This window comes from Caulobacter segnis, assembly GCF_023935105.1.
Taxonomy (GTDB): Bacteria; Pseudomonadota; Alphaproteobacteria; order Caulobacterales; family Caulobacteraceae; genus Caulobacter; species Caulobacter segnis_B.
Map to the genome: position 1 here is coordinate 4,641,871 of NZ_CP096040.1, position 56,799 is coordinate 4,698,669.

The following is a 56,799-nucleotide window of genomic DNA, read 5'->3' on the forward strand; positions in this document are numbered from 1 at the left end:
GACGGCGCGGCGGGGGTGCTGATCGTCAACGAGCGGGGGCTCAAAGCCCTTGGCGCCAAGCCGCTGGCCCGGATCCACAGCATGACGGTGATCGGCCACGACCCGGTCATCATGCTGGAAGCCCCGATCCCCGCCACCCAGAAGGCCCTGGATCGGGCCGGTCTGAAGATCGGCGACATCGACCTCTACGAGGTCAACGAGGCCTTCGCCTCGGTGCCGACCGCCTGGCTGAAGGTGCTGGGCGCCGATCCGGACCGACTGAACGTCCACGGCGGCGCCATCGCCCTGGGCCACCCGCTGGGCGGTTCGGGCGCCAAGCTGATGACCACCCTGGTCCACGCGATGCACGACCGCGGCGCCCGCTACGGCCTGCAGACCATGTGCGAGGGCGGCGGCCTGGCCAACGTGACGATCGTGGAGCGGCTGTAGGCCCATAAATCCTCCCCCTAGCGGGGGAGGTGTCGGCTCGTAGAGACGACGGAGGGGGAAGAGGCAAGGTTCGCAGCACTTCCCCCACCGGTCCTTCGGACCACCTCCCCCGCTGGGGGGAGGGTCTTTATCGTCTTACGGCAAATTAACTCAGCGACCACAGGTTTGTCGGCTAGAAGGCCGATGGGCTCTCACAGTCGCTGGGGATTATAGTGCTGTACCGGATCAATGGGCGTCGCCCGTCTATGAGCGCGCTGGTCTTGGTCCTGGGCGTGAGCGCGATCGCTCTGGCCGGATGCGGCAAGAAGCCGGCCAAGACCGAGAAGGCCTCGGCCGCCGCCTCGGCCACCGTCGGCGTCTTCACGGTGATCAGCCAGCCGATCGCTCGCCAGATCAACGCTACCGGCACGATCTCGCCCTGGGAAGAGGTTCCGGTCGGCGCCGAGACCGGCGGCCTGACGGCCGTGGCGGTCAACGCCGAGGAAGGCCAGGTGGTCCGGGCCGGCCAGGTTCTGGTCCAGCTGAACAGCACCCTGATCGCCGCCCAACTGCGCCAGCAGGACGCCAGCGTCGCCAGCGCCAAGGCCACCCTGGCCGAGGCCAGCGCGGCCCTGAACCGCGCCCGCGAGCTGCAGGCCAAGGGCTATCTCTCGCAGGCCGGCCTGGACACCGCCGTCGCCCGCCAGGGCACCTCTGCCGCCAATCTGGCCGCCGCCCAGGCGGCCCGCGGCGAGACCGCCGCGCGCCTGGGCCAGACCTCGGTCCGCGCCCCGGTCGGCGGCCTGATCAGCCGCCGCAGCGTCACCAAGGGCCAGATCGTCAGCGCCGGCTCCGAGCTGTTCCGCATCGTCCGGGACAGCCGCCTGGAGCTGGACGCCGACATCCCCGAGACCGACCTGGCGGCCGTGAAGGCCGGCATGCCGGCCAAGGTCTATTCCGAGAAGCTGGGCGAGATGACCGGCCACGTCCGCATCGTGACGTCCGAGGTCAACGCCACCAACCGCCTGGGCGTGGCCCGTATCGCCCTGACGTCGATGGGCGGTTTCCGCCCGGGCATGTTCGCCCGCGCGACGATCGACGCCGGCGACCAGCCGGCCCTGGTCGTGCCCAGCGCCTCGGTGCTGTACCGCGAGAACCGCCCCGGCGTGTTCGTGGTCGACGCCGGCAAGAAGGTCCACTTCCGCCGCATCACCATCCTGGCCAACACCGGCGACCGCGTCGCCGCCACCGGCCTGACGGCCGGCGAGCGCGTGGTGGTCGAGGGGGCCGGCTTCCTGGGCGAGGGCGACCTGGTCCGCATCGGCCTCGCGCCGAAGACCGCGCGCTGAGGACCGCCCGATGCGCAACATCTCGTCCTGGGCGATCAAGAACCCGATCCCCGTCATCCTGCTGTTCCTGCTGCTGACCATCGCCGGCATCGCCGGCTTCCGCAGCATGCGGATCAACAACAATCCCGACGTCGACCTGCCGATCGTCGTGGTCACCGCCGTGCGCCCCGGCGCCGCGCCCAGCGAGCTGGAGACCCAGGTCACTCGCCTGATCGAGGACTCGATCGCGGGCCTCGGCCAGGTTCGCCACACCCGCTCGACCGTCGTCGACGGGGCCTCGACCACGGTCATCGAGTTCGAGCTGGGCGTCGACCACGAGCGCGTCACCAACGACGTGCGCAACGCCATGTCCAACCTGCGCGGCTCGCTGCCGCAGGACATGCAGGAGCCGATCGTCACCCGCGTCGACATCTCGGGCGATCCGCTGATCACCTATGTCGTCCGGGCCCCGACCATGACGCCCGAGCAGCGCAGCTGGTTCGTCGACAACGACGTCAGCCGCGCCCTGCTGGCCATCAAGGGCGTCGGCGAGGTCAATCGCCAGGGGGGCGTCAGCCGTGAGATCGAGGTCGCCCTCGACCCCGACCGCCTGGCCGCCCAGGGCGTCACCGCCGCCGCCGTCAGCCAGGCCCTGGTCTCGTCCAACGCCGACCTGCCCGGCGGCCGGGTGACCATCTCGGGCGCCGAGCGCGCCATCCGCACCCTGGGCGCGGCCGGCTCGGTCGAGCAGCTGCGCGAAACCCGCGTGCCGGTCTCGTCGGGCGGCGGCGCCGTGCGCCTGGCCGACCTGGGCCAGATCACCGACCATTGGGCCGAGCCCCGCTCGCGCGCCCGCTACGATGGCCAGGAAGTCGTGACCTTCAACATGGTCCGCTCGCGCGGCGCCTCGGAGGTGCAGACCGCCGAGAAGGTCCGCAAGGCCGTCGAGCAGCTGGACAAGGAGCATCCCGAGCTTGAGATCCGCGAGATCACCTCGAACGTGAAGTACATCGAGGAGAGCTACGTCGCCTCGATGGAAGCGCTGATCATCGGCGCGGTCCTGGCCGTGCTGGTGGTGCTGCTGTTCCTGCGCGACTGGCGCGCCACCCTGCTGGCGGCCGTCGCCATTCCGATGTCGCTGCTGCCGACCTTCGCCGTCCTGGCGCCGATGAACCAGTCGCTGAACGGCGTCACCCTGCTGGCCCTGTCGCTGACCGTGGGCATTCTCGTGGACGACGCTATCGTCGAGATCGAGAACATGGTCCGCCACATGCGCGGCGGCAAAAGCCCCTACGCGGCGGCCATGGAGGCGGCCGACGAGATCGGCCTGGCGGTCGTGGCCACCACCTTCACCATCGTGGCGGTGTTCGCGCCCGTGGGCTTCATGCCCGGCATCATCGGCCAGTTCTTCAAGGCCTTCGCCCTGGCGGCCTGTATCTCGGTGCTGTTCTCGCTGGTGGTCGCCCGCCTGCTGACGCCGCTGATGGGCGCCTACATGCTGAAGGCCGACGCCAAGCACGAGGACAAGGACCCGCCTTGGATGGGTCCATATCTGAAGAGCCTGAACTGGGGCCTGAACAATCGCTGGAAGGTGCTGGCGATGGGCATTCCGATGTTCGTCATCTCGATCTTCCTGGCCACCCGCCTGCCGTTCGAGTTCCAGCCCCAGGCCGACCGCGGCCGCGCCGAGTTCTCGATCGAGCTGCCGCCGGGCGCCACCCTGGACGAGACCGACGCCGTCGTGCAGCGCGTCACCCGCGAGCTGATGGCCCGCAAGGAAGTGGTCGGGGTCTACGCCTCGGTCGGCGGCAACGCCGTCAACAAGGGCGAGCTGACCGCCGACCTGACCGACAAGGGCCAGCGGATCAGCCAGCAGCAGTTCAGCCGCCAGATGGTCGACCAGTTCGCCGCCATCCCCGGCGCGCGGATCGGCGCGGGCAGCAACAACGGCGGCGGTCCGTCCAGCGGCGGCAGCTACACGCTCAGCCTGCTCAGCGACAACGGCCCGGCCCTGGAAGCGGCGGCCCGCCGCGTCGAGGCCGAGATGCGCGGCGTTCCCGGCCTGGCCCACGTGGTCAACACCGCCTCGATCGCCCGTCCCGAGATCGTCGTGACGCCCAAGCCCGACCAGGCCGCCCGCGCCGGCGTCTCGGCCGGGGCGATCAGCCAGGCCGTGCGCGTGGCGACGATCGGCGACGTCGACCAGAACCTGCCCAAGTACAATCTGGGCGACCGCCAGGTGCCGATCCGCCTGCGCCTGGACCAGAACGCCCGCGAGGACATCGCCGTCCTGCAGACCCTGCAGGTGCCCTCGGCCACCGGCTCGGTGCCGCTGAACGCGGTGGCCGATGTGCGCTTCGGCGCCGGTCCCTCGCAGATCGACCGCCGCGACCGCTCGCGCGTGGCCACCATCACCGCCGAGCTGGACGGCATCGTCGTCGGCGAGGCGGCCAAGCGCGTCCACGCCCTGCCCTCGGTCAAGAACCTGCCGAACGGCGTCAAGGAAGTGGCGGCCGGCGACACCGAGTTCATCGCCGAGATGGTCAGCGGCTTCCTGGGGGCGCTGATCACCGGCATCCTCCTGATGTACGTCGTGCTGGTGCTGCTGTTCCGCAGCTTCGCCCACCCGATCACCATCATGGTGGCCCTGCCCCTGGCCATCGGCGGCGCCTTCGGCCTGCTGGTCCTGGCCAAGTCCAGCTTCTCGATCTCGACCCTGATCGGGATCCTGATGCTGATGGGCATCGCGGCCAAGAACTCGATCCTGCTGGTCGAGTACGCGATCATGGCCATGAAGGAACACGGCATGGACAAGCGCACGGCGATCATCGACGCCGCGCACAAGCGGGCCCGGCCGATCCTGATGACCACCGTGGCCATGGGCGCGGGCATGCTGCCCACCGCCATCGGCCTGGGCGCCGAGGTCGAGTTCCGCGCTCCGATGGCCATCGCGGTCATCGGCGGCCTGATCACCTCGACCCTGCTGTCGCTGCTCTACATCCCGGTGGTCTTCATCCTGATGGATGGCCTCAAGACCCGCTCGGAACGACTGATGGGCCGCATCTTCGGCGGCCACCACCACGTGGCGGCCAAGAAGTCGATCGTGGAGTAAGATCCTCCCCCGCAACGCGGGGGAGGATCTGCCTCTAAGCCCTCAGCGCCTGGGCCACCACCGGGGCCAGGCGTTCGGCGATGATCCTCGCCCCCTCGGCGTTGGGGTGGATGCCGTCGCGCTGCATGAAGCGCGAGACGCCGATCACGCCGGTGAAGAAGTCCGGCGCGTAGAACACGCCCTGCTCGCGCGCCACGTCCGGATAGATCTGGGTGAAGCGGCGGGCGTAGTCGACGCCCAGCAGGGCCGGAGCCTTCAGCCCCGCCAGCACCACGCGGATGCCGCGCGCCTTCAGGCGCTCGACGATGGCCCGCAGATTGGCCTTGGTCCGCGTGGGATCCAGCCCCTGCAGCAGGTCGTTGCCGCCCAGGGCCACGACACAGACCGAGGTCTCGGCCGGCACCTGGTCGACGCGGGCGAGGCCGCCGAAGGTGGTGTCGCCCAGCACTCCGAAGCCATGCACGCGGGCGGGGGCGCTCATCCGGTCCAGCGCCGCTTGCAGCCGGGCGGGCATGGCCAGGTCCGAGGCCAGGCCGATGCCAGCCGTGATCGAGTCGCCCAGCACCGTGACCAAAGGCGGCGGTGGGGGCGGCGGCGGCTTGGGCGCGGCCTTCCGGCGCGTGGCCGCGAATGCGACGCCCGGCGAGGCGACGGCCACGAGGCCCGCCAGCAGGCGACGACGATCAAGGGCTTCGACGAAAACGCGGGACTGAAACTTCACCATGGTCAAACCGTGTCACTACCAGAACACATAGTAGGCCCCGCGCGTTAAACGCGGGCTGAATGGGAGAAGCGCCGCATGAGACGCCGGTTTCGCGAAATCTTGATCGTCGGCGTCGCCCTGACGACGGTCGTGACGGCCCTGGCGGCCTGCGGCCAGAGCAACGGCCAGCAGAACAGCGCCGTCGGCTACGGCCCCAACCCCGCCCTGCCCGAGCCGAAGCGGACTCTGATCCCGACCGTGAAGGTCTCGGAGGTCGTCGGCTGGCCGGCCGGCGTCACGCCCCAGGCCCCGGCCGGGTTCCGCGTCCAGCCGTTCGCCACGGGCCTGGACCATCCACGCTGGCTGCTCGTCCTGCCCAACGGCGACGTGCTGGTCGCCGAGAGCAACGCCCCGCCCAAGAAGGAGCCGCCGCACGGGATCAAGGGCTTCTTCGAGAAGATGCTGATGAAGAAGGCCGGGGCCGGCGTGCCCAGCGCCAACCGCATCACCCTGCTGCGCGACGCCGACCACGACGGGATCGCCGAACTGAAGACGCCCTTCCTGACCAACCTCTATTCGCCGTTCGGCATGGCCCTGGTGGGCGACACCCTGTACGTCGCCAACGCCGACGCCATCGTCGCCTTCCCCTATGTCGCCGGCGAGACCCGGATCACCGCCGCGCCGCGCAAGGTGACCGACCTGCCGGGCGGGCCGATCAACCACCACTGGACCAAGACCATCATCGCCAGCCGCGACGGGACCAAGCTCTACGCGACCGTCGGCTCCAACAGCAATGTCGGCGAGAACGGGCTTGAGAACGAGACCGATCGCGCCGCGATCCTCGAGGTCGACCTGGCCACGGGCGGCAAGCGCGTCTTCGCGTCGGGCCTGCGCAATCCCAACGGCATGGGCTGGAACCCGGCCGACGGCCAGCTGTGGACCACGGTCAACGAGCGCGACGAACTGGGTAACGACCTGGTGCCCGACTACATGACCTCGGTGCGCGAGGGCGGCTTCTACGGCTGGCCCTACAGCTATTTCGGCCGCCACGTCGACAAGCGGATCAAGGACAAGGATCGCCGCCCCGACCTGGTCGAGCGCGCCATCGTCCCCGACTACGCCCTGGGCGCCCACACCGCCTCGCTGGGCCTGACCTTCTACGAAGGCGAGAGCTTCCCGGCGAAGTATCGCGGCGGCGTCTTCATCGGCCAGCACGGCTCGTGGAACCGCAAACCGCAGGCCGGCTACAAGGTGGTCTTCGTGCCGTTCTCGGGCGGCAAGCCGTCCGGGCCGGTCGAGGACTTCTTGACCGGCTTCCTCGACAAGGACGGCAAGGCCCAGGGCAGGCCGGTCGGCGTGACGGTGGATGCGTCCGGCGCGCTGCTGGCGGCGGATGATGTGGGGAATGTCGTGTGGCGGGTGAGCGCGGCCAGATAACCCCTCTCTCTAAGAGGGAGGAAGTCGCGCCTGCGCCAACTCCACCTCCGCGCCCTTCACGATTAGGTCCAGGCCGCGCTCGAACAGCGCCTCGTGACCGCCTTCGCGATAATGGGCGATCGCCTCGCCCAGGGCGGGATAGGCGCGGGCGGCCTCGTCCAGCCGCGCCTGCTCGGCCGAGCCGCTGATCGGCGAAGTCTGCTCCTCCAGCACGCAGCCGACGACGAAGCGGCTGACGGCCACAAACAGCTGCAGGGCCGCGCCAGGCGAAAACCCCGCCGCCGCCAGATGCAGGATCTGGGCCTCGACATGGTCCAGGTCGTCGGGCGCGGCCTCGGTGCCGGCATGGACCCGCGCCCCGTCGCGATAGGACAGCAGGGCGGCGCGAAAGCTTCGGGCGTTGCGGCGCAGGAAGTCCTGCCACGTCTCGCCCGGCCGAGGGGTCCGCGCGTCCGAGGCCCGCGCCAGGATCTCGCCGTTCAGGGCGTCCAGCAGGGCCTGCTTGTTCTTGAAGTGCCAGTAGAGGGCCGGCTGGCGCACACCCAGGCGGTCGGCGATGACGCGGGTCGACAGGGCGTCGACCCCGACCTCGTTGAGCAGCTCCAGCGCCGTCTCCAGGATGCGCCGGCGATCGACCTTCATCGTGTTCCCATCTGAATCGGCTTGACCTGACGGCCGATCCGGACTTTATCGCCGATAAGGAACTTTATCGATGATAAATTTTATGACCCGCCTGTTCGCCGACCGTTCGAAGGCCGCCTTCGGCCTGATCCTCGCCACCGTCGCCCTGGACGTCGCGGGCCTGGGCCTGGTGATGCCGATCATCCCGCGCCTGCTGCGCGAGGTCGGCCACACCGGCGACCTGGGCTGGCGGTTCGGGGCGTTCCTGGGCCTCTACGCCCTGATGCAGTTCCTGTGCGCCCCGGTGCTGGGGGCGATCAGCGACAAGGTCGGCCGCCGGCCGGTGCTGCTGGTGTCGCTGGCCGGCGCGGCGATCGACTATGTGTTCATGGCGCTGGCCCCGACCCTGGCCTGGCTGTTCGTCGGCCGCGCCATCGCCGGGATCACCGGGGCCAACATGGCCGTCGCCCAGGCCTATATCGCCGACATCACCCCCGAAGCGCAGCGGGCTCGCCGCTTCGGCCTGTTCAGCGCCATGTTCGGCATCGGCTTCATCCTGGGCCCGATGCTGGGCGGCCTGCTGGGCGGGTTCTGGGTGCGGGCGCCGTTCCTGGCCGCCGCGGCCCTGAACGGTGTCAACCTGCTGATGGCCCTGTTCCTGCTGCCCGAGTCGCACACGGCGCGGAAAGCCGGCCCGATCGATCGCGCGGCCTTCAACCCATTCGCCGCCCTGCGCTGGGCCGGCGCCTTCCCGGCCCTGCTGCCGCTGCTGGTCGCCTTCTCGATGCTGACCATCGTCGGCGAGGTCGGCGGCACGATCTGGGTGCTGTACGGCGAGGACAAGTTCGCCTGGGATCCCTGGACCATCGGCTTCTCGCTGGCCGGCTTCGGCGTCTTCACCGCCCTGACCCAGGCCTTCGTGGCCGGCCCCCTGGCCGAGCGCTTCGGCGAGCGCAAGGCCCTGACCTTCGGCATCCTGTGCGACGCCTTCGCCTATGTCGCCATCGCTTTGGCGACCAAGGGCTGGATGGCCTTCCTGCTGCTGCCGATGTTCTGCCTGGGCGGCGTTGGCCAGCCGGTGATCCAGTCGCTGCTGTCGCGCCAGGTCGGCGAGGACCAGCAGGGCCGCCTGCAGGGCGTACTGGCCAGCCTGGCCAGCCTGTCCTCGATCATCGGCCCGGTGGTGATCGCCCAGGTCTATTTCGCCAGCCGGGGCTGGTTCCCCGGCCTAGTCTGGACGGCCGGCGCGGCCCTGGGCCTGCTGTGCCTGCCGGTGCTGCTAAGCAGGCCGGCCAATGGACCCCAAGGGAAACTTGCACAACAAGACTGACCGGTTCTAGGCTGCCCTTCGACGAGGAGGACGCCGCCCATGAAAGTCGACCGCTTGCCCAAGGTGCGGACCTCGCTGTCGCCGACCAACCACCCGTACATGACCGGCGCCTGGACGCCGCTGCACGAGGAGGTCAACGCCTGGGACCTGACGGTGCTGGAAGGCGCCATCCCCACCGACCTGGACGGCGTCTACCTGCGCAACACCGAGAACCCGGTCCACGACCCGCTCGGCCGCTACCACCCGTTCGACGGCGACGGCATGGTCTGCCAGATCGAGTTCAAGGACGGGGCGGCGACCTACCGCAACCGCTTCATCCGTACACGGTGCTTCGAGGCGGAGCAGGAGGTGGGAGCCAGCCTGTGGGGCGGCCTGATGGACGGCCCTGGGACCTCCAAGCGCCCCGGCTTCGGGGCCCATGGGTCCTTGAAGGACACCGCCAGCACCGACATCGTCGTCCATAACGGCGAGGCCATCGCCACCTTCTACCAGTGCGGCGAGGCCTATCGCCTGGATCCCTTGACCCTGGAGACCCTGGGCGTCGCGGCCTGGGCCCCGCTGGAAGGCGTCTCGGCCCACCCGAAGGTCGACGAGGCCACGGGCGAACTGATGTTCTTCAACTATTCCAAGGCCTGGCCGCACATGCACTACGGCGTGGTCGACGCCAGCGGCAAGCGCACGGTGTACCAGCCCGTGCCCCTGCCCGGCCTTCGCCTGCCGCACGACATGGCGTTCTCCGAGCACTGGGCGATCCTCAACGATCTGCCGGTGTTCTGGGACCAGGACCTGATGGCCCGCGACATCCACGCCGTGCGCCTGCACAAGGGCCTGCCCAGCCGCTTCGCCCTGGTCCCGCGACAGGGCGGCGAGCCGCGTTGGTTCGAGGCCGCGCCGACCTATGTCCTGCATTGGCTCAACGCCTACGAGGACGGCGACGAGGTGGTGCTGGACGGCTACTTCCAGGAGAACCCGATCCCGCGCCCGCTGGACAGCGCCCCCGACGGCCATGGCCACCTGATGGCCTATCTGGACGAGCACAGCTTCCGGCCCAAGCTGCACCGCTGGCGCTTCAACCTGAAGACCGGCGAGACGACCGAGAAGCACCTGGACGACCGGATCCTCGAATTCGGCATGTTCAATCAGAAATACGCCGGCAAGCCCTATCGCTATGCCTATTCGACCACGTCCAAGCCGGGCTGGTTCCTGTTCAACGGCTTCGTCAAGCACGACCTGGAGACGGGTCAGAGCTGGTCGATCGACCTGCCCGACGGCGTCTACGCCAGCGAGGCGCCGTTCGCCCCACGCATCGGCGCCAAGGACGAGGACGACGGCTACCTGATCAGCTTCCTGATCGACGAGACCAAGGGGACGTCCGAGTGCGCGATCGTCGACGCCCAGTCGTTCGCGATCGTCTGCCGCATCGCCCTGCCCCACAAGCTCAGCAGCGGGACGCACAGCGTCTGGGCGGGCCGCGAGATGCTGCGGGAATAGTCGGCTTCCCCAACGGCCGCTTGCCGCCCCGCATAACGCCGGTATGCTCACCTGAACAACGATAAGTCAGGGATGGGTGGAGACATGTCGAAGGTCCCCATGGGCAGGCTCCCGAAGGCGTGCGTCATCGGCGCGGGCTGCAGCGGCTTCACCACGATCAAGCGGCTGAAGGACTACGGCGTCCCTTACGACTGCTTCGAGATGTCCGACGAGATCGGCGGCAACTGGTACTACAAGAACCCCAACGGGATGTCGGCCTGCTACGAGAGCCTGCACATCGACACCAGCAAGTGGCGGCTGGCGTTCGAGGACTTTCCGGTCCCCAAGGACTGGCCCGACTTCCCGCACCACGCGCAGCTGTTCCAGTACTTCAAGGACTATGTCGACCATTTCGGCCTGCGGCCGACCATCACCTTCAACACCCGGGTCGAGAGCGCCAGACGCACCGACGACGGCCTGTGGTCGGTGACCCTGTCGACCGGTGAGACGCGGCTCTATGACGTACTGTTCGTCTGCAACGGCCACCACTGGGACCCGCGCGTGCCCGAATATCCGGGCGAGTTCGACGGCCCAGCCTTTCACGCCCACGCCTATAGCGACCCGTTCGATCCCGTGGACATGCGCGGCAAGAACGTCGTGGTGGTCGGCATGGGCAATTCGGCCATGGACATCGCCAGCGAGCTGGCCCAGCGGCCGATCGCCAAGACCCTGTGGGTGTCGGCCCGGCGCGGCGTCTGGGTGCTGCCCAAATATATGAACGGCAAGCCCTCGGACAAATCCGCCATGCCGGCCTGGATGCCCAAGGGGCTGGGCCTGAAGCTGGCGCGCTCGGTGATCAAGAAGACCATCGGCAAGATGGAGGACTACGGCCTGCCCAAGCCCGACCACGAGCCGCTGGAGGCCCACCCGTCGGTCTCGGGCGAGTTTCTGACCCGCGCCGGCTGCGGCGACATCAAGTTCAAGCCGGCGATCAAGGTGCTGGAGGGCAAGCGCGTGCGCTTCGCCGACGACAGCGTCGAGGACGTCGACGCCATCGTCTTCGCCACCGGCTACAAGATCAGCTTCCCGTTCTTCGACGACCCGGCCCTGAAGCCCGACGCCGACCACCGCTTCCCGCTGTTCAAGCGCATGATCAAGCCGGGCGTGCCGAACCTGTTCTTCATGGGCCTGGCCCAGCCCCTGCCCACCCTGGTGAACTTCGCCGAGCAGCAGGCGAAACTGGCGGCCGCCTATCTGGTCGGCAAGTACGCGCCGCCCTCGGACGCCGAGATGGCGAAGATCATCGCCAAGGACGAGGAACGCCACCTCGGCCAATTCTACCAGGCGGCCCGGCACACCATCCAGGTCGACTTCAACGTCTACTGCGCCGACCTGAAGAAGGAGATCGCCAAGGGCGAGACGCGGGCGCGCGCCGCTGGAGGAAAGCTGCCGGTGGCGGCGCTGGCGGAGATTAAGACGGAACCGCTGCTGGCCCCCACCTGATCGCTTCGCGATCGTCCGCCCCCGGAAGGGGCGGAAGGTGACGCGGCGTCCTTCTTCCCCCTCCGGGGGAGGAGCGCCGTAGGCGCGGAGGGGGCAAGTGCGCTACCTCTCCCGCAAAGGAGCCCCCATGCCCAAGATCATCTTCGACAAGGACACCCGCGCCAAGCTGATCGGCGGGCTCTCGGATTACATGCGGACCGAGCTGGATCTGGAGGTGAAGGGTTTCGACGCCGAGTTCCTGCTGGACTTCATCAGCGAGCGGCTGGGCCCCTACTACTACAACCAGGGCCTCCACGACGCCTCGGCCCTGTACCGCGAGAAGCTGGAGGCGATCACCGAGGCGGTGTGGGAGATCGAGGTCCCGGTGAAGGGGCTCTAAGCCGAGGCCAGCGCCCGTTCCACCGCCTCGGGTTCGCGATCGATGACGGTCAACAGGATGCGGGCGCTGGCTTCCGGCTTGCGGCGCTTTTGCTCCCAGTCCGTGACCGTTGCCTTCGGAAAGCCGAAGCGCGCAGCGAATTCCGCCTGGGTCAGCCCCAGTTTCGTCCGGATGGCCTTGACGTCCACCTCGCCGGGAACGTGGACGCGGTAAGTCGCCGGATCGGCCCGGTCTTCGGCGATGGCCAAGGCGTCGTTCAGGCCATCCATGATGCGGCTGAAGTTCTTACTCATGATCTTTTCCTCGCATAGGCGTCTCGGAGCAGGCTCGTCACGCTCGACATGGCTTTGACTTCCGCGGCGGAGAAGTTCGCTCGGGATCCTTTCGCCAGGACGGCGATCAGGAAGATCGGCATGTCCAGGCCGCCAAAGAACGTCACGACCCGGTAGCCGCCCGACTTTCCCTTCCCTTTTCCCGCGACGCGAACCTTACGGCAGCCGCCCGAACCCTGGATGAGATCGCCCTGCTCGGGGTCGCCGGAAATCGAGAGCACAGCCGCCGTCATCTCCGCTTCCGTCATGCCCTCGGCCTTGGCCTGAGCCAGGAAAGCAGCGGTCATGGCGACGGTGTGCATGGCTGGATGGTGCGGCATTGCCGTATGCATGACAAGTAGAAAATACGGCAATGCCGCACAAGCAGCTTCCCCTCGCGTAAACATTGACCTCCCCCGCCACGGGCGCATGCTTCCTGAACAACGATAAGTCGCTGGTCAGCCGGCGACGGGAGGAAGCTCGATGGCCGACGGTTCCGCCGTTCCCGCCCGTACGCGCGCGCCCGATCCCGCCCTGCCCAGGGTCTGCGTCATCGGCGCGGGCTCGTCGGGGATCGCGACCTGCAAGCAGCTCTTCGAGGCCGGCATACCGTTCGACTGCTTCGAGGCCTCGGACCGGGTCGGCGGCAACTGGGTGTTCCAGAACCGCAACGGCATGAGCAGCGCCTATCGCTCGCTGCACATCAACACCAGCCGGGACAAGATGGCCTATTCGGACTTCCCGATGCCGGCCGACTATCCGGACTATCCGCACCACAGCCACATCGCGAAATACTTCGACGACTATGTCGACCACTTCGGCTTCCGCCAGCACATCACCTTCCAGTGCGCGGTGACCTGGGCCAAGCGGCGTGAAGACGACCCCATGGCGGGCCTCTGGGAGATCACGCTGGAGACCGGCGAGAAGCGGCTCTACGACGCCCTGTGCGTCGCCAACGGCCACCACTGGGATCCCCGCTGGCCCGAGCCCCGGCCACCCGGCCAGTTCGACGGGCTGGAGATGCACAGCCATTACTACATCGACCCCACGACGCCGCACGACCTGCGCGGAAAGAAGGTGGTGATCGTCGGCTTCGGCAATTCGGCGCTCGACCTGGCCTGCGAGCTGGGCCGGCGCGAGAACACCGACGGGGTCTGGCTGTCGGTGCGCCGGGGCTATTGGGTGGTGCCGCGCTACTTCGGCAACGAGGTCCTCGACCACTTCAACAACCACCCCAGCCAGGACCCGCCGCTGCTGTCGCGGATCCTGCCGCCCCGGATGGTCGCGCGGATGCTGGAAAAGAAGATCGCCGCCGTGCACGGCCGGCCCGAGGACCACGGCCTGCCCAAGCCCGACCACGACTTCGGCGCATCGCACCCGGCCATCAGCCACGAACTCTACAACCGCATCGGCTCGGGCGACGTGACCATCAAGCCCGACATCGAGCGCTTCGCCGGAAGCCAGGTGATCTTCAAGGACGGCTCGGTGGTCGAGGCCGACGCGGTGATCTGGTGCACCGGCTACAAGATCACCTTCCCGTTCTTCGACACCCTGACCATCGACGCGCCGGACAACGACATCGCCCTGTGGAAGCGGATGATCGATCCGCGCTTCGACAACCTGTTCATGGTCGCCCTGGTCCAGCCGCTGTGCGCGATGATGCCGATCGCCGAGGAGCAGTCCAAGCTGATCGCCGCCTATCTGATCGGCCGCTACGCCCTGCCCGATCCGGCGACCATGGCCGACGAGCGCGACGCCATGCACCAGGCGGTGAAGTCGCACTACGTCGCCTCGGCCCGGCACACCATCCAGATCAACTGCGGGGAATACGCCTACGACCTGCGCAAGGAGCTGAAGCGGGGCGTGAAGCGGGCGAAGGCCAAGGGAAACCCGCTGCCTATCAAACCACGCGCCGCGAAAGTCTTGCGTGTTGCCGCGGAGTAAGGCTGTGATCATGACGGGGCGTCACGAACGTCCCGCTCTTGAGTCGCGGCCCATGTCGAATATCGCCTATTTCCCCAAGCCCCACGTCGACCAGCGGCCGGGAAAGCGGGAGCGGACCAAGACCGCCAACCGCCAGGCGATCCTGGACGCCGCGCGCGAGGTGTTCGGCGAGCTGGGCTATGACGCCGCCACGGTGCGCGACATCATCCGCCGCACGGGTTTGGCCTCGGGCACCTTCTACAACTACTACAAGTCCAAGGAGGAGGTGTTCGACGCCCTGGCCGACGACGGCGCCCGCCGCTTCCGGCCGCTGCTGCGCGAACAGTCCGAAAAGGCCACCGACTTCGAGAGCTTCCTGCGCGGGGCGATCCTGGCCTATTTCGATTTCCTGGCCGTCGAGCAGGAGAGCTGGCGCCTGAACCGCCCGGCCGGCGAGCAGATCCCGCACGCCCGCGCCACGCCCGAGATCGTGGCCGTGTTCGACGAGGTCCGCGAGGCCTTCGCCCGCGTGCTGGAGCACGAACATACGCCCAAGGTCGACCTGGACTACCTGACCAGCGCCTGCATCGCCGTGGCCCGCGAGATCGGCGACAAGATGCTGGAGCGCCGCCCCGTCGACACCGAGGGCGCGACGGACTTCGCGGTCAAGCTGATCCTGGGCGGCCTGCCGGCCTTGCCGAGGCTGTAGGCTTTGATGTCCACAGCCCCTCAACCCGATTTTCCCGGCGAAAGCCGGGACCCAGATCGAACCCACGAGCGCCTGGAAAGCTGGCGGGGAGCATCTCGGATCTCCCAAACCGCCCAGGCTGAATCTGGGCCCCGGCTTTCGCCGGGGAGACGGGTCATAACCAGAGAACATCGGGAGCACGCATGGCAGACGCCCAGAAGACTATCCTGAAGCTGATCCTGTCCCTGCCCAGCCCGGTGTTGCGGGCCATGTCGGGCGGAGGCGTGGTGTACAAGGGCGGCCGCACCCTGGACCCGCGCTTCCAGTTCTTCGCCCACGCGGCCAAGAAGCTGCCGCCGATGTCCAGCCTGTCGCCGGCCGAGGCCGTGGCCGGCAGCGCCCGGGGCCTGGCCGCCGTGCAGGGGCCGCTGGAGCCGGGCGTGCGCACCGAGAGTCTGTCGATCGAGGGCCCTAACGGCGCGATCCCCTGCCGCGCCTATCGCCCCGAGAACCAGGACAGCGCCGCGCCGCTGATCGTCTACGCCCACATGGGCGGCGGGGTGATCGGGGACCTGGAGACCTGCCACGCCTTCTGCTCGGTGCTGGCGCGGATCGTCCGCACGGCGGTGATCTCGGTCGACTATCGCCTGGCCCCAGACCACAAGTTCCCGGCCGGGCTGGAGGACGTGCTGGCCGCCTATCGCTGGGCGCGCGACAACACCGCCCGCTTCGGCGCGGCCTCGGCGCCGCCGGCCATCGGCGGCGACAGCATGGGCGGCAACTTCGCCGCCATCGTCGCCCAGGAGATGAAGCGGACCGGCGAGCCGCAACCGGCGGCCCAGATCCTGATCTATCCGGCCGTCGACGTCGCCAGCGAGACGCCGTCGATGACCACCTATGCCGACGCCTATCCGCTGACCCGCGCGACCATGGACTGGTTCATGGGCCACTATATGGGCGCCGACGCCGACCCGGCCGATCCGCGCGTGTCGCCCGACAAGACCGAAGACCTCACGGGCCTGGCCCCCGCCGTCATCGCCACCGCCGGCTTCGACCCCCTGGTCGACCAGGGCGAGGCCTACGCCAAGCGGCTGAAGGCGGCCGGCGTCCCGGTGCTCTACCGCTGCTACGACAGCCTCGCGCACGGCTTCACCGCCTTCACGGGGGCGATCCCGGCGGCGGATTCGGCTTGCCGGGAGATCGCCGGGCTGGTGAAGGAAACTTTCGACCAGTGGGTCGACTGATGCGCGCCCCTTTTCTCCCTTCCCCCTTCGATGGGGGAAGGGCAGGGATGGGGGTGACGCCGCCTGACGATTTCGCGCGGCCGAGCCGCATGCTGAAAGGCTGTCACCCCCAACCCCAACCCTTCCCCCATCAAAGGGGGAAGGGGGCATGACAGCGACCACCATGCGCGCTCTCGTCGTCGAGGCCCTGGCGCCCGACTTCGCCGGCTGCGCGGTCCGCGAGGTCGCCACGCCCGCCCCCGGTCCAGGCGAGGTCCTGGTCCGCGTCCGCGCGGCCAGCGTCAACTTCCCCGACCTTCTGATGACGCGCGGCGAATACCAGTTCAAACCGCCCCTGCCCTTCACGCCGGGCCTGGATCTCGCCGGCGAGGTCGCGGCCCTGGGCGAAGGCGTCACGGGCCTCCAAGTAGGCGAGGCCGTGGTCGGCGGGGCGCGGCTGGGCGGGTTCGCCGAGTACGCCGTGCTGCCGGCCGAGGGCCTGCGCCCCAAGCCCGCGCGGCTGTCGTTCGCCCAGGGCGCCGCCTATGGCGCGGCGTACCTCACGGCCTATGTCGCCCTGGTGCGCCGCGCCCGGCTGGAACCGGGCGAGTGGGTGCTGGTCCACGGCGCGGCCGGCGGGGTGGGCCTCGCGGCCGTCGACCTGGCCAAGGCGCTGGGCGCGCGGGTCATCGCCGCCTCGGCCTCGGACGACAAGCTGGCGGCCATCCAGGCGCTCTACGACGTCGACGCGGTCGTGAACGTCACAGATGGCTTCCGCGAGCCGGTGAAGGCGATCACCGGCGGCCGGGGCGCGGACGTGATCTACGATCCCGTCGGCGGCGACGTGTTCGACGAAAGCGTCCGCTGCATCGCCTTCGACGGGCGGCTGCTGGTGATCGGCTTCACCTCCGGGCGGATCCCGACGGTGTCGGTCAACATGCCGCTGATCAAGGGCTTCTCGGTCATGGGCGTGCGGGCTGGCGAATACGGCCGCCAGTTCCCCGAGAAGGGCCGCCAGAACGCGCAGGCGGTGTGGCGGATGGCGGACGAAGGGATGATCTCGCCGCACGTGCATGCCGAGGTTCCGCTGGACCGGTGGCGCGAGGCGTTCGGGCTGCTCAGCGAGCGGAAGGTGGTGGGCAAGGCGGTGATTACGCCGTAGGGCCCCCTCCGGGCCTGCGGCCCTCCTCCCCCGGAGGGGGAAGACCGGGTGACCGCGATCCTTCTTCCCCCTATGGGGGAGGAGCGCGAAGCGCGGAGGGGGCCAGTATCTAACCCTCTGAACCGACTCAGGTTGACATCCCGCGCCCGTTCTTTTATCCACCGCCCCTCACTCGCGGAGCCCATGGCCTCGCGTTCAACGTTTTTGCATTTCGGAGCCACGTCGTGAAGCGCACCTTCCAGCCGTCGAAGCTCGTGCGTGCCCGCCGTCACGGCTACCGCGCGCGTATGGCCACCAAGAACGGCCAAAAGGTCGTCGCGCGTCGCCGCGCCAAGGGCCGCAAGCGCCTGACCGCCTAATTTCTCTTCCTCCCTCGGGAGGTAAGACGATGATCAAAGCCGCCTTTTCCACAGACCTGGCTCCAGGTTCTCGCCGGAAAGGCGGCTTTTTTCATGGCTGAAGCCCCGCAAGCCCTGACGTTCGAGCGCCTGAAGAAGCGCCCCGACTTCCTGCTGGCCGCCAAGGCGCCGGCCCTGTCGCGCGGCGCGGTCTTCATCCAGATGCGCCAGCGGGCCGACCAGGATCCGACCGTGCGGGTCGGCTTCACCGCCACCAAGAAGATCGGCGGCGCCGTCGAGCGCAACCGCGCCAAGCGCCGCCTGCGCGAGGCCGCGCGCCTGGTCCTGCCCCTTCATGCGCGCCCCTCGCACGACTATGTGTTCATCGCCCGCGGGGGCACAGGGACCCGCGAATGGGGGCGTTTGCTTGACGACGTCAAAACCGCGCTGATAAGCCTCGCCGCCGAGTACGATCGGGCGGGACCCAGAGTCCCGCGACCGTCGTCCGGCGCCCATTCTACCGACCAAGTGGCCGAAGCCGCCTCTTCCCAACAACCCGATCTCAAAGTTTCCGGTTAAGCGCTCCATGCAGAACGACAACAAAAACACGCTGATGTTCATCGTCAGCGCGTTCGCGATCCTGATCGGGTACCAGTTCTTCGTCCTGGGTCCGCAGCAGAAGAAGGCCGAGGCCGAGGCGCGCGCCAAGAAGGTCGCCGAAGCCAAGGTCGCCGCCACGCCCGGCGTGACGCTGGACGCCAACGGCAACCCCGCCCCGCTGCGCCTGTCGCGCGACGCCGCCAAGGCCCAGAGCCCGCGCATCGTGGTCGACACCCCGGCGCTCTCGGGCTCGATCGCCCTGAAGGGCGCGCGGATCGACGACCTCTTCCTGCGCAAGTACGCCGAGACGATCGACAAGAATTCGCCGCCGGTCGAGCTGTTCCGCCCCGAGGGCGCCGAGCACGCCTGGTTCGCCGATTTCGGCTGGGCCGGCGCCAACCTGCCGGGCCTGCCCGACAGCCGCACCGTCTGGACCGCCGCGCCGGGCCAGGTGCTGCGTCCCAACTCGCCGGTCACGCTCACCTATGACAACGGCATCGGCCTGACCTTCACCCGCATCATCGCCGTCGACGATCAGGCGATGTTCACGGTCACCGACAGCGTCAAGAACAACGGGACCAACGGCCTGCAGCTGGCCCCCTACGCCACCGTCCAGCGCCAGGGTATCACCGACCACCTGGGCAAGACCCAGATTGTCCACGAAGGCGCCATCGGCGTGCTGGGCTCGGGCAAGGACCAGAAGCTGGAACTGGCCAAGTACCAGAAGTGGAAGAAGGACAAGCCGCTCACGACCTTCGACTCGGTCGGCGGCTGGGCCGGCATCACCGACAAGTACTGGCTGGCCGCCCTGATCCCCGGCCAGGACCAGACGATCAAGGCCCAGTACCGCGTCACCCAGGCTGGCGGCGCCGACATCTACGACGTCAATTTCGTCGGCCCGACCCAGGCCCTGAACCCGGGCGCGACCCTGACGCAGAAGACCCGCCTGTTCGCCGGCGCCAAGACCGTGCCGCTGCTGCGCAAGTACGAGTACAACGGCCAGGCGCCCGCGTGGTGGAAGTTCTGGGACAGCCGCAAGGCCGAGATCCCGCGCTTCGACTGGGCCGTGGACTGGGGCATGTTCTCCATGTTCACCCGTCCGATCTTCAACATCCTGGAGATCTTCTATCGCCTGGTCGGCAACTTCGGCCTGGCCATCATGCTGCTGACCGTCGTGCTCAAGCTCATCCTCTATCCGATGGCGGACAAGAGCTATGAGAGCATGGCCAAGATCAAGAAGATCCAGCCCGAGGTCGAGAAGCTCAAGGCCAAGCACAAGGACGACCCGGCGAAACAGCAGCAGGAAATGATGCAGCTGTACGCCAAGGAGAAGATCAACCCGATGATGGGCTGCCTGCCCATGCTTGTGCAGATCCCGGTCTTCTACTCGCTGTACAAGGTGCTGACCGTCACCATCGAAATGCGCCACGCGCCGTTCTTCGGCTGGATCCACGACCTGTCGTCGCGCGATCCGACGACGATCTTCAACCTGTTCGGCGCGATCCCGTGGGATCCGGCGACGGCCCCGCTGATCGGCGGCATCCTGGGCACCACCCTGCACATCGGCGTCTGGCCGCTGCTGTACGGCTTCACCATGTGGCTGACCACGGCGATGAACCCGCCGGCCGGCGACCCGATCCAGCAGCGCATCTTCCAGCTGTTCCCGATCATCTTCACCTTCACCCTGTCGCAGTTCGCGGTGGGCCTGGTGATCTACTGGTGCTGGAGCAACATCCTGACCATCATCCAGCAGTACATCATCATGCGCCGCTACAAGGTCGAGAACCCGATCGACAAGATCATCGCTCGCCTGCAGGGCAAGCCCGCCAGCGCGACCTGATGAGCCAGGACCCGATCCTTCCCCCCACGGGCGCCCCGGACTTCTCGGACAACAGCCAGTTCTCCGAGGAGCAGATCGAGACGGCGCGGGTGTTCTTCGCCCAGCCGGTCTCGTTCATCATGGGCGCGGTGCGCATGGACGCCATGCCGCCGGCCGACCTGCCGGAAGTGGCCTTCGCCGGCCGCTCCAACGTCGGCAAGTCCAGCCTGATCAACGGCCTGGTCGGACAGAAGTACCTGGCCCGCGCCTCGAACGAGCCGGGCCGCACGCGGGAGATCAACTTCTTCCTGCTGGCCGAGCAGGTGCGGTTGGTCGACCTGCCCGGCTACGGCTTCGCCCGCGTCTCGCGCTCGATCGCCGACAAGTTCCAGGACCTGGGCCGGGCCTATCTGCGCGGCCGCCCGAACCTGAAGCGCGTCTACGTCCTGATCGACGCCCGCCATGGCCTGAAGAAGGTCGACCTGGAGGCGCTGGACGCCCTGGACGTGGCGGCGGTCAGCTACCAGATCGTCCTGACCAAGGCCGACAAGATCAAGCCGGCCGAGGTCGACAAGGTCGTCGCCGACACGCTCAAGGCCATCGCCAAGCGCCCCGCCGCCTTCCCCCGCGTGCTGGCCACCTCGTCCGAGAAGGGCCTGGGCATGCCGGAACTGCGGGCGGAAATCGTGCGGCTGTGCATCGACGAGTAGACAAAGATCCGCTTCCCCGGCGAAAGCCGGGGCCCAGATCGACCCCACCAGCTCTCGCCGAGTTGGCTGGGACGCATCTCGGATCATCCCAAACCGCTCAGACTGAATCTGGGCCCCGGCCTTCGCCGGGGAAACGGTTTTGGGGATATGTTTGAGCTGTTAACCCTGCGCTAGGTTCCGCCCGTCAGAACCGCCCGCTTCCCGTTCCGTAGAAAAGTCCGCCGCCATGAACCGCCACGAACTGAAGACCTGGCCCAAGTATTTCGCCGCCGTGCGCTCGGGCCAGAAGCGCTTCGAGATCCGCCGCAACGACCGTGAGTTCGCGGTCGGCGACATCCTGGTGCTGCGCGAGTTCGATCCGGCCACCGACACCTATACCGGCCAGGCCGAGGAGCGGCAGATCACCTTCCTGCTGTCGGAAGAGGATTATGGCGGCGTCATCCACGGCTTCGTGGCCATCGGCTTCGGCGACGTCGCCCCGCATCCGGACGCGGCCGCCGAGGTCACGGCCGAGCAACTGGCCGACTGGCACGAGACCGCCGCCTCCAACGCCGCTCTGCGCGGCCAGGAGGCCCGCAAGGTCTCGGAGAGCTACGCGGCCAGCAACATGGGCGTCGCCCGCGACCGTCACGCCGCCGTGGCCGACGCGGCCGAAGCCGAGGCCGGCTTCCACGCCGCCGCGGCGCGGATCGTGCGCAAGGGCTGAGTTTCCGAAGATCCTCCCCCGTGATGCGGGGGAGGTGGCCCAAAGGGCCGGAGGGGGCTATTGCGGCTCAGGTCCAGCTCGCCCCCTCAGTCGCTCCGCGACAGCTCCCCCGTGTCACGAGGGAGCATCTATAAGCCGGCCTTACGCCGCTTCGCTGATCTGGGCCGGGAACACGTCGTCCATGCGCAGATAGGTGATCAGGCGGTTTTCCATCGAGATGATGGCCTGGATGTAGCGCAGCTCTTCGACGCCGACGTCCGGGGCCGGCTGCAGGCTGTCGCGCGGCACGGTGAAGGTTTCCGACACGGCGTCGACCAGGATGCCGGCCAGGCGGTCCTGGCACTCGACGACCACGATCACGTGGCGGGTCTCGGGGATGGTAACGCCCAGGCCCAGGCGGTTGCGCAGGTCGATGACCGGCATGATCGCGCCGCGCAGATTGATGACGCCGCGCATGTAGGCCGGGGCGTGCGGGATCGGGGTGGCCGGGGTCCAGCCGCGGATCTCGCGCACCGTCTTGACGTCGATGCAGAACTCCTGCTCGCCGATGCAGAACGAGATCAGCTCCAGCGCGGGCGCGGTGTTGTCGGTCATGGTGGTCCCCGGGTCGAACTTGGCGCCCGGAGCCGCGTTCGGCGCGCTCCTAGGGCTGGATGCCAGAAGAGCGCGAGCCCTCTTTAACAAGCGTTAAGCCAAAGCCCCGAAAGGCGCGCCCGATTGTCGCGCCCCCTCATTTTGAGTCGGCTCAGGGCTCCGAGAGCCCCTCGTCGCCCTCGTCCGACAGGTTGAACTCGTACCAGACGCCGTTCAGCACGCCGAAGGCGACGGCCAGGCCCAGGCCGAGGATCCAGGTGAAGTACCACATGCTCTGACCTCCTCAGTACAGGTCGGGGTTGGTGGCGAGGGCGCCGGTGGTGCTGCGCCCCCACAGGACTTTGTAGACCCAGGCCGTGTACAGCAGGATCAGCGGCAGGAAGACCGCCGTGACGATCAGCATGACGAACAGGGTCAGGTGGGTCGACGAGGCGTTCCACACCGTCAGGCTGGAGCGCGGGTCGAAACTGCTCGGCAAGATGAACGGGAACATCGACAGCCCCACGGTGCCGACGATGCCGACGGCCGAGGCCGACGAGCCGCCGAACGCCGCCCAGGCCTTGTTGAACCGCAGGCCGTAGAGGGCCAGGGCCGCGCCGGCGAAGCCCAGGATCGGCGCGATCATCATCCAGCCGTGGCGGCCGTAGTTGTCCAGCCAGGCGCCGGGGGCCCGCACGGCGGCGGCGCCGCGCAGCGGGTTCGACGGCCCGGCCGCGTCGGCCAGCCCCTCGATCCGGAAGCCCAGCCCGCCGAACGCGACCCAGAAGCCGCCGGCCGCGAACAGCACGATGCTGGCCAGGGCGGCGATCTCGCCGAACAGGCGGGCCCGCTCGGTGACCGGCCCCTCCTCGGCCTTGAGGGTCAGCCAGGCCGCGCCGTGCAGCACCAGCATAGCCACCGACAGCAGGCCGCATAGCAGGGCGAACGGCGAGAACAGGCCGATGAATGAGCCCTCGTAGAAGGCCCGCAGGTCGCTATCCAGGCGGAAGGGCGCTCCTTGCAGCACGTTACCCAGGGCCACGCCGAAGCACAGCACCGGCACGAAGCCGCCGACGAACAGCGCCCAGTCCCAGAACCCGCGCCACCGCGGATGCGGCCGCTTGGAGCGATACTTGAAGCCCACCGGCCGCAGGATCATCGCCGCCAGCACCACGAACAAGGCCAGGTAGAAGCCCGAGAAGCTGATGGCGTAGGCGAACGGCCAGGCCGCGAACAGCCCCGCCCCGCCGACGATGAACCACACCTGGTTGCCTTCCCAGGTCGGGCCGACGGTGTTGATCACCATGCGCCGCTCGGCGTCGGTCTTGGCGACGAAGGGCAGCAGGGCCCCGACGCCCATGTCGTAGCCGTCGGTCAGGGCGAAGCCGATCAGGATGATCCCGATCAGGGCCCACCACAGGACCCGCAGGGTGGCGTAGTCGATAGGGAGTTCCATCTCTGTCTCTCCTCACGCGGTCTGGGGCTCGGGCTCGACCGGTTCCCCGTCCGGGACGGGGTCATGCTGAGCGAACGGGCCCTTCTTGATGGCGCGCAGGATCAGGCCGACCTCGACCACGGCCAGCGCGCCGTACAGCAGGGTGAAGACCGCGATGCTGGTCAGCAGCTGCGGCACGGTCAGGCTGGAGGCGCCCAGGAAGGTCGGCAGCACGCCGTCCACCGCCCACGGCTGACGGCCGACCTCAGCCAGCACCCAGCCCAGCTCGGTCGAAATCCATGGCAACGGGATGGCCGCCACGGCGATGACCAGGAACCACTTGGTGTCGTGCTTGCGCAGGGTGACCAGCACGAAGGCGGTGGCGAACATCAGGATCATCAGCACCCCGATGCCGGCCATGATCCGGAAGCTCCAGAACATCACCGGCACGTTGGGCACCGCGTCCCAGGCGGCCTTCTTGATCAGGTCCGGACTGGCCTGGCGCGGGTCGGGCACATAGCGCTTGAGCAGCAGGGCGTAGCCCAGGTCGCGGCGATGTTCCTCGAAGGTCTGGCGGGCCGCCATGTCCGTCGGATTGGCCTTCAGGGTCTCGACCGCGCCATAGGCGACGACGCCGCTCTCGATGCGGTCCTCGGCCTTGGCCACCAGCTGGAAGATGCCCTCCACAGGCTTGTCGAAGCTGCGGGTGGCGATCAGGCCCAGCACATAGGGGATCTTGACCTCGTAGTGGGTCTCGCGCGCCTTCAGGTCCGGGATGCCGAAGGCGGTCAGGCCGGCTGGGGCGGGCTCGGTGTTCCACATCGCCTCGAGGGCGGCCAGCTTCATTTTCTGGTTGTCGGTCAGGGCGTAGCCGCTCTCGTCGCCCAGCACGACGACCGACAGCGACGAGGCCAGACCAAAGGCGGCGGCCACGGTCATCGACCGCTTGGCCACGCCGATGTGCTTGCCTTTCAGCAGGTACCAGGCCGAGACCCCCAGCACGAACACCGAGGCGATCACGTAGCCCGCGCTGACCGTGTGCACGAACTTGGCCTGGGCCACCGGGTTGAACAGCACGTCGCGGAAGCTGGAGACCTCCATGCGCATGGTGTCGGGGTTGAAGGCGGCCCCCATCGGGTTCTGCATCCAGCCGTTGGCGACCAGGATCCACAGGGCCGACAGGTTGGTGCCCAGGGCGACCATGAAGGTCACGAACAGGTGGCCGACGGGCTTGAGCTTGTCCCAGCCGAAGAACATCAGGCCGACGAAGGTGGCTTCCAGGAAGAAGGCCATCAGCCCTTCGATCGCCAGCGGCGCGCCGAAGATGTCGCCGACATAGTGCGAATAGTACGACCAGTTCATGCCGAACTGGAATTCCATGGTGATGCCGGTCGCCACGCCCAGGGCGAAGTTGATGCCGAACAGCACGCCCCAGAACCGGGTGACCGTTCGCCAGATCGGCCGCTTGGTCATCACATAGATGCTCTCCATGATGACCAGCATGAAGCTGAGCCCCAGGGTGAGCGGCACGAACAGAAAGTGGTATAGGGCGGTGAGCGCGAATTGGAGACGCGACAGGTCGATGACGGCGGGGTCCATGGACAGCTCCGAGACGAACGGCCGATACGATCGGACCGATCGAGGACCTTGTCCTAGACCCGCCCAACCGCCTCATCCTTGATGCGGATCAAGGATCGAGGATGAAGCCAACCTACACTCAACCCATGGCCGCTCGTACAGTACCGTTAGATCGTTTCTCGGCGGCCAAGGCTTGGCTGGGCGGGATCGCCCGGGACAATGGCCCGTTCCTGCGTCCGGCGCAAACACTGACGCTTGCCGACGGCCTGGCCGCGATCGGCTTCGCCGCCGGCCTGGCGTTCGGCGTCGACGCCATCGCCAACCGTCGCGGCGCCGCGGCCTTGAGCCTCTGGCTGGCCTTGGTGCTGGCCGCCATGGTCGCGCGCGGCCTGCTGGCGCGCGCTGCTGGAACGGCCGGGGCCCGCGCCGCCGCTTCGGCCAAGGCGGGTGTGCGCGCCAACGTCGCTCGCGCCATCTTTTCGGGTCCGCGCCGCCCCGCCGGCGAGGCGACGACCGCCCTGGTCGAGGGCGTCGAGGCGCTGGACGGACATTTCGCCCGCTTCCTGCCCGCCCGCCTGGCCGCCGCCGCCCTGCCCTTGGCCCTGATCGCCGTCGCCGCGATCGCCAGCCCGATCAGCGCCGCGATCCTGCTGGCCGCCCTCGTCCCCTTCATCGGGGCCATGATCCTGGCCGGCTCGGCCGCCGCCGCCGAGTCGCGGGCCCAGTTCGTGGCCCTGGAGCGGCTGTCGGCCCTGTTCCTGGACCGCGTCCGCGCCCTGCCCGTGGTGCTGGCCTTCCAGGCCGAGGGGACGACGACCAGCGCCCTGAGACGCTCGGCCTCCGAGCTGGCCGAGCGGACCATCAAGGTGCTGCGGGTAGCCTTCCTGTCATCGGCGGCGCTGGAGTTCTTCGCCGCCCTGTCGGTGGCCCTGGTGGCGGTCTATTGCGGCTTCAACCTGCTGCGCCTGCTGCCCTTCCCCGTGCCCGAGACCCTGGACCTGAAGCGCGCCTTCTTCGTCCTGGCCCTGGCGCCGGAGGTCTACGCCCCGATGCGCCGCCTGGCCGCCGCCTATCACGACCGTCAGGCCGCCGAGGCCGCCGCCGTCCGCCTGTCGACTTTCGAACCGCCTCTGCCCAAGCTCGCTGTCGCGCCGCTGCCCCCCATTTCCTTGGGCAAGGCCCCGGAGATCCGCTTCGAGGGCGTCAGCGTCCGCTATCCCGACGCCGACGCGCCAGCGCTGGACGGTTTCTCCCTCACGGCTCCGGCCGGAACCATCACCGCCCTGGTCGGGGCCAGCGGCGCGGGCAAGAGCTCGCTGCTGAATCTCTTGCTGGACCTGGCCCCGCTGACCGGTGGGCGGATCCTGGTCGACGGGGTCGAACGCCCCGACCTTTCGGCCGACATCGCCTGGGCCGGCCAGGCGCCGCTGATCCTGCCCGCCTCGATCGCCGACAACATCGCGCTCGCACGCCGCGACGCCAGCCGCGCCGAGATCGCGACGGTCGCCAGAGCCGTCGGCCTGGTCCTCGACCGTTCCGGCGGCCTGGACTTCGTGCTGGACGAACGCGGCTCGGGCCTGTCGGGCGGCGAGCGTCGCCGCCTGTCCCTGGCCCGCGCTCTCTTGAAGCCCGCTCCGATCCTGCTGCTGGACGAGCCGACCGCCAATCTCGACGCCAAGGCCGAAGCCGAGCTGCTGGCCGCCATCCGCGCGGCCACCAAGGGCCGCACCACCCTGATCGCCACCCATTCCGAAGCCCTGGCCGCGCTCGCCGACCAGGTGATCCGCCTGTGACCAAGCCCGTGAACAGTCCCCTCGAAGACCTGATCCGCGCCCAGAAGCGCGAACGCGCCGGGGCCCTGTGCCTGGCGATCCTGAGCGCGATCGTGCTGGGCGCCGCCTCGACCCTGCTGCTGGGCCTGTCGGGCTGGTTCATCGTCGCCAGCGCCGTGGCCGGCGCGGCCGGGCTGGCGGCGGCCCAGGCGTTCAACGTGCTGCTGCCCGGGGCCATGATCCGGCTGCTGGCCATCTTGCGCACCGCCGCCCGTTACGGCGAGCGGCTGTCGGGCCACGCCGCCGCCCTGCGGGCCCTGGCCGCCATCCGGCCGGCGGTGTTCGCCAGCCTGGCCGCCGCGCCGCCGCGCGAGGCCCTGGCCCTGTCGCGCGGCGAGGCCTCGGCCCGGCTGGTGCAGGACGTCGACGCGGTCGAGACCCGCTTCGTCCGCCTGTCGGCCCCGTGGAGCGCCGTCGCCGGGCTGCTGGCCGGCTGGATCCTGGCCGCCCTGGCCGGCTGGCCGCCGGCGATCGTCATCATCCTGGCGGCGGGCGCCGCGGTGTTCTCGGCCCAGGCCCTGGCCCGCCGGTTCTCGGCCCCGCTCGCGCCGCCGTGCAGGCCAGGGTCGGCAGGCTGAAGGACACCGCCGCCGCCCTGGTCGCCGCCTCGGCCGAGCTGCGCGCCTACGGCCTGGAGGCCTGGGCCGGCCAGACCCTGGACGCCAAGGCCGCCGACCTGGACGCCGCCCGACTGGACGCGGCCCGCGCCCAGGGGCTGATCGTCGCCGCCCAGGCCGTGATCCTGGGCGCGGCGGTCGCCGCCGCCGTCGCCTGCGCCGCCCCCGCTGGCGCGCCCCTGGCCGCCCTGGCGGGCCTGGCCGCGGCCATGAGCGTCGAGGCCATGGCGGGCCTGGCCCTGGCCTTCGACCAGTCCGGCGCGGCCGCCGAAGCCCGCCGGCGGCTGGACGCCATCCTGCGCCACCAACCCCGGGCAACCGCCCCGGCGCCCTCCAGCCTGTCGCTGCTGGGCCAGACCCTGGGTTCCAGCGAGCGCCTGGCCGTGGTCGGCCCCTCGGGCTGCGGCAAGACCACCGCCATCGAGACCCTGCTGGGACTCAGTCGCCTGGACGGTGACGGCGACGCCTCGGCCCGCGCCGCCATCGCCTGGTTGCCGCAGGACGCCGGCCTGATCGCCGGCACGGTGCGCGACAACCTGCGCCTGGCCGCGCCCAAGGCGACCGACGCCATGCTGTGGGATGTCCTGGAGGACGCCGCCCTGGCCGACCGGATCCGCGCCGCGCCCGAGGGCCTCGGCGCCTGGCTCGGCGACGACGGCGAGCGGCTGTCGGGCGGCGAGCGCCGCCGCCTGGCCCTGGCCCGCGCCTATCTGCGCGACGCCGCCTGGCTGGTGCTGGACGAGCCGACCGAAGGGCTGGACGCGGCCACCGAGGCCAAGGTGGTGGAGCGCCTGAAGGCGCGCCTGGACCGCACCGGCCAGGGCCTGATCCTGGTCAGCCACCGGCCGGCCCCGACGGCGATCTGCCAGCGGCGGGTGGAGATGGGCGGCGCGCCTCAAACTCCCGTCTCGCCGGCGAAAGCCGGGGCCCAGATCGAACCCACGAACGTCTGAGCGCCAGGCGCCGAGGTCACTCGCGAACGCCCCAAACGCTCATGCTGAATCTGGGCCCCGACTTTCGTCGGGGAAGCGGAGTAGGAGACTACGCATAACCCCCGCCTTGACCCCCAGCGAACCTCGACGGCTATAACCACGCCATGAAACCCGCCCGAGGCCTGTCCTCGACCCTGTTCAGTGATCCTCGCCCCAGCGCCTATCTGGCGGCCTTCGCGGCCGTGACGGCGACCGGGGTGGCGCGGCTGTACCTGCCCGAGGCCTTCACCGCGCCGTCGTCATTCCTGCTGTTCGTGCCGGCGGTGCTGATCGCCGCCGCCTTGGGAGGCCTGGGCCCCGGCGTCTTCGCCACCACCTTCGCCTGGGGCAGCGTCTGGTGGGTGACGCGCGACATCCCGTTCAACCTGGTCAGCGGCATCTGCGCGGCGACCTTCCTGTCGGTCGGCTTCGGCATGGCCGTGGGCGGTGGCTGGTTCCACGCCGCGCGGCGGCGGGCGGCGGCGATCAACGACCACCTGCGCTCGATCCTCGACACCGTGCCCGACGGCGTGGTGGTCATCGACCGCGACGGCCTGATGACCTCGTTCAACCCCGCCGCCGAGCGGATGTTCGGCTGGACCGCCGCCGAGGTGCTGGGCAAGAACGTCAGCCTGCTGATGCCCGCGCCGGACGCGGCCGATCACGACGGCTACATCCACCGCTACCACGCCAGCGGCGACAAGCGGATCATCGGCGTCGGCCGCGTCGTGGTCGGGGCGCGCAAGGACGGCTCGACCTTCCCGATGGAGCTGGCGGTCGGCGAAACCCGGGGGCCCACGCCCTCGTACACCGGCTTCATCCGCGACCTGACCGAGACCCAGAAGACCGAGACCCGCCTGCAGGAACTGCAGAACGAGCTGGTCCACGTCTCGCGCCTGACGGCCATGGGCGAGATGGCCTCCACCCTGGCCCACGAGCTGAACCAGCCGCTGTCGGCGATCGCCAACTTGCTGACCGGCTCGCGCCGGCTGATCGATCGGGGCCGCGAGGCCGACCAGACCAAGGTGCGCGACGCCATCGACCGCGCCGCCACCCAGGCCCTGCGGGCCGGTGAGGTCATCCACCGCATGCGCGACTTCGTCCGCCGGGGATCCAGCGAGCGCGGGCCCGAGAGCCTGTCCAAGCTGATCGAGGAGGCTTCCGCCCTCGCCCTGATCGGCGAGAAGGACCGCCAGGTCGACGTGCGCCTGGCCCTGGATTCCACGGCCGACGCGGTGTTCGCCGACCGCGTCCAGGTGCAGCAGGTGCTGCTGAACCTGATCCGCAACGGCATCGACGCCATGTACGACGGCGAGGCCCGCCGCCGCGCCCTGGTCATCACCACCGAGGTGACCGACGAGGGCTGGTCGCGGGTCAGCGTCGCCGACACCGGCCCCGGCATCGCGCCCGAGGTGCTGGAGCGCCTGTTCCAGCCGTTCATGACCACCAAGCCGCAGGGCATGGGGGTGGGCCTGTCGATCTCGCGCTCGATCATCGAGGCGCACGGCGGCCGCATCTGGGCCGAGGCCAATCCGGGCGGCGGGGCCCTGTTCCGCTTCACCCTGCCGCCCGCCGAACAGCACGCCCCCGCCCACCACGAGGAGACCATCGATGAGTGACGCCCCTTCCTCGGCGCCCCAGGTCGCCCATGTCGTCGACGACGACGAGAGCGCCCGCGAGTCGCTGGCCTTCCTGCTGGAGTCGGCCGACTTCGAGGTCGTGGCCTATCCCAGCGCCCCGGCCTTCCTCGAGGCCCTGCCCGCCGCCAAGCCGGGGGTGATCATCACCGACGTGCGCATGCCGGAGATGAGCGGCCAGGAACTGGTCGCGCGGCTGGCGGCGCTGAAGGTGCGCATGCCGATCGTCATGATCACCGGCCACGGCGACATTCCCATGGCGGTCGAGGCCATGCGTTCAGGCGTGGTCGACTTCATCGAGAAGCCGTTCAGCGACGCGCGCATGCTGGACGCCCTGGAGCGGGCCCTGAAGGCGGCCGAGACGTCGCCCGTGACCGACGACCAGGCCGCCATCCTGCACCGCCTGGAAACCCTGTCCGAGCGCGAGCGCCAGGTGCTGGACGGCGTCGTCGCCGGCCACGCCAACAAGGTCATCGCCCGCGAACTGGGCATCAGTCCGCGCACCGTCGAGATCTACCGCGCCAAGCTGATGACCAAGATGCAGGCCGATAACCTGGCGGCCCTGGTCCGGATGACCCTGTCGGCGCGGGGGAATGGCTAGGCAAACTCAATCCTCCCCCAACGGGGGAGGTGGCGCGAAGCGCCGGTGGGGGAAGGACTTGCCGAACCTCAGCTGCGTTTCCCCCTCCGTCGGCTGCGCCGACACCTCCCCCGCTAGGGGGAGGATCTGTGGAGCACTTCGCTCAGCCGCTCGCTCAGCGCATCCCCCAGCAGCGGCTTTTCCACCAGCGACACGCCGCGCACGCCCCGGCGGAGGAAACGGGGGATGTCACCGGTCAGGACGATGGTCGGCGTCCCGCCTAGGTCGGGCCAGACCGCCGCGTCGTCGTCGATGATCACCGCCGCCACCGGCCGGCCGTCCGGACGCTCGGCGACGGCGTAGCCCTCGATTTCCAGCGAGAAGCCCAGGGCCTCGCGCAGAGGCTCGTCGCCGACGAGGAGCAGGATCAGGGGACGATCGCACATGACCCGCAGCATGCGCCGCCGCGGTCTGGACACCTTGATCCCCCTCAAGAATGGCCTCGTCCGTAGGGCCGCCTAAGGAGGTTTCCTTAGGAGGGTTTCCCGAATTTCGACTCCTCGGGAAAAGGCGCAAGACCCTTGCAACAAAGGGGTCTTTCCATGCTGTCTCCGATCCGCATCGACACCGTTTCCGCGCTCGACGCCGTGCTGGCCATTCCTGGCGCCTGCCCGCGCTTCTGCCGCGACGAGGAGATCTTCGGCGAGGGCGAAAGCGCCGACTACGTCTACCAGGTGGTGTCGGGCGCGGTGCGCACCCACCGCCTGCTGCGCGACGGCCGCCGGCAGATCGACGAGTTCCACTTCGCCGGCGACTATTTCGGCCTGGAGCTGGGCGAACTGCATCGCGTCAGCGCCGAGGCCATGTGCGACGCCAGCATCCGCCTGATCCGCCGGGGCGCGCTCAGCGACCTGGCCGCCCGTCGCGGTGACGCCGCCCGCGCCATACTGCGCCTGACCGCCGAAGGTCTGCAGCGCAGCCAGGACCACGTGCTGATGCTGGGCCGCCGCTCGGCCATCGAGCGCGTCGCCGGCCTCTTGCTGGACATCGCCGAGCGCACCAACGCCCGCGCCGAACTGGACGTGCCGATGAGCCGCCAGGACATGGCCGACTATCTTGGTCTGACCATCGAGACCGTCTCGCGCACCCTGACCAGCCTGCAGGACGAGGGCCTGATCGCCCTGCCGTCGGTGCGGCACGTGGTGCTGAAGGACCGCCGCGCGCTGGAGCGGATGACGGCCTAGACCCCGCCCTCGTCCGAGCGCTCCAGTCCCGCGATCGTCGCCTCTTCCCGCGCGCCGCCCTGGGTGACCGCGCGCAGCACCGCCTGGCGCAGGGCGTAGGCCAGCATGGCCGCCAGGATCATCGCGTTCAGCACGAACGGTCCCCAGCCGACCTGCTCGTAGAGCAGCACGAACAGCGGGGCGACCACCACGTTCAGGCCGTTGATCGCGGCGATGGCCCCGGCCGCCCCGGCCTGGTCCTTGGCGTCCACCGACAGCGAGGCCCCCGCCGTGAAGCCCGGCCGGGCGAAACCGTAGCCCAGACTGGCGATCGCGTAACCGATCGCGACGCCCGCGTAGTCCGGCGCGAAGGCGACGACGATATTGCCCACGGCCGCGCAGCCGACGCCCCAGCGCATCAGGTCGCGCGGGCCCATCCGGAACATGCGGATCAGCCCCCACTGGGCCAGCAGGCTGGCCACCGCGCCCGCCGCCATGGCCAGGGTGATGAAGCCCTGGGCCTTGACCGGCGGCAGGCCCAGCTTGTCGATGATCAGGAAGCCCAGGGTCTGGGTCTGGGCCGTCTGGCACGCGGCCACCAGAAAGCCGAAGATCAGGAAGGGCTTGAGGCGCGGGTCCTTCCACAGGGCCGCGCCTTCGCCGCGCCAGGGCAGGCCGACCCGGCGACGACGCGGCGGGGTCTCGCCGCGTCCGGGCTTGAAGGTCTCGGGCAGGCCGCGATGGACGACGACCAGCATCACCGCCGCCATGGCCGCGAAGGCGAACATCGGCCCGGCCAAACCCACGATGGGGAGCACGAACAGCGGCGCCAGCAGCGGCCCGACCACCGTGCCCAGGCCGAAGGCGCCGGCCAGGGTTGCCATGGTCTGGGTGCGCTCGTCGCGGCTGGTGCGCTCGGCCATATAGGCCTGAGTGGCCGGATTGGCCGCCGAGCCGAAGCCGCCGAACAAGGCGCGCGCCATCAGGAACAGCCCGAAGATCACCATTGGCGGCGCCAGATGATGCAGCCCGGCCGAGACCACCAGCCCGCACAGCGTCATCGACACGCAGAAGCCGGAAAGGCCCAGCATGATCAAGGGCTTGCGTCCGCGCAGATCCGACTGCCGCGCCCACAACGGCGAGGTCACCGCCCACAGCACGGCCGAGAGGGAGAAGATGCCCGCGACCAGGGCGTCGGGGATGCCGATCTGGCGGCCGATGGCGGGGAGGACCGACAACATGCCGTTGTTCCCCATCGCCGTCGCGACCGACACGGCGAAGAGGATGGCGAACGGGCCGCGGTTATCCCGGGCTTCCTTGGACTCCCCAGTCATCAAACAACTGTTAGAGCCTGTAGGCGCCGCGCGCAATGTGCCGCAGGTCACAGCGCAAGACCCCGGTTTCACGGGAACCTTGGATTAATGATTAAAACGGATGATGCCCCGTCATTCTCGGGGTCGGCCTAACCACATGTTCCAGATCATCGGCATCGTGATGCTCTTCGCCATGGTGTTCGGCAGCTACCTGATGGGTGGCGGCAAGCTGGACGTCATCATCGAAGCCGCCCCGCACGAACTGATGGCCATCCTCGGCGCGGCCGTGGCCGCCTTCCTGATCTCCAACTCGATGGTCGTGATCAAGGGCACGGCCGCCGGCATGGGCAAGATCTTCAAGGGCCCCAAGTGGAAGCCGGCCGACTATCGCGACCTGCTGTCCCTGCTGTTCCTGCTGACCAAGACGATGAAGTCCAAGGGCGTCATCGCCCTGGAAAGCCACATCGAGAAGCCGCACGAGAGCACGATCTTCGCCCGCTATCCGAAGGTCACCCACGACCACTTCGCCGTCGACTTCATCTGCGACACCCTGCGGATGATGACCATGAACCTGGAGGACCCCCACCAGGTCGAGGACGCGATGGAAAAGCAGCTCGAGAAGCACCACCACGAGGCGCTCGAGCCGGCCCACGCCCTGCAGAGCATGGCCGACGCCCTGCCCGCCCTGGGCATCGTCGCGGCCGTGCTGGGCGTCATCAAGACCATGGGCTCGATCACCGAACCGCCGGCCGTCCTGGGCGGCATGATCGGCGGCGCCCTGGTCGGCACCTTCCTGGGCGTGTTCATCGCCTATGGCATCGTCGGCCCGATGGCCACGCGCCTGCAGGCCGTCGTCAACGAGGACGGCGCCTTCTACAAGATCATCCAGTCGGTGCTGGTGGCCCACCTGCACGGCAACGCCGCCCAGATCTCGGTCGAGATCGGCCGCGGCAACGTCCCTTCGCCCGCCCAGCCCAGCTTCGCCGAGCTGGAAGAAGCCCTGGCGCAGATCCCGCCCGAATAGTCCGGACCGGCCGAGGTTAGCGCCTCGTAACTTGCGCGGGCGATCCGAACCGGTATTCCTTCGCCCGAAGCCGTCGTCGACAAGGCGACCGTCGCCAAGGGAAGTCCGATGAACACCAGCATGCTCCGCAAGTTCCTGATCGCCGGCCTGGCCGTCTCGGCCCTGTCGCTGGCCGCCTGCGGCGGCAAGCATGAGGAAGCCGGCGCCGACGACGCCGCCGCCAAGGCCGCGGCCGCCGACGCCTCGACCGTGACCGACGCCGCCTCGGCCAAGGACCAGGCCGCCGCCGACGCCAACAAGGCCGCCGCCGACGCCGCGGCCGCCCCGGCCGATCCCGCCGACGCCGCCGCCCAGACCGCCGCCGACGCGGCCGCCACCGGCGCGACCTCGGCCCCGGCCGACGCGCCCAAGCCGGAAGAGAAGAAGGCGGCGCACTAGGCCAACAAAGCCCCGATCTTCCCGGCGAAAGCCGGGACCCAGGTCGAACCCAGAGCGCCGTGCGGCTTCGCGCGGCGCTCTTTCGCATTCACGTCTAAGGCTCCGGATGAATCTGGGCCCCGGCTTTCGCCGGGGAGACGGGGGTTGAAAGAGCCTTGACCCCGCCCCCCGCCAGCGCTCTAGCAGCCGCATGACCCCCACCACCCCATCGCCGCTGATCTGGCGCGAGGACGGCCTGCCGCAGTCCAGCCTGTACGGCGACGTCTATTTCTCCAGCGTCGACGGCCTGGCCGAGACGCGGGCGGTGTTCCTGGCCGGCTGCGGCCTGCCCGAACGGTTCGCCGAGCGCCGCGACTTCGTGGTCGGCGAGCTGGGCTTCGGCTCGGGCCTGAACATCGCCGCCCTGCTGGGCCTGTGGCGCGGGGCGAAACCCGAAGGCGGCAAGCTCCACATCTTCTCGATCGAGGCCCATCCGCTGGATCGCGACGAGGCCGCGCGGATCCTGGCCCACTGGCCGGAGCTGGGCGAGGCGGCGCAAGTGCTGCTGGACCACTGGCCCGGCCGCGCGCGCGGCTTTCACCGCATCGACCTGCCCGGCTTCGACGCCGTGCTCGACCTGGCGGTGATGGACGTGGTCGAGGCGCTGGAGGCCTGGGACGGGGCGGCCGACGCTTGGTTCCTGGACGGCTTCTCGCCCGCCCTCAACCCGGCCATGTGGCGCGAGGAGGTGCTGGCCGCCGTCGCCGCGCGCTCGGCCCCCGGGGCCCGCGCCGCGACCTTCACCGTGGCCGGGGCCGTGCGACGCGGGCTTTCAGCCGCCGGTTTCGAGGTCGCCAAGCGTCCCGGTTTCGGCCGCAAGCGCGAGCGGCTGGAGGCCTGGTTGCCGGATGCTCGCGAAACCGCGCCACGCCCGGCCAGCCTGGCCGTGATCGGCGGCGGGATCGCCGGCGCCAGCCTGGCCCGCGCCGCCCGCGCCGAGGGCCTCTCCGTCACCGTGATCGACGATCCGGACGGCGTGGCCGCCTCGGGCAATCCGGCCGGCCTGGTCACCCCCGCCCTCGACGCCGGCGGCGGCCCGCGCGCGGCCCTCTACGCCCAGGCCTTCGCCCGCGCCGTGACGCTGTACGAGGCCATGCCCGAGGCGATCGTCGCCCGCGAGGTGCTGCAACTGCCTCAGACCGAGCGCGATCCGGCCCGTTTCGCCACGGTCGCGGGCCAGGACCTGTTCGAGCCCGGAACCATGGCCGTGACCGACGCCCACGCCATGGCCATGCGCGCGGCGCTGGTGGTCGAGCCGCCGGCGATCACCGCCGCCTGGTCCGGCGCGGTCATCCGCCGCCGGGTCGCCCGGCTGGAACGCGACGGGGACGGCTGGCGGCTGCTGGACGGCGCCGGCGCGCTGATCGTGCGCGCCGACCGCGTGGCCCTGGCCGGCGGCGCGGACACGAACGCCCTGGCCCCGGACCTTCCGCTTGCCCCGGTGCGCGGCCAGGCCAGCTGGACCGACGGAGTCTCGACCCGGCCCACGGCGTTCGGCGGCTATGCGGTCCCGACCCGGACGGGGGTGCTGTTCGGCGCCACCCACGACCGGGGCCAGACCGCCGTTGACGTCCGGCCCGAGGATCACGACCGCAACCTGGCGACCCTGGCCAAGGGCCTGCCGGACCTGGCCGAGCAACTGGCGGGACGGACGTTCGAGGGCCGCGCGGCGGTGCGCGCCACCACGGCCGATCGCCTGCCGCTGGCGGGACTTCGCCAGGACGGCGTGCTGGTGCTGACGGGGCTGGGCTCGCGTGGCCTGTGCCTGGCGCCGCTGCTGGCCGAGCATCTGGTCGCCAGGATGCTGGACGTCCCCTCGCCGCTGCCGCGCGTTTTGTCGCAGTGGGTCGAAGCTGCTCGTTTCGACTCGCGCGTCCCGGGCGTCGGCGTATAGTCGAACACGGTTATAGGAGCGTCGCGGGCGGCCCCTTTCCGTGCCCGGCGCCACCGAACCCACGTCAGGTTGGCGCCCTCAAGCCGGCCGCGTGACGGCGGTCCTCCGCCCTCTTGGTCCGCCGGAATTGGACGCTCCCGACGCCCCATCGGGAGCGTCTTTTCGTTTCTCCTCCCCCGTGAAACGGGGAAGCATGACTCCAGACAAGGCTTGGGGGCCGGCCCTAAGGCCGACCCCCAATCACCCCACCAATCTAGTTTCTTATTTTTAGAACGTGATCGACACCGTCGAGCGGCGGTTCAGCGGTTCCTTCACGCCGTCGCCGGTGGCGACCGCAGGATCCTTTTCACCCTTCCAGTCGACCGCCAGAGCCGTGGCGTTGACGCCCAGGCTGACCAGGCCATCGGCGACGGCCTTGGCGCGGCGTTCCGAGAGCTTCTGGTTGTAGCGATCCGAACCCGAGGTGTCGGTGTGACCCGTCACGACGATCTTCGAAGCGCCGCCACCCTTGGCGTATTCAGCCGCTTGCTGGACCACGGCCTGGGCTTCCGGCGTCAGCACGTACTGATCGAACGGGAAGTAGACCACGAACTCGCGGGCCTCGTAGGCCGGAGCGGCCGGAGGCGGCGGCGGCGGCGGCGGGGGAGGCGGCGGGGGCGGCGGGGGCGGAGGCGGCGGAGGCGGCGGGGGCGGGGGCGGAGGCGGCGCCGACCCGAAGGTGTAGCGCAGACCCAGGGTCACCGAGGTGTCCTTGTACTTGCCCGAGAAGGTGCCGACGTCGGTGATCGTGCCACCGGGAGGGCCGGCGTTCTGGGTCACCGAACCCCAGTCGAGCTTCTTGGTTTCCAGGTAGCGGCCGGTCAGGTCCAGCGACCAGTTGGTGGCGAAGTTCCAGCCCAGGCCGACGATGCCTTGGTAGGCGAACGCCTGATCGACGTCGTCGAAGCTGGTGTTCTGGAAGCGGGCCGCGCCGGCCGGAACGCCCGACAGCTGGCCGTAGACCTTGTTGTGCACCCAAGCCGTACCGGCGCCGACGCCGACGAACGGGTTGAGGGCCGAGTTCGGCGCGAAGTCATAGATGACGTTGGCCATCAAGGTCGAAGCCTTGAACTTGCCCACCGGCTCGCCGCAGTCCGGCGAAGAGGCCGAGCGACCGACGCCGGCGGTGCAGAGGCCGATCGGCTGAGCGCCCGACAGGCCGTTGCCGCGCACGCCCTGGATGTCGCTGGGGCGATAGCCGTACTCGGCTTCCACGCGCCAGTTCGGGGTGAACTTGTAGCCCAGGCGCCCAAAGGCCGACCAATCATGGTCGCTGCCGAAGTTCCACTGATAGCCGTTCGAGGACGTGGCCTTGACGTCCTTCGGCTCGTGGTAGCCGGCGTCCGCCGCGACGTAGAAGCCGCTCGTGGCGCTTTGAGCCAGGGCGCCCGAGGCGGCGCTCAGCGCAACCGCCGCGACGCCAACCAGCAACCGCATTTTCATCTCAATACCCTCTCTACAAAATGTCGCGGGCCCGACTTGTCCCGGCGCTCAGCACGACAAACGCGCCATGTCCGGAATCGGGTGTTGCTTTTGAGCCACAAGCGCTGGCCAAACAGAAAATTATGGCGCCGCCCGCCATCATCCAGCGACGCTTAGCTTGGCCGAAGAACTGCGATCACTTGTCGCAAATAGCCGAGATTGCAGGAGAAATTTCTTTTGGTCATACTCCCGGCGAGGGCGCGTGGAGTTTCGTCGTGAGTGTTGAACCGTTTCCTCTGGCGTCTGACGATTCCGCGGTGATCGCGGGCGGCGACACGCCCAACGCCTTCGTCAACGCCGACTCCCGCGCGGGGGTCGTGGCCGGCAAGACCAGCCTGACCGTCGACCAGGCCGCCTCGCAGCTGCTGCGCGGCGAGCCCGGCTGGTCGGCGGCCCTGAACACCGCCTTCACGGTGACCTATGCGTTCCGCGCCACCGCGCCAACCAGCATGCCCAGCGACACCAGCGGTTTCTCGCAGTTTTCCGCCACCCAGATCCTTCAGGCCGAAAAGGCGCTGCAGGCCTGGTCGGACGTGGCCAACATCACCTTCGTCCGCGTCGGCGAGGGAACCGGGGCCAGCGCCTACAGCAACAACGCCGCCATCCTGTTCGGCAACTACAGCTCGGGCGAGTCCGGCGCGGCCGCCTTCGCCTACTATCCCGGCAACGTCACGGCCAGCAGCATCTCGGGCGACGTCTGGATCAATTCCAGCCTCGGCTACAACGCCAACCCGACGGGCACGAACTACGGCGGCATGGTGCTGGTCCACGAGCTGGGCCACGCGATCGGCCTGGCCCACCCGGGCGACTACGACGCCGACGCCAACACCACCCTGACCTACGCCGCCAACGCCGGCTATTACGAGGACAGCCGCCAGTACACGGTGATGTCGTACTTCGGCGAGAGCAACACCGGCGGCGCGTTCGGCGGGGTCTACGCCTCGGCCCCGCTGCTGGACGACATCGCCGCGGCCCAGCTGGCCTATGGCGCCAACATGACCACCCGCACGGGCGACACGGTCTACGGCTTCAATTCCAACGCCGGGCGCGACGTGTTCAGCGCCACGAGTGCGTCGAGCAAGCTGGTCTTCGCCGTCTGGGACGCCGGCGGGACCGACACCTTCGACTTCACGGGCTACAAGGTCGCCCAGACCATAGACCTGCGCCCGGGCTACTTCTCCAGCGTCGGCGGCTCGACCGGCAACGTCACCATCGCCATCGGCGCGACGATCGAGAACGCCATCGGCGGGTCGGCGGCCGACACCATCAACGGCAACGCCGTCGCCAACCGCATCACCGGCGGCCAGGGCAGCGACGTGCTGGACGGGGGCGCGGGGCTGGACACCGCCGTCTATGCCGGCAAGTCCGCCACCTATGTCATCACCGCCAGGAGCGACGGCGGCTGGTCGGTCAAGGACAGCGCCTCGACCGACACCGACAGCGTCATCAACATCGAGAACCTGGCGTTCTCGGACCGCACGGTCTGGCTGGTCGACAGCCGCGTCGCCGCCGCCATGACCAGCGTCCTGCGCCTGAACGCCCTCAGCGCCAGCGCCGAGGCGACGACCAAGAGCCTGGCCACCGCCATGGCCTCGGGAACCAGCTATGCGGACGCCCTGACCCTGGTGACCAAGGCGGCGACCTCGACCAGCGCCGTGGCCGTGCTGTCCTACCAGTTCTTCACCGGCAAGACGCCCGGCGCGGCCGGCATGGACTTCCTGGTCAATCCGGACGGCGTCAACGCCACCAACCTGAACAGCGCCTACTACCAGTCGTTCAACGACGCCAACCGCTACATCAACTTCGCGGTGAACCTGGGCAAGAACGGCGAGGGCGCGGCCGCCTTCTCCGCGGCCTATGGCGGCCTGTCGCTCTATGACGCGACCAAGAAGGCCTATGCCGTGGTCTTCGGGGCGACGCCGACCGACCAGAAGGTCCACGACATGCTGGACGTCAGCTTCACCCTGAACGGCGTCGTCATGACCCGGGCCGACTACCTGGCCTCTTACGGCGGCGACGGCCTGGGCGGCCTGGGGACCAAGGCGGCCGTGGTCGGCTTCCTGCTGGCCGCCGCCGAGAGCGAGCATGTCGGCGTCTACGCCAAATCGGCCGACGCCCTGTTCGCCGACCAGGTCACGCACAACGTCTATGGCGTCGACCTGATCGGGACCTACGCCAAGCCGGAGTACAATCTGACCTAGGCCAGCAGGCTGGTCCGCCGGCTGTAGGCCAGATAGACGATCAGCCCGATCACGTTCCAGGCCAGGAAGCGGATCAGCGTGCCCATCGGCAGGCTGGCCATGAAGTAGAGGCAACCCACCACCGCCAAGGGCGCGACGATCCAGGCCGCCGGGCAGCGGAACAGGCGCGGCAGGTCGGGCCGACGCACGCGCAGCACCATCAGGCACACCGCCACGCAGATGAAGGCCAAGAGGGTGCCGGCGTTGGACAGCTCGGCGATCTGATCCAGCGGCAGGAAGCCGCCGACCACCGCCACCACCGCGCCGGTGATCAGGGTCAGGGTGACCGGCGCGCCGCTCTTGGCGTGCAGCTTGCCCAGGTTGCGCGGCAGCAGGCCGTCGCGCGCCATGACGAAGAACACCCGGGTCTGGCCGAACATCATCACCAGGATGACGCTGGGCAGGGCGATGATCGCGGCGGCGGCGATGCCGAAGGCGGCGGCCGGATGGCCCAGGCCCCGCAGGATGAACGCCAGCGGCTCGCCCGAGCGGGCGAACTCGGCATAGGGCCAGGCCCCGACCGCGCAGGCGGCGACCAGCATGTAGATGATGGTGCAGATGATCATCGAGCCGATGATGCCGATGGTCAGGTCGCGCTTGGGGTTCTTGACCTCCTCGGCCGAGGTCGACACCGCGTCGAAGCCGAAGAAGGCGAAGAACACGATGGCGGCCGCCGCCATCACCCCGCGCGGATGGCCACCCTCGGTATGGGCCGCGAAGCCATAGGGCATGAACGGCGTGAAGTTCTGGCCCTTGATGGCCGTGAAGGTCAGGGCGACGAACACCGCCAGGGCGACGATCTTGATGACCACCAGGAAGATGTTCAGCGTGGCGCTCTCGCGCGCGCCCTTGGCCAGCAGGGCGGTGACCGCCAGGGTGATCAGCACGGCGGGCAGGTTGATGATCCCGCCGGCGTGGGGGCCCGCCAGGATCTCGGGCGGCAGGCTGATCCCCGCGCTCTTCAGCAGGCCGACCATGTAGCCCGACCAGCCGACCGCCACGGCCGCGCAGGTGACGGCGTATTCCAGCACCAGACTCCAGCCGACGATCCAGGCCAGGCCCTCGCCCAGCACGGAATAGGCATAGGTGTAGGCGCTGCCGGCGGCGGGGATCAGGGTCGCGACCTCGGCATAGGCCAGGGCGGCGAACACGCACAGGACCCCGCAGGCGGCGAAGGCCAGGATCACCGCCGGCCCGGCGCGCTCGGCGCCGATGCCGGTCAGGGTGTAGATCCCGGTGCCGATGATCGCGCCGATGCCCAGGGCCAGCAGGTGCGGCCACGACAGGGTCGGCTTCAGCCGGCGATCGGCCTCGACCGCAACGATCGCGTCCAGCGCCTTGCGGCGGGTCCAGAAACTCATGTGATCTCCCCCAGGAACGAATGTGGCCGGCGGCCCGCGGTCAGGCCTCGCCGAACGGCGCGTCGATCGAGGGCGAGGGCTGGGTGAACCAGGCCGCGCCGTCCTCGGTGACATGGAAGTGGTCTTCGAGCCGCACGCCGAACCGGTCGGGCAGCACGATCATCGGCTCGTTGGAAAAGCACATGCCCGGCGCCAGCGGCGTACGGTCGCCGCGCACCAGATAGGGCCCCTCGTGGATCGACAGGCCGATGCCGTGGCCGGTGCGGTGCGGCAGGCCCGGCAGGGCGTAGTCGGGACCCAGGCCGTGGCGCTCCAGCACCTGGCGGGCGGTCTGGTCGATGACCTCGCAGGGCACGCCCGGACGCACGGCGGCGAAGGCGGCGGCCTGGGCCTCGTGCTCGATGTCCCAGATCCGGCGATGCTCGTCGCCGGGCTCGCCGAAGGCATAGGTGCGGGTGATGTCGGCGTTGTAGCCCTCGACCTGGCAGCCGGTGTCGATCAGCACCAGGTCGCCCTCTTCCAGGGCCTGGTCGCCGGGCAGGCCGTGCGGATAGGCCGTGGCCAGGCCGAACTGCACCGCGCAGAAGCTGGAGCCGCCGTCGGCGCCCGCCGCGCGGTGGGCGGTGTCGATGAAGCGCTTGACCGCGCTGGCGGTGATCCCCGCCGCCAGGATCGCCCCGGCCCGACGGTGGACGTCCAGGGTGATGGCCTTGGCGTAGCGCATCAGCGCCAACTCGGCCGGCGACTTCACGCCTCGGCAGCCGTCGATGACCGGCGTGGCGTCGGTCGCCTTCAGGGACGGCGCGACCTTGCCCAGGGCGCTGAACAGCAGGAACGGCGCGGCGGGATCCAGGGCCAGCGTGTCGGCCCCGACCTCGGACAGGGCGCGGGCCACCAGGGCGGCCGGGTCCTCGTGCTCCTGCCACAGGCGGATATCGGCCTCGATCTTCAGGTCGGCTTGCAGCGAGCCCAGCTCGAAGCCCGGGCAGATCATGATCGGTCGCCCGCGAAGCGGCAGCAGCAGGGCCACCAGCCGCTCGGTCGCGCCCCAGGGCACGCCGGTGAAATAGCGCAGGCTGGTCCCGGCCCCGACCAGCAGGGCCTGGGCGCCCAGGGCGGCGGTCAGGCGCCGCGCCTTTTCCAGCCGCGCCTCATACTCGGTGACCGTGATGGCCGGCGGACGCCCGGGCCGGGGCGAAAGGCCCGCCAGTTGCGCGTCCATGGTCGAACCGCCGACGCCCAGGGTCATGGGTTGCTCCTCGTCTTGTATCCGCGCTCGAACCGGGCCAGGTCGAACGGCGCCAGGTCGATCCCCGCCGCCGCGCCGCCCATCAGGGCCGCGACCCACTCGCCGGTCGTCGCCGCCAGGGTCAAGCCCAGATGCTGGTGCCCGAACGCATAGTAAAGATTGTCGGCCCGCCGACTGGCGCCGATGGCCGGAAGATAGTCGGGCAAGGTGGGCCGGGCGCCCATCCATTCGGCGACGGGACCTTCCAGGCGCACGTCCAGTTCGGACAGATGCCGCCGCAGCCGGGCCCACTTGCGCGGATCGGGCGGCGAGGCCTCGCGGCCGAACTCGACGAAGCTGGCGGCCCGCAGGCGATCGCCGAACCGGGTCAGGATCATCGACCGATCCTCGAACACCACCGGCGGCAGGTCGTCCCAGTGGTCGGCCCCGCCCTCGAGGTGATAGCCACGCTCGGCGATGATCGGCGCCGCATGGCCCAGGCCGCGCATCAAGGCGCCGGAGCCGACGCCGCCGGTCACCAGCACCCGCTCGGGCGCCAGCCGCTGGCCGTCGCTCAGCTCGACCGCCACGCGGCCGTCGACGACCGATAACCGCCGAGCCTGGCCGATCCGCCGCTGGCCGCCGGCGGCCTCGAAGGCCTCGTCCAGCAGGCGCAGCATCAGGGCCGGGTTGCTGACCTGGCCGGTGTTCTGGAAGGCGACGCCGCCCGCGATCGCCGGCTGGATCAGCCGCTGCAGCCGCGCCTGGGTCGGCTCGGCCAAGGACGTCAGCCGGGCCTGGCCGATGTCGGCTGCCTCCCAGGCCGCGCGTCCGGCGCGGGCGGTGGCGGCGCTCTCCCAGACCACCAGGTGGCCGCGCTCGACCAGCAGGTCGGGGCGTCCCAGGCTCTCGGCCAGGCGCCGCCAAGCCGGCAGGGCGTCGCGCAACAGCGCGCTCAGCGCCTGTTGTCCGCGCGCCGCGCCGTCAGGTGTCGAGGCCGCCACGAAACGGGCCGCCCACGGCCCCCAGGCGCCGATGTCGGACAGCCGGAAATCCAGGGCGCCGCCCAGGCCGAACAGGCGGCGGAACGCCGAGGCCAGGGCGGCCGGCGAGGCCAGGGGCGCGGTCTGCTCGGTGGCGATGTGGCCGGCGTTGCCATACGAGGCCGGAGGCGACGCGCCTTGCGGATCGAGCAGGGTCACGGACTCGCCGGCGCGCCGCAGCGCCAGGGCGCAGACCTTGCCGACCACGCCACCCCCGACCACCAAGGTTCCCGACTTCCTGTCCACCCAGGCTTTACCTCCGCCGCTCCATTTCGTATACAGTATCCGAAGCAGCCGGAGGTGCAAGGCGTATGAGTTCCATGAATTGGTCGGGCGTGTTCCCGGCCGCCACGACCCAGTTCAATCCTGACCTGACCATCGACATCGACGCCAGCCAGCAGGTGCTGGACGCTTTGATCCGGGATGGCGTGCATGGTCTGGTGGTGCTGGGCACCTGCGGCGAGAACAACTCCCTGGAGCCCGACGAGAAGCGCACCCTGCTGAAGGCCGCCGTCGAGGTGGTGGCCGGCCGCGTGCCGATCATCGTCGGCGTCTCGGAGCTGACCACGACCCGCGCCGCGGCCTTCGCCAAGGACGCCGAGACCCTGGGCGCCAACGCCCTGATGGCCCTGCCGGCCATGGTCTACGTGCCGACCGAAGCCGAGCTGGAAGCCCACTTCCGCACGGTCGCCCAGGCCTCGGGCCTGCCGATCATGCTCTACAACAACCCGCCGGCCTACCGCGCGGCCATCACCCTGGGCGTGCTGACCCGCCTGGCCGACGAGCCGACCATCGTGGCGGTCAAGGAAAGCGCGCCCGACACGCGTCGCTTCACCGATCTGGCCCGCGCGTTCGGCGAGCGGTTCATCCTGATGGCCGGCCTCGACGACGTCGCGCTGGAAGGCCTGCTGCTGGGCGCCCGAGGCTGGATCTCGGGCCTGACCAGCGCCTTCCCGCAAGAGTCGGTGGCCCTGGTCGCCGCCGTCGATCGCGGCGACCTGGAAGAGGCGCGTCGCATCTATCGCTGGTTCATGCCGCTGCTGCACCTGGACGCCGAGCACGACCTGGTCCAGTCGATCAAGCTGGCCGAGACGATCATGGGTCGCGGGACCGAACACGTGCGCCTGCCGCGCCTGCCCCTGGCCGGCACCCGCCGCGCCCAGGTCGTCGCCATGGTCGAGGAAGCCGCCGCCACCCGGCCGGTGCTGGCCTCGGCCGCTGCGGCCTAGCGCTCTAAAGAGGAAGTCCATGCGTCACACGTTCTTCTGCGTCGACGGCCACACCGCCGGCAATCCGGTGCGTCTGGTGGCCGGCGGCGCGCCGCTGCTGCGCGGCGACACGATGAGCGCCCGACGACAGGACTTCCTCGCCCGCTTCGACTGGATCCGCACCGGCCTGATGTTCGAGCCGCGCGGCCACGACATGATGTCGGGCGGCTTCCTGTATCCGCCGACCCAGGACGACTGCGACGCCGGCATCCTGTTCATCGAGACCAGCGGCTGCCTGCCGATGTGCGGCCACGGCACGATCGGCATCGTCACCTTCGCCCTGGAGAACGGCCTGGTCACCCCGCGCGAGCCGGGCAAGCTGCGGCTGGAGGTGCCGGCCGGGGTCATCGACATCACCTACCAGACCTCGGGCGCCCGGGTCACGGCCGTCAAGATCCGCAACGTCCCGGCCTATCTGGCCCAGGAAGGGATCCAGATCGACGTGCCGGGCTTCGGCCCGCTGACCGTCGACGTCTCGTACGGCGGCAACTTCTACGCCATCGTCGAGCCGCAAGGCCCCTACACCGGCATCGACGCCCTGGGCGCGGCCGAGATCCTGCGGCTCAGCCCGATCATCCGGACCCTGGTGCGCGAGGCCTACGAGCCGGTGCATCCGCTGGACCCGACCATTCGCGGGGTCAGCCACGTGCTGTGGGCCGACGCCCCGCGCGCCCCGGACGCCGACGGCCGCAACGCGGTGTTCTACGGCGACCGCGCCATCGACCGCAGCCCCTGCGGCACCGGCACCTCGGCCCGCCTGGCCCACCTGGCGGCCAAGGGCAAGCTGGAGGTCGGCGACGCCTTCGTCCATGAAAGCATCATCGGCAGCCGCTTCATCGGGCGCGTCGAGGCGCAAACCGAGCTGGCCGGGCAGAAGGCGATCATCCCCTCGATCGAGGGCTCGGCGATCGCCACGGGCCACAATATCCTCTGGATCGACCGCGCCGATGCGTTCTGGGCCGGTTTTCAGGTGATCTAGACTCCCGCCGCCCGGTGGGCGACGGTATACGATAACGCCTCCTGCATCGCGGAGGGGCGCTCGCCGCCCGCCAAAGAGATCTATCGCGCGCCTATGAACATCGTCGTCCGCTCGCTGTCCGACCAGACCTACGAGATCGTCCGCCGCCGCATCCTGGTCGGGGCGATGCAGCCGGGGACCGCCGTACGCCAGGATGTCATCGCCGCCGAGCTGGGCGTCAGCAAGATCCCGCTGCGCGAGGCCCTGGGCCGGCTGGAGCAGGACGGCCTGCTGAAGTCCTATCCCAATCGCGGCTACGTCGTGCGCGACCTGTCGACCGACGAGGCCAGCGAGGTCTTCGCCCTGCGCCTGAAGCTGGAGCCGGGCGCGGTGGCCGAGGCCTGCGTCCGGGCCACGCCCGAGGACCACGCCGCCGCCGAGGAGGCCCTGGCCGCCCTGGAGGCCGAGCTGGCCAAGCCCGACGGCGACCATGTCAGCTTCAACCGCGCCTTCCACCTGGCGATGATCCGCCCCGGCGGCCACATCACCTTCCAGCTGATGGAACGCCTGCAGATCCTAGCCGAGCGCTATGTGCGGGTGCACCTCGAGCCCAACGGCCGCGACGAACGCGCCAGCCGCGAGCACCGCGAGATCCTCGACGCCTGGATCCGCGGCGACGCCAAGGCCGTCGAAGCCCTGACCGCCAACCACATCCGCGGCACGCTGTCCGACCTGAAGCAGCAGTTGGCGGGGTGAGCGGCTTTCCGGAAGGAAGGCCAATCCACAACCGGTGTCATCCCGGAAGCCTCGCAGAGGCATCCGGGACCCAGGGGCCAAGCCCTGTGCGGTTGCCCCTGGGTCCCGGCTCTCCGCTTCGCTGCGGCCGGGATGACACGGTGAAATGCTTCGCCCCAGTGGAGCGTCGCCCCCTCGCCTTCAGCAGCACCGCGCCCTGCGGCGGCACGACGAAACTGGTCGACGACGCGCCGAGGTCGGCCCCTGCCCAGACGTCACGCACGGACTCCAGCGATCCGAAGCCCGCGTCCGCCGCCGTCACCGCGATCGTCGCCGGGGCGTCGCCGCGGTTTAACAGGGCCAGGGCCACCGAACCGTCGGCCAGCGGCTTCTTCCAGACCTCGGTCGTCCCCTCGCGCCGCGTCGCCTGGCCCTGGACGCCCTTGGCGTCCTGGTCGACGGCGATCACCTCGCGGTTGGTCAGCAGCTTCAGCACCTCGGGGCTGGTCTGGCGCAGGTCGTGGCCCATCATCAGCGGGGCGGCCGACATCGCCCACAGGGTCATGTGGGTGACATAGGCGTCGTGGCTCATGCCGCCGTTGCCGACCTCCAGCATGTCCGGATCGTTCCAGCCGCCGGGGCCGGCGTGCTCGGGCTTGCCGTTCTTGTCGAAGCCGATCTTGGCCATGGTCGGATAGTCGTCAGTGATGTCGCCGGTCGTGCGCCACAGGTGGCCGCCGACCTCGCGCCCCCAGGATCCGACATCGAAGCGGCCGTACTCGCACAGCGAATAGACGATCGGCCGCCCGGTCGCCCGCAGCGCCGCGCCCATCTCGTAATAGGTCCGCTGGACCTTGTCGGCGTCGTCATAGAACCACTCGCCCGAGCACAGGTCGTACTTCAGATAGTCGACGCCCCAGGCGGCGAAGGTCCCGGCGTCCTGCTGGACATGGCCGTAGCTGCCCTCGTAGCCGGCGCAGGTCTTCGGGCCCGGGGCGCTGTAGATCCCCAGCTTCAGCCCGCGCGCGTGGACATAGTCGGCCAGGCCCTTCATGTCCGGGAACTTGGCGTTGGGGCGCAAGCTCCCATCGGGACCGCGCGTCCCCTGCCAGCCGTCGTCGATGTTGACATAGACATAGCCCGCGTCGCGCAGGCCGTTGGCGACCAGGGCGTCGGCCATGGCCCGGACGGTCTTGTCGTCGATGTTCTCGGCGAACTTGTTCCAGCTGCTCCAGCCCATCGGCGGCGTGCGCGCCTGGCCGTCGGGCGCCAGGGTCGCCAGCGGCGGCAGGGTCGTGGGCTTGAAGGTCCGGGCCTTGGCGTCCCTGGCCGCGCCGCGCCGGCCGGTCTGCTCGGCGTGGGCGTACCAGAAGTCGCCGACCAGCTTCAGGTCCTTGCCGTCCAGCACCGCCGTCCACTGGCGGGTGGGGTGGGCCTTGTCGTTGAGATTGCGCAGCTCGAACGTCGCCTTGCCGTCCTTGACGACCAGGTTCTGCATTTCCATCGCCCCGTACCAGGCCGAGGTCACCACGCCCTTGGGCTTGCCGCCCTGGCTGGACAGCTGGACCATGGTGACGCCCGGAAAGGACGGCGCCTTGTCGAACAGCCAGACGCCGTCCAGCGGGGTCGCGGCCTGGGCGGGCGCGGCGGCCAGGGTCACGGCGGCCGCGAGTGAAAGCGTCGTCAGAGCGCGGAGCATGGCGGTCTCCCTTCCAGCAGGATCGATCAGGGTTTCAGGTCGCAGGGCGGCGCGGTGGCGGCGATAGGCGCGCGCGGCGGCTGGGCCGTCGGGGCCAGCACTTCCCATTCCTGCACGGCGACACCCGCGCCGGCGGTGTCGAGCACGGCGCGAACGCAGCGCGTGGTCACGGGCGCGAAGCTGGCGGGCTGGAAGGCGTCGACGCCCACGCCGAAGCCCTTCGGATCGCGCACCGGCTTCCAGCCGTCCGCCCAGTATTCCATCCGCCAGGCCTTGGGCGCGGCGATCTTGGCCGACGCATCGGCCCAGAACCGCATGCGCGCGCCGTTCAGGGTCACGGGCGTGTCGAAGCGATACTCCAGCCACTGGCTGGCCGGTCCGGGCTCGGCGCCCCACAGGTCGGGCGGCAAGGGCGTCGGCCGGACGATCCCGTCGTTCAGCGCCTTGATCCAGTAACGCACCGGGATCGGGACGTTCGAGGCGGTGGCGGTCGCTCGGCCGGCGATGTCGCGGCTGGGCGCGGGCGGCGGAGCGGGTCGCCGGGTCGGGGTGATGGGCAGGATGGCCGGCGGGCTGACCCGGTCGTCGAAGGCCATCCGATCGATCGCCACGCTGCGCCGGAAGTGGCCGCCGCCCTTGGCGTCGGCGGTGTGATAGGCCAGCCACCACTGTCCCTTGAACGCCACCGCGCCGGGGTGGGAGGTGGTCGAGGACACGGGCTTGAGGATCACCCCGCGATAGGTCCACGGCCCCAGCGGCGAGGTCGCCGTGCCGTAGGCGATGCAGGCGTGATAGAGCGTCGGCGTGCAGTCCGGCCCGACCGTGTTTCCGGCATAGAGCAGGTAGTAGACGCCCTGGCGCTTCATCAGCCACGGGGCCTCGAAGAAGCCGTCCAGGCCGGTGATAACGTGCTCCGGCCCCTTGGGCGTGACCATGTCGGCCGCCAGCTCCATGGCGCGCAGCCGCCCGAAGGTGCCCCAGTAGATATAGACCCGGCCGTCGTCGTCGATCAGCACGGTCGGGTCGATGTTCTGGATCGTGTTCGGCTCTGGAACCATCTGCGAGAGGATCGGGCCGGCCGGATGGGCGTCGGTCCACGGTCCCGTCGGCGCGTCGGCGACGGCCACGCCGATGGCGAAGCGGTCCTTGCTCGTGTCGGCCTTCTGCAGAACCGGCGCGTACAGCCATAACCGCCCGTCGCGCCCCTGGACGATCTGGCCGGCATAGGCGCGGCCCGGCTCGGCCCAGGCGAACACGGCCTCGGGCCGGGCGATGGCGGGATAGTGGGTCCAGTCGCCGGACGCCGGGTCCTGGGTCGCCAGCAGTTGCCACTCGTTCATGATGAAGTCGTCGACGTCCGGCGCGGCCTCGTCGCGGCCGGCCAGGATCCACAGCCTGTCGCCCGCCACCAGCGGCGCGGGGTCGGTGGAGTAGTAGCGGCCGTCGGCCAGGATCGGGTTGCCCGGCGCGTGGATCGCGACGGGCGGGGCCTCACTCCACATCGGGATAGGGGCCCTTGCCGCCGTCGGCGATCAGCTGGTCGACGCGGGCGTCGATCACCGGTAGCGGCACCGAGCCCAGCTCCAGCACCGCGTCGTGGAAGGCGCGGATGTTGAACTTCGGCGCCAGCGCCTGCTCGGCCCGGTGGCGGGCGTTCACGAAGGCCAGCATGCCCATGTAGTAGGACAGCGCCTGACCCGGCCAGGCGATGTAGCGGTCGACCTCGGTCTGGATCTCGTGGTCGGCCATGGCGGTGTTGTCGTGCAGGTATTTCTGGGCCTGCTCGCGGGTCCAGCCCTTGGTGTGCAGGCCGGTGTCGACCACCAGCCGCGCGGCCCGCCACATCTGGTAGCTGAGCATGCCGAAGCGGTCGTAGGGCGTATCGTATAGGCCCATGTCCTCGCCCAGCGCTTCGCAGTACAGCGCCCAGCCCTCGCCATAGGCCGACAGGTAGGTGTCGCGGCGATAGGCCGGCAGGTCCTTGTTCTCGGCCGCCAGCGGCATCTGGAAGGCGTGGCCCGGCGCGCTCTCGTGCAGGGTCAGGGCCATCTGCGAGTACAGCGGGCGGGACGGCAGGTTGTAGGTGTTGACCAGATAGATCCCCGGCCCGCCGCGCCCGCCGGTGTAGAACGGCGCGATCTCGTCGGGCACGGGCTTGATGGCGAAGCGGCTGCGCGGCAGGCGGCCGAACCATTGCGAGGCCACGCCGTCGAAGCGCTTGGCGTTCCAGGCCGCGCGGTCCAGCAGGTCCTGCGGGGTCTTGGCGTAGAAGCGCGGATCGGTGCGCAGATAGGTCAGGAAGGCCGGCAGGTCGCCCTCGAACTTGACCTCCTTCATCACCTCCAGCATCCGGGCGCGGATCTTGGCCACTTCGGTGAGGCCGATCTGGTGGATCTGCTCGGGCGTCAGGTCGGTGGTGGTGAACTCGGCGACCTTGGAGCGGTAATAGGCCTGGCCATCGGGCATGTCGTAGGCGGCCAGGGCGGTGCGGGCGCCGGGGATGTACTCGTCGCGCAGGAAGGTCCGCAGGCGGGCGTGGGCCGGGACCACCGCCGCCGTGATCGCCTCGGCGGCCTCGCGACGCAGGGCGGCTTGCGTTTCGGCCGGGATCACGGCCGGCATGGTCTTCTTGAACGGCGCGTAGAACGGCGAGTCCTGCGGCGTCGCGGCGTCGGCCACCAGGCCCACGCCGGCGTCGCGGCCCTGCAGGGTGATCCGAGGCGGCGTGAAGCCGCGCTTCAGCCCGGCCCGCATGTTGACGATCTGCTGGTCGTAATAGCGCGGCATGTCGCGCAGCATGGCGATGTAGGCGCGATAGTCGGCCTCGGTCAGCAGGCTGTCGCGCGCCGACTCGGCGACGTCGCCCCAGAAGCTGCTGTCGGCGTTCAGCGGCTTTTCGTATTCGCGGTAGCGCTGCTCGGCCAGCAGGGCGTCGATCTGGCCCTTGTAGACGGCGTAGTTGACCTGGTTGACCTTGGAGAGCTTGGCGACCGGGATCGCGGCCAGCTCTTTCGACACCTGCGTCCAGCGAGCCAGCCGCTCGGCCTGGACCTTCGCGCCCACGTCGGGAAGCTTGAAACGCTCGGACTTCGGCCCATCCTCGCTGGGGCCCATCTGGGCCTTGCGCCAGGCGTACTCGCCGTCGGCCAGCGTGGTGAAGCGCTGGTCGGCTGACGGCGCCGCCAGGACCGGTCCCGCCGACAGCGTCACCGCCGCCACCGCGCAGACCACCGCCGTGTCGAAGAGTCCGTGACGACGCATGGCTAGTCCTTCCGTTCGAGCAGCTTGAGAATGTCGCGGTGCAGGGCCGCCGGGATCGTCACGCCCTCGTGGGCGCTGACCGCCCGGGCGGCGTAGCGGCGCTCCGAAGGCAGGCGCGCGCCCTGGGCCTGGATGGCCTCGAACAGCGCCTCGGCGCGTTGCAGGTGCTGGCCGGCGGCGGCGCCCAGGAAGCCCGCCGGGTCGAGGGCCAGGATCAGCTCCCCGCCCAGCGGAGAGCCCTTGCGGCCGGCGTCGGCGTCCAACGACTCCTGGCTGGTCAGGTCGCCGATCAGCGGTCCGGCCAGCAGCTCGACCATCGCCGCCAGGGCCGAGCCCTTGTGGCCGCCGAAGGTGCGCATGGCCCCGGCCAGGACCTCCTTGGCCACGGTCGTCGAAGCGCCGTCGGCGTCATAGCCCCAGTCGGCCGGCACGGGCTGGCCGGCGCGGCGGCGCAGCTCGATCTCACCCCGCGCCGTGGCGCTGGTGGCGAAGTCGAACACGAACGGATGCCGCCCCGGTCTCGGCCAGCCGAAGGCGACGGGGTTGGTGCCGAACACCGGCCGGGTCCCGCCCTCGGGCGCGACCCAGGCGTGGCTGGGCGTGAAGGCCAGGGCGACCAGCCCCTCGCCGGCCAGGGCCTCGACCTCGGGCCACAGGGCGGCGAAGTGGACGACGTTGTTCAGGGCCAGGGCGGCGATCCCGAACCGCCGCGCCTTCTCGACCAGCAGCGGCCGGCCGCGCTCGAAGGCCAGCTGGGCGAAGCCGCCGCCGCCATCGACCCGCACGAGCGCCGGCGCGGGCTCGTCCAGCGCCGGGACGGCGTCGACCGACACCACGCCCTTGGCGATGCTGTCCGTGGCCACCAGCAGGCGATAGAGGCCGTGCGAGGCGCAGCCGTCACGCTCGCCGGCGACCATGGTCTCGGCCACCGCCTCGACATGGGCCGGCGACAGGCCCGCCGCGCTCAGCACCCGCCGCGCCAGGCTCCGCGCCTCGTCGAGCGACAGCCGGACCGTGTCGGCATCCGGCGCGAGGGTCATGCGACCGGCTTGGCGGGCTGGGCCGTGAACAGGCGCACCCCGAACACCGGGCCGGCCGTGTTGCGCTCGGGCGGCGTGAAGCGCACCCGGACCTTGGTCTTGCCCTGGGTCAGGGCCTCGGGCACCGGATATTCGACGTCGAAGAACTTGCCCGGATGGTCGGCCTGCAGCTGCTGGGTGGCGATCTTCACCCCGTCCACCAGGATGTCGAACTGCCGCTTGCGCTCCTCGCCCCAGTAGGTGGCCTGCAGGATCAGCGGGCCGGGACGCACCTTCATGTCGAACTCGAAGAAGCCGCCCGAGCGGGCGTCGCGGCCGTTGCGGTTGCGATAGGCCACCGGATACGAGATTTCGGAGGTCAGGTTGTGGTCGCGCTCGGGCTGCATCTCGCCCAGGTGCATGACATCCACCGACCGGGCGCTGATGTCCTTCAGGTGCGCCTGCTCGGCCAGGAACGCGGCCTCCTCGGTCTTCCAGGCGCCTTCGGTGAAGCGACGGAAATAGACGGCGCTGCGGCGCTCATACTGGCTGTAGAATGGGACGAAGGTCAGGTCGGCCGGGCGCATGATCCCGCGCGCGACATAGGTCGCCTTCTCCACGGCCACGGGCTGGAAGCGGCTCAGCAGGTTCTCGCCGACCATGGCCGGATCGACGCCCTGCCACGGCGTGGCCACCGGGCCGAGATCGGCGGCCAGCACCATCGGCCCGCGAAGCACCGCCACGGTGCTCTCGTCGCCCGGCGCCGACTCCAGGCGCAGCGCCAGCGGCAGGCTGATGGCCACCACGTCGCCGGCCTTCCAGGCGCGGTCGACCAGGGCGTAGCCGCCGTCCAGCTTCGGCGCGAAGGCCTTGCCGTTGACGCTGACCTTGACGCCCTTGCCGGCCCAGGCGGGAACCCGCAGGGCCACGGTGAACCGCCCCGGCTTGGCCAGGGTGGACAGGGTCAGGCGCGACTCCGGTTCGTACGGATAGCGGGTCTCCAGCTTCAGCCCCGCGCCGCGCGCTTTCCATTGCGCCTCCGCCGGGATGTAGAGATTGACCAGCAGGGTCCCCTCGCCTTCCCAGAAGATCGACTCGCCGTGCTTGGCGTGGGCTTCCATGCCCGTGCCGACGCAGCACCAGAACGGATCGTCGGCGGGGTTGGAAAACTCGCGCGCCGCGCCGGTCAGCAGCGGCGTCATGTAGGTGAACCCGCCGGTCCTGGGGTTCTGCGCCGCCATCACGTGGTTCAGGTGCGCGCGCTCGTAATAGTCGAACAGCGCCCCGTCCGGCTTCCAGCTGTACAGCTGACGGGTCAGCTTCAGCATGTTGTAGGTGTTGCAGTGCTCGCAGGTCTGCTCGCTGATGTGGGCCGCGATGGTGTCCGGCGCCGAGAAGTACTCGCGGTCGGCGTTGCCGCCGATGACGTAGCTGTGGCGCTGGGTGACCGTGCGCCAGAAGAACCGCGCGGCGTCGGCGTCCTGGGGCTTGCCAGTCAGCTCGTACAGCCGCCCCAGGCCGATCAGCTTGGGCACCTGGGTGTTGGCGTGGATGTTGGCCAGCTCGTCGCGCTGGGCGACCAACGGGTCCAGCACCTTGCGGTCGTAGATCCGTTCGGCCACGGCCAGCCAGCGCTTGTCGCCGGTCCGGGCGTAGAGCTCGGCGTAGCTCTCGTTCAGGCCGCCGTATTCGCAGCCCAGCAGGGTCTGCATCTGGGCGTCGTCGAGGGCGGCGAACACGCGCTCGAAATAGCCGGCCAGGCCGATGGCGACCTGCAGCGCCTGTTGATTGCCCCAGGCCTGGTGTACGTCCAGCAGGCCCGCGAAGACCTTGTGCACGGTATAGAGCGGCGACCACGAGCCGTTCAGGTCGAAACCGCCCGAGCGGATGTCGCCCTTCATCACCTCGCCGAAGATCTCCTCGCCGTCGACGACCTTGCCGTCCTTCCGCTTGCGCTGCAGGGCGCCGACATAGCCCGTGCCGCGCTTGGCCTGGGCGCGGGCCAGTTCGGCGACGATGTAGTCGGCGCGGCGCTTGCACTCGGCGTCGCCGGTCTGCTCGTACATGACGACCAGGGCGGACAGGTAGTGGCCCAGAGTGTGGCCGGCGATGGTGTCGCCTTCCCAACCGCCATACAGTTCGCCCTTGGCCGGCAGGCCGGCGAAGGTCATGAAGTTGTGCAGCAAGCGATCGGGGCTAAGCTGCAGCAGATAGGCCCGGTTGGCCTCGACGGCGGTCGCGTAGGGCGACGGCGACAGGCGCACCGACGACAGCGGCAGGGGCTTGGCCTTGGCCGGCAGACCGCCAGGCGCCGCCGCCCAGCTGACGACCGGGGAAGCGGCGAAGGCCGCGGCGGTCAGCATCAGGTCCCGACGAGTCGCCATGGGCAATACCCCTACTTGATAATGTATACGATCTTAAGGTGACCCGTTTATGGCGAGGCGTCAATCTCGAGCTTGAGGGAAGGTTCTATGCTCCCCCGCGATACGGGAGCTGTCGCGGAGCGACTGAGGGGGCCATGTGGACATGAGCCGCATTAGCCCCCTCCGGCCCTCCGGGCCACCTCCCCCGCAGCGCAGGGGAGGATCTGGCGCGCCGACATTTCGAGATCTTATATCGTATAATTTCCTTGACGCCGTTGAGCCAAGCGGCTGAGCTGTCGTGACGCTTTTTCGACACGCGCCGACGAGGACCAGATGACGAACCTTCGCCCGCTGGCCCTGACGGCCCTGTTGCTGGCCACGACGCCGCTGGCGCTGAACGTCGCGCGGGCCCAGGCCCCGGCCGCCGCGGCGCCGGCCAAGCCCGTCTACGCCCCGATCGCCAAGACCGCCCATCGCACCCCCCAGTTCCAGCTGGACCTGCGCACCGACACCCAGACCCTGGCGCGGCTGTCGCCGGTCGGCGAGCCGGCCTTCGACTTCACGCCCGGCGGACGCGAGGCCGAGCGGGCCGGCGACGGCTATGTCCATGTCGGCGACATCCACCTGCGCGTCCGCGCCCCCGGCGGAGCGTGGCGCGACTTCAGCTCGGCCCACCGGCGCCAGCCGATCCGCCCCCTGCCGGCCGGCGGCGCGGTGCTGGCGGCGGCCGACATCACCGCCTCGCTGGGCGCGGACTCGCCGCTGCGGATCGAGCGCCGCTGGGTCTCCGAGCGCGGCGGCCTGGTCCTGCGCTTCGTGCTGACCAATACCTCGAAGGCGCCCGTCGAGGTCGGCGGGCTGGGCCTGCCGATGGTGTTCGACAACATCATCACCGACCGCTCGCTGGAGGAGGCCCACGCCCAGGCCAGCTTCGTCGATCCCTATATCGGCCGCGACGCCGGCTACCTGCAGGTGACCCGCCTGAACGGCAAGGGCCCGGCCCTGCTGGTTTTGCCCGAGGCCGCCACGCCGCTGGAGGCCTATCGCCCGATCCAGCAGGCCGGCAGTCCCGGCGCCAAGCCCGGCGACATCTTCACCGATCGCAGCAAGCGGGCCCAGACCTCGGAAGGCTTCTACGACTGGACGATCGCCAGCAAGGCCTTCGCCGAGCAGGACTG

46 protein-coding genes and 4 pseudogenes (2 of these 50 cut by a window edge) are annotated in these 56,799 nt (G+C 69.7%); 30 read left to right on the forward strand and 20 right to left on the reverse strand.

The genetic code is table 11. The annotated features are described in order from the left end of the window. The 3 genes from MZV50_RS21690 to MZV50_RS21700 all read left to right on the forward strand — a co-directional run. Positions 1-429 carry the final stretch of an acetyl-CoA C-acetyltransferase gene (locus MZV50_RS21690; protein ID WP_252631404.1) on the forward strand. 744 nt of this gene lie to the left of the window's left edge, so 429 of the gene's 1,173 nt are visible here — the last part of the coding sequence; its start codon lies beyond the left edge, outside the window; its stop codon occupies positions 427-429. Between the two features lie 245 nt (positions 430-674). Next, a complete protein-coding gene (locus MZV50_RS21695) occupies positions 675-1,757 on the forward strand; it encodes an efflux RND transporter periplasmic adaptor subunit (protein WP_252631405.1) in 1,083 nt (360 codons plus the stop codon). A 10-nt stretch (positions 1,758-1,767) separates the two neighbouring features. Further along, positions 1,768-4,848, forward strand: a complete 3,081-nt coding sequence (locus MZV50_RS21700; RefSeq protein WP_252631406.1) for an efflux RND transporter permease subunit — start codon at positions 1,768-1,770, stop codon at positions 4,846-4,848. A gap of 34 nt (positions 4,849-4,882) precedes the next feature. Here the strand turns inward: MZV50_RS21700 and MZV50_RS21705 are convergent, their stop codons facing one another. After that, positions 4,883-5,572, reverse strand: coding sequence for an arylesterase (locus MZV50_RS21705; RefSeq protein ID WP_252631408.1), 690 nt, complete (start codon positions 5,570-5,572; stop codon positions 4,883-4,885). 75 nt (positions 5,573-5,647) lie between these two features. Here MZV50_RS21705 and MZV50_RS21710 point away from each other — a divergent pair, with 75 nt between their 5' ends. Then, positions 5,648-6,988, forward strand: a complete 1,341-nt coding sequence (locus MZV50_RS21710; RefSeq protein WP_252631409.1) for a PQQ-dependent sugar dehydrogenase — start codon at positions 5,648-5,650, stop codon at positions 6,986-6,988. Between the two features lie 9 nt (positions 6,989-6,997). On the opposite strand, the gene MZV50_RS21715 is transcribed toward MZV50_RS21710, so the two are convergent. Then, positions 6,998-7,630, reverse strand: coding sequence for a TetR/AcrR family transcriptional regulator C-terminal domain-containing protein (locus tag MZV50_RS21715; protein ID WP_252631411.1), 633 nt, complete (start codon positions 7,628-7,630; stop codon positions 6,998-7,000). 82 nt (positions 7,631-7,712) lie between these two features. Between MZV50_RS21715 and tet the strand changes: the two genes are divergently transcribed. The 4 genes from tet to MZV50_RS21735 all read left to right on the forward strand — a co-directional run bounded on the left by tet (position 7,713) and on the right by MZV50_RS21735 (position 12,291). After that, positions 7,713-8,939, forward strand: coding sequence for a Tet(A)/Tet(B)/Tet(C) family tetracycline efflux MFS transporter (gene tet / locus MZV50_RS21720; RefSeq protein WP_252631413.1), 1,227 nt, complete (start codon positions 7,713-7,715; stop codon positions 8,937-8,939). A 39-nt stretch (positions 8,940-8,978) separates the two neighbouring features. After that, a complete protein-coding gene (locus tag MZV50_RS21725) occupies positions 8,979-10,430 on the forward strand; it encodes a carotenoid oxygenase family protein (RefSeq protein ID WP_252631414.1) in 1,452 nt (483 codons plus the stop codon). 99 nt (positions 10,431-10,529) lie between these two features. Next, complete coding sequence (locus MZV50_RS21730; RefSeq protein WP_252631415.1) at positions 10,530-11,912, forward strand: flavin-containing monooxygenase; 1,383 nt, start codon at positions 10,530-10,532, stop codon at positions 11,910-11,912. Between the two features lie 127 nt (positions 11,913-12,039). After that, on the forward strand, positions 12,040-12,291 hold the full coding sequence (locus MZV50_RS21735; protein ID WP_252631416.1) for a DUF2164 domain-containing protein: 252 nt from the start codon (positions 12,040-12,042) through the stop codon (positions 12,289-12,291). Here the strand turns inward: MZV50_RS21735 and MZV50_RS21740 are convergent. Beyond that, positions 12,288-12,584 carry a helix-turn-helix domain-containing protein gene (locus MZV50_RS21740; protein ID WP_252631417.1) on the reverse strand — a complete coding sequence of 99 codons (297 nt, stop codon included), beginning with the start codon at positions 12,582-12,584 and terminating at the stop codon, positions 12,288-12,290. The two genes, MZV50_RS21735 and MZV50_RS21740, sit on opposite strands and share 4 nt — an antisense overlap. Further along, the gene (locus MZV50_RS21745; RefSeq protein WP_252631419.1) at positions 12,581-12,925 is read right to left on the reverse strand and encodes a type II toxin-antitoxin system RelE/ParE family toxin; all 345 of its coding nucleotides are present in this window, start codon (positions 12,923-12,925) and stop codon (positions 12,581-12,583) included. Before MZV50_RS21745 ends, MZV50_RS21740 begins: the two co-directional genes overlap by 4 nt. Before the next feature lie 160 nt (positions 12,926-13,085). Here MZV50_RS21745 and MZV50_RS21750 point away from each other — a divergent pair, with 160 nt between their 5' ends. The 9 genes and pseudogenes from MZV50_RS21750 (at position 13,086) to MZV50_RS21790 (ending at position 21,771) form a co-directional block, all read left to right on the forward strand. Further along, on the forward strand, positions 13,086-14,546 hold the full coding sequence (locus MZV50_RS21750; protein WP_252631420.1) for a flavin-containing monooxygenase: 1,461 nt from the start codon (positions 13,086-13,088) through the stop codon (positions 14,544-14,546). Between the two features lie 52 nt (positions 14,547-14,598). After that, positions 14,599-15,234 carry a TetR/AcrR family transcriptional regulator gene (locus MZV50_RS21755; RefSeq protein WP_252631421.1) on the forward strand — a complete coding sequence of 212 codons (636 nt, stop codon included), beginning with the start codon at positions 14,599-14,601 and terminating at the stop codon, positions 15,232-15,234. A gap of 99 nt (positions 15,235-15,333) precedes the next feature. Next, positions 15,334-16,457, forward strand: a pseudogene (locus tag MZV50_RS21760) (alpha/beta hydrolase). A gap of 148 nt (positions 16,458-16,605) precedes the next feature. After that, positions 16,606-17,598 carry an NADPH:quinone oxidoreductase family protein gene (locus MZV50_RS21765; protein WP_252631424.1) on the forward strand — a complete coding sequence of 331 codons (993 nt, stop codon included), beginning with the start codon at positions 16,606-16,608 and terminating at the stop codon, positions 17,596-17,598. 224 nt (positions 17,599-17,822) lie between these two features. Further along, complete coding sequence (gene rpmH, locus MZV50_RS21770; RefSeq protein WP_004622337.1) at positions 17,823-17,957, forward strand: 50S ribosomal protein L34; 135 nt, start codon at positions 17,823-17,825, stop codon at positions 17,955-17,957. A gap of 93 nt (positions 17,958-18,050) precedes the next feature. Continuing rightward, positions 18,051-18,515, forward strand: coding sequence for a ribonuclease P protein component (gene rnpA, locus MZV50_RS21775; protein WP_252631426.1), 465 nt, complete (start codon positions 18,051-18,053; stop codon positions 18,513-18,515). Between the two features lie 7 nt (positions 18,516-18,522). Continuing rightward, the gene (gene yidC, locus MZV50_RS21780) at positions 18,523-20,376 is read left to right on the forward strand and encodes a membrane protein insertase YidC (protein WP_252631427.1); all 1,854 of its coding nucleotides are present in this window, start codon (positions 18,523-18,525) and stop codon (positions 20,374-20,376) included. Then, entirely contained in the window at positions 20,376-21,065 is a 690-nt protein-coding gene (yihA, locus tag MZV50_RS21785; protein ID WP_252631428.1) for a ribosome biogenesis GTP-binding protein YihA/YsxC, read from the forward strand. The genes yidC and yihA overlap by 1 nt, the downstream gene beginning before the upstream one ends. A 226-nt stretch (positions 21,066-21,291) precedes the next feature. Continuing rightward, positions 21,292-21,771: an ASCH/PUA domain-containing protein gene (locus tag MZV50_RS21790; RefSeq protein ID WP_223391692.1), complete on the forward strand. Its 480-nt coding sequence runs from the start codon at positions 21,292-21,294 to the stop codon at positions 21,769-21,771. A gap of 141 nt (positions 21,772-21,912) precedes the next feature. On the opposite strand, the gene MZV50_RS21795 is transcribed toward MZV50_RS21790, so the two are convergent. From MZV50_RS21795 to MZV50_RS21810, 4 genes are all read right to left on the reverse strand, one after another. Further along, positions 21,913-22,365 (reverse strand): chemotaxis protein CheW, encoded by a 453-nt coding sequence (locus tag MZV50_RS21795; protein WP_223391693.1) that lies wholly within the window; start codon positions 22,363-22,365, stop codon positions 21,913-21,915. 151 nt (positions 22,366-22,516) lie between these two features. Next, positions 22,517-22,636 carry a cytochrome bd-I oxidase subunit CydX gene (gene cydX / locus MZV50_RS21800; RefSeq protein ID WP_223391694.1) on the reverse strand — a complete coding sequence of 40 codons (120 nt, stop codon included), beginning with the start codon at positions 22,634-22,636 and terminating at the stop codon, positions 22,517-22,519. A 12-nt stretch (positions 22,637-22,648) separates the two neighbouring features. Further along, positions 22,649-23,800, reverse strand: a complete 1,152-nt coding sequence (gene cydB, locus MZV50_RS21805) for a cytochrome d ubiquinol oxidase subunit II (RefSeq protein WP_252631429.1) — start codon at positions 23,798-23,800, stop codon at positions 22,649-22,651. A 12-nt stretch (positions 23,801-23,812) separates the two neighbouring features. Further along, positions 23,813-25,378 (reverse strand): cytochrome ubiquinol oxidase subunit I, encoded by a 1,566-nt coding sequence (locus MZV50_RS21810; protein WP_252631431.1) that lies wholly within the window; start codon positions 25,376-25,378, stop codon positions 23,813-23,815. A 125-nt stretch (positions 25,379-25,503) separates the two neighbouring features. Between MZV50_RS21810 and cydD the strand changes: the two genes are divergently transcribed. The 4 genes and pseudogenes from cydD (at position 25,504) to fixJ (ending at position 31,015) form a co-directional block, all read left to right on the forward strand. Next, the gene (gene cydD, locus MZV50_RS21815) at positions 25,504-27,150 is read left to right on the forward strand and encodes a thiol reductant ABC exporter subunit CydD (RefSeq protein WP_252635294.1); all 1,647 of its coding nucleotides are present in this window, start codon (positions 25,504-25,506) and stop codon (positions 27,148-27,150) included. Between the two features lie 8 nt (positions 27,151-27,158). Then, a pseudogene (locus MZV50_RS21820) lies at positions 27,159-28,759 on the forward strand (ATP-binding cassette domain-containing protein). Positions 28,760-28,902: 143 nt separating this feature from the next. After that, positions 28,903-30,396 carry a PAS domain-containing sensor histidine kinase gene (locus tag MZV50_RS21825; protein ID WP_252631432.1) on the forward strand — a complete coding sequence of 498 codons (1,494 nt, stop codon included), beginning with the start codon at positions 28,903-28,905 and terminating at the stop codon, positions 30,394-30,396. Continuing rightward, positions 30,389-31,015, forward strand: a complete 627-nt coding sequence (gene fixJ, locus MZV50_RS21830) for a response regulator FixJ (protein ID WP_252631434.1) — start codon at positions 30,389-30,391, stop codon at positions 31,013-31,015. Before MZV50_RS21825 ends, fixJ begins: the two co-directional genes overlap by 8 nt. Before the next feature lie 113 nt (positions 31,016-31,128). On the opposite strand, the gene MZV50_RS21835 is transcribed toward fixJ, so the two are convergent. Beyond that, entirely contained in the window at positions 31,129-31,473 is a 345-nt protein-coding gene (locus MZV50_RS21835) for a nucleoside transporter (RefSeq protein ID WP_289781884.1), read from the reverse strand. 123 nt (positions 31,474-31,596) lie between these two features. Here MZV50_RS21835 and fixK point away from each other — a divergent pair, with 123 nt between their 5' ends. Then, positions 31,597-32,238, forward strand: coding sequence for a transcriptional regulator FixK (fixK, locus tag MZV50_RS21840; protein WP_252631436.1), 642 nt, complete (start codon positions 31,597-31,599; stop codon positions 32,236-32,238). Here fixK and MZV50_RS21845 read toward each other — a convergent pair. Continuing rightward, a complete protein-coding gene (locus MZV50_RS21845; protein ID WP_252631437.1) occupies positions 32,235-33,551 on the reverse strand; it encodes an MFS transporter in 1,317 nt (438 codons plus the stop codon). The genes fixK and MZV50_RS21845 overlap by 4 nt on opposite strands. Positions 33,552-33,687: 136 nt before the next feature. On the opposite strand from MZV50_RS21845, the gene motA reads away from it, so the two are divergent. The 3 genes from motA (at position 33,688) to mnmD (ending at position 36,925) form a co-directional block, all read left to right on the forward strand. Then, the gene (motA, locus tag MZV50_RS21850) at positions 33,688-34,554 is read left to right on the forward strand and encodes a flagellar motor stator protein MotA (protein ID WP_252631438.1); all 867 of its coding nucleotides are present in this window, start codon (positions 33,688-33,690) and stop codon (positions 34,552-34,554) included. 108 nt (positions 34,555-34,662) lie between these two features. Continuing rightward, positions 34,663-34,992 (forward strand): hypothetical protein, encoded by a 330-nt coding sequence (locus MZV50_RS21855; protein ID WP_252631439.1) that lies wholly within the window; start codon positions 34,663-34,665, stop codon positions 34,990-34,992. Positions 34,993-35,182: 190 nt separating this feature from the next. Next, positions 35,183-36,925: a tRNA (5-methylaminomethyl-2-thiouridine)(34)-methyltransferase MnmD gene (mnmD, locus tag MZV50_RS21860; RefSeq protein WP_252631441.1), complete on the forward strand. Its 1,743-nt coding sequence runs from the start codon at positions 35,183-35,185 to the stop codon at positions 36,923-36,925. 267 nt (positions 36,926-37,192) lie between these two features. Here mnmD and MZV50_RS26530 read toward each other — a convergent pair whose 3' ends face one another. After that, positions 37,193-38,407 carry an OmpA family protein gene (locus MZV50_RS26530; protein ID WP_289781885.1) on the reverse strand — a complete coding sequence of 405 codons (1,215 nt, stop codon included), beginning with the start codon at positions 38,405-38,407 and terminating at the stop codon, positions 37,193-37,195. A gap of 254 nt (positions 38,408-38,661) precedes the next feature. Here MZV50_RS26530 and sapA point away from each other — a divergent pair, with 254 nt between their 5' ends. Next, on the forward strand, positions 38,662-40,647 hold the full coding sequence (sapA, locus tag MZV50_RS21880; protein ID WP_252631442.1) for a protease SapA: 1,986 nt from the start codon (positions 38,662-38,664) through the stop codon (positions 40,645-40,647). Here sapA and MZV50_RS21885 read toward each other — a convergent pair. Genes MZV50_RS21885 through MZV50_RS21895 form a run of 3 tightly spaced genes read right to left on the reverse strand, consistent with a single transcriptional unit; the run spans position 40,644 to position 44,564 of the window. Beyond that, entirely contained in the window at positions 40,644-42,047 is a 1,404-nt protein-coding gene (locus MZV50_RS21885; protein WP_252631444.1) for an amino acid permease, read from the reverse strand. The two genes, sapA and MZV50_RS21885, sit on opposite strands and share 4 nt — an antisense overlap. A 40-nt stretch (positions 42,048-42,087) precedes the next feature. Then, positions 42,088-43,296 carry a M24 family metallopeptidase gene (locus tag MZV50_RS21890; RefSeq protein ID WP_252631445.1) on the reverse strand — a complete coding sequence of 403 codons (1,209 nt, stop codon included), beginning with the start codon at positions 43,294-43,296 and terminating at the stop codon, positions 42,088-42,090. Beyond that, complete coding sequence (locus MZV50_RS21895; RefSeq protein ID WP_252631446.1) at positions 43,293-44,564, reverse strand: NAD(P)/FAD-dependent oxidoreductase; 1,272 nt, start codon at positions 44,562-44,564, stop codon at positions 43,293-43,295. The genes MZV50_RS21890 and MZV50_RS21895 overlap by 4 nt, the downstream gene beginning before the upstream one ends. 65 nt (positions 44,565-44,629) lie before the next feature. Between MZV50_RS21895 and MZV50_RS21900 the strand changes: the two genes are divergently transcribed. The 3 genes from MZV50_RS21900 to MZV50_RS21910 all read left to right on the forward strand — a co-directional run bounded on the left by MZV50_RS21900 (position 44,630) and on the right by MZV50_RS21910 (position 47,300). Further along, the gene (locus MZV50_RS21900; protein WP_252631447.1) at positions 44,630-45,547 is read left to right on the forward strand and encodes a dihydrodipicolinate synthase family protein; all 918 of its coding nucleotides are present in this window, start codon (positions 44,630-44,632) and stop codon (positions 45,545-45,547) included. A gap of 19 nt (positions 45,548-45,566) precedes the next feature. Beyond that, positions 45,567-46,565: a 4-hydroxyproline epimerase gene (locus tag MZV50_RS21905; protein ID WP_252631448.1), complete on the forward strand. Its 999-nt coding sequence runs from the start codon at positions 45,567-45,569 to the stop codon at positions 46,563-46,565. A gap of 93 nt (positions 46,566-46,658) precedes the next feature. Then, a complete protein-coding gene (locus MZV50_RS21910; RefSeq protein ID WP_252631449.1) occupies positions 46,659-47,300 on the forward strand; it encodes a GntR family transcriptional regulator in 642 nt (213 codons plus the stop codon). Between the two features lie 33 nt (positions 47,301-47,333). Here MZV50_RS21910 and MZV50_RS21915 read toward each other — a convergent pair. From MZV50_RS21915 to MZV50_RS21940, 6 genes and pseudogenes are all read right to left on the reverse strand, one after another. Next, positions 47,334-47,459 (reverse strand): annotated as a pseudogene (locus tag MZV50_RS21915) (hypothetical protein); the annotation flags it as partial. Positions 47,460-47,490: 31 nt separating this feature from the next. Beyond that, a pseudogene (locus tag MZV50_RS26615) lies at positions 47,491-49,086 on the reverse strand (glycoside hydrolase family 27 protein); the annotation flags it as partial. Further along, complete coding sequence (locus MZV50_RS21925; protein WP_252631450.1) at positions 49,005-50,480, reverse strand: family 43 glycosylhydrolase; 1,476 nt, start codon at positions 50,478-50,480, stop codon at positions 49,005-49,007. The pseudogene MZV50_RS26615 and the gene MZV50_RS21925, both read right to left, overlap by 82 nt. Then, a complete protein-coding gene (locus MZV50_RS21930; RefSeq protein WP_252631451.1) occupies positions 50,470-52,239 on the reverse strand; it encodes a DUF885 domain-containing protein in 1,770 nt (589 codons plus the stop codon). The genes MZV50_RS21925 and MZV50_RS21930 overlap by 11 nt, the downstream gene beginning before the upstream one ends. 2 nt (positions 52,240-52,241) lie before the next feature. Next, on the reverse strand, positions 52,242-53,279 hold the full coding sequence (locus tag MZV50_RS21935; protein WP_252631452.1) for an Ldh family oxidoreductase: 1,038 nt from the start codon (positions 53,277-53,279) through the stop codon (positions 52,242-52,244). Next, entirely contained in the window at positions 53,276-55,642 is a 2,367-nt protein-coding gene (locus MZV50_RS21940) for a glycoside hydrolase family 127 protein (protein WP_252631453.1), read from the reverse strand. The genes MZV50_RS21935 and MZV50_RS21940 overlap by 4 nt, the downstream gene beginning before the upstream one ends. 312 nt (positions 55,643-55,954) lie before the next feature. Here MZV50_RS21940 and MZV50_RS21945 point away from each other — a divergent pair, with 312 nt between their 5' ends. After that, a protein-coding gene (locus MZV50_RS21945; RefSeq protein WP_252631454.1) for a DUF5695 domain-containing protein crosses the window boundary here: on the forward strand, positions 55,955-56,799 show its start. 1,915 nt of this gene lie beyond the right edge of the window; only the first 845 of its 2,760 coding nucleotides appear in the window; its start codon is at positions 55,955-55,957; the stop codon falls past the right edge of the window.

What these genes read in the sequence shown, in the direction of transcription:
- MZV50_RS21695 (WP_252631405.1), top strand. Translation starts at nt 675, where the DNA reads ATGAGCGCGCTGGTCTTGGTCCTGGGCGTGAGCGCGATCGCTCTGGCC.
- MZV50_RS21700 (WP_252631406.1), top strand. Translation starts at nt 1,768, where the DNA reads ATGCGCAACATCTCGTCCTGGGCGATCAAGAACCCGATCCCCGTCATC.
- MZV50_RS21705 (WP_252631408.1), bottom strand. Translation starts at nt 5,572, where the DNA reads ATGGTGAAGTTTCAGTCCCGCGTTTTCGTCGAAGCCCTTGATCGTCGT.
- MZV50_RS21710 (WP_252631409.1), top strand. Translation starts at nt 5,648, where the DNA reads ATGAGACGCCGGTTTCGCGAAATCTTGATCGTCGGCGTCGCCCTGACG.
- MZV50_RS21715 (WP_252631411.1), bottom strand. Translation starts at nt 7,630, where the DNA reads ATGAAGGTCGATCGCCGGCGCATCCTGGAGACGGCGCTGGAGCTGCTC.
- tet (WP_252631413.1), top strand. Translation starts at nt 7,713, where the DNA reads ATGACCCGCCTGTTCGCCGACCGTTCGAAGGCCGCCTTCGGCCTGATC.
- MZV50_RS21725 (WP_252631414.1), top strand. Translation starts at nt 8,979, where the DNA reads ATGAAAGTCGACCGCTTGCCCAAGGTGCGGACCTCGCTGTCGCCGACC.
- MZV50_RS21730 (WP_252631415.1), top strand. Translation starts at nt 10,530, where the DNA reads ATGGGCAGGCTCCCGAAGGCGTGCGTCATCGGCGCGGGCTGCAGCGGC.
- MZV50_RS21735 (WP_252631416.1), top strand. Translation starts at nt 12,040, where the DNA reads ATGCCCAAGATCATCTTCGACAAGGACACCCGCGCCAAGCTGATCGGC.
- MZV50_RS21740 (WP_252631417.1), bottom strand. Translation starts at nt 12,584, where the DNA reads ATGAGTAAGAACTTCAGCCGCATCATGGATGGCCTGAACGACGCCTTG.
- MZV50_RS21745 (WP_252631419.1), bottom strand. Translation starts at nt 12,925, where the DNA reads ATGCACACCGTCGCCATGACCGCTGCTTTCCTGGCTCAGGCCAAGGCC.
- MZV50_RS21750 (WP_252631420.1), top strand. Translation starts at nt 13,086, where the DNA reads ATGGCCGACGGTTCCGCCGTTCCCGCCCGTACGCGCGCGCCCGATCCC.
- MZV50_RS21755 (WP_252631421.1), top strand. Translation starts at nt 14,599, where the DNA reads ATGTCGAATATCGCCTATTTCCCCAAGCCCCACGTCGACCAGCGGCCG.
- MZV50_RS21765 (WP_252631424.1), top strand. Translation starts at nt 16,606, where the DNA reads ATGACAGCGACCACCATGCGCGCTCTCGTCGTCGAGGCCCTGGCGCCC.
- rnpA (WP_252631426.1), top strand. Translation starts at nt 18,051, where the DNA reads ATGGCTGAAGCCCCGCAAGCCCTGACGTTCGAGCGCCTGAAGAAGCGC.
- yidC (WP_252631427.1), top strand. Translation starts at nt 18,523, where the DNA reads ATGCAGAACGACAACAAAAACACGCTGATGTTCATCGTCAGCGCGTTC.
- yihA (WP_252631428.1), top strand. Translation starts at nt 20,376, where the DNA reads ATGAGCCAGGACCCGATCCTTCCCCCCACGGGCGCCCCGGACTTCTCG.
- MZV50_RS21790 (WP_223391692.1), top strand. Translation starts at nt 21,292, where the DNA reads ATGAACCGCCACGAACTGAAGACCTGGCCCAAGTATTTCGCCGCCGTG.
- MZV50_RS21795 (WP_223391693.1), bottom strand. Translation starts at nt 22,365, where the DNA reads ATGACCGACAACACCGCGCCCGCGCTGGAGCTGATCTCGTTCTGCATC.
- cydX (WP_223391694.1), bottom strand. Translation starts at nt 22,636, where the DNA reads ATGTGGTACTTCACCTGGATCCTCGGCCTGGGCCTGGCCGTCGCCTTC.
- cydB (WP_252631429.1), bottom strand. Translation starts at nt 23,800, where the DNA reads ATGGAACTCCCTATCGACTACGCCACCCTGCGGGTCCTGTGGTGGGCC.
- MZV50_RS21810 (WP_252631431.1), bottom strand. Translation starts at nt 25,378, where the DNA reads ATGGACCCCGCCGTCATCGACCTGTCGCGTCTCCAATTCGCGCTCACC.
- cydD (WP_252635294.1), top strand. Translation starts at nt 25,504, where the DNA reads ATGGCCGCTCGTACAGTACCGTTAGATCGTTTCTCGGCGGCCAAGGCT.
- MZV50_RS21825 (WP_252631432.1), top strand. Translation starts at nt 28,903, where the DNA reads ATGAAACCCGCCCGAGGCCTGTCCTCGACCCTGTTCAGTGATCCTCGC.
- fixJ (WP_252631434.1), top strand. Translation starts at nt 30,389, where the DNA reads ATGAGTGACGCCCCTTCCTCGGCGCCCCAGGTCGCCCATGTCGTCGAC.
- fixK (WP_252631436.1), top strand. Translation starts at nt 31,597, where the DNA reads ATGCTGTCTCCGATCCGCATCGACACCGTTTCCGCGCTCGACGCCGTG.
- MZV50_RS21845 (WP_252631437.1), bottom strand. Translation starts at nt 33,551, where the DNA reads ATGACTGGGGAGTCCAAGGAAGCCCGGGATAACCGCGGCCCGTTCGCC.
- motA (WP_252631438.1), top strand. Translation starts at nt 33,688, where the DNA reads ATGTTCCAGATCATCGGCATCGTGATGCTCTTCGCCATGGTGTTCGGC.
- MZV50_RS21855 (WP_252631439.1), top strand. Translation starts at nt 34,663, where the DNA reads ATGAACACCAGCATGCTCCGCAAGTTCCTGATCGCCGGCCTGGCCGTC.
- mnmD (WP_252631441.1), top strand. Translation starts at nt 35,183, where the DNA reads ATGACCCCCACCACCCCATCGCCGCTGATCTGGCGCGAGGACGGCCTG.
- MZV50_RS26530 (WP_289781885.1), bottom strand. Translation starts at nt 38,407, where the DNA reads ATGAAAATGCGGTTGCTGGTTGGCGTCGCGGCGGTTGCGCTGAGCGCC.
- MZV50_RS21885 (WP_252631444.1), bottom strand. Translation starts at nt 42,047, where the DNA reads ATGAGTTTCTGGACCCGCCGCAAGGCGCTGGACGCGATCGTTGCGGTC.
- MZV50_RS21890 (WP_252631445.1), bottom strand. Translation starts at nt 43,296, where the DNA reads ATGACCCTGGGCGTCGGCGGTTCGACCATGGACGCGCAACTGGCGGGC.
- MZV50_RS21900 (WP_252631447.1), top strand. Translation starts at nt 44,630, where the DNA reads ATGAGTTCCATGAATTGGTCGGGCGTGTTCCCGGCCGCCACGACCCAG.
- MZV50_RS21905 (WP_252631448.1), top strand. Translation starts at nt 45,567, where the DNA reads ATGCGTCACACGTTCTTCTGCGTCGACGGCCACACCGCCGGCAATCCG.
- MZV50_RS21910 (WP_252631449.1), top strand. Translation starts at nt 46,659, where the DNA reads ATGAACATCGTCGTCCGCTCGCTGTCCGACCAGACCTACGAGATCGTC.
- MZV50_RS21925 (WP_252631450.1), bottom strand. Translation starts at nt 50,480, where the DNA reads ATGTGGAGTGAGGCCCCGCCCGTCGCGATCCACGCGCCGGGCAACCCG.
- MZV50_RS21930 (WP_252631451.1), bottom strand. Translation starts at nt 52,239, where the DNA reads ATGCGTCGTCACGGACTCTTCGACACGGCGGTGGTCTGCGCGGTGGCG.
- MZV50_RS21935 (WP_252631452.1), bottom strand. Translation starts at nt 53,279, where the DNA reads ATGACCCTCGCGCCGGATGCCGACACGGTCCGGCTGTCGCTCGACGAG.
- MZV50_RS21940 (WP_252631453.1), bottom strand. Translation starts at nt 55,642, where the DNA reads ATGGCGACTCGTCGGGACCTGATGCTGACCGCCGCGGCCTTCGCCGCT.